This window comes from Aeromonas sp. A600620 (assembly GCF_029479985.1).
Lineage (GTDB): Bacteria > Pseudomonadota > Gammaproteobacteria > Enterobacterales > Aeromonadaceae > Aeromonas > Aeromonas veronii_A.
In genome coordinates this window covers 57,672-114,818 of record NZ_JAAKXB010000005.1, presented here as the reverse complement: position 1 = coordinate 114,818, position 57,147 = coordinate 57,672, and the positions used below count along the sequence as shown (strand labels likewise).

General features: G+C 59.1%; 56 protein-coding genes and 2 tRNA genes (2 of these 58 running past the window's edge). 16 read left to right on the top strand and 42 right to left on the bottom strand.

The window, feature by feature from the left end; translation table 11 throughout:
* On the top strand, positions 1–639 hold the 3' portion of the coding sequence (locus G5533_RS08680) for an SDR family oxidoreductase (RefSeq protein WP_236321246.1). It extends 189 nt beyond the left edge of the window; the window shows 639 of its 828 coding nt (coding positions 190–828); its start codon lies off the left edge, out of view; it ends in the stop codon at positions 637–639.
* Between the two features lie 91 nt (positions 640–730).
* Here G5533_RS08680 and G5533_RS08675 read toward each other — a convergent pair whose 3' ends face one another.
* On the bottom strand, positions 731–1,063 hold the full coding sequence (locus tag G5533_RS08675; RefSeq protein ID WP_441254699.1) for a DUF1904 family protein: 333 nt from the start codon (positions 1,061–1,063) through the stop codon (positions 731–733).
* Positions 1,064–1,151: 88 nt separating this feature from the next.
* Here G5533_RS08675 and G5533_RS08670 point away from each other — a divergent pair, with 88 nt between their 5' ends.
* The 4 genes from G5533_RS08670 to G5533_RS08655 all read left to right on the top strand — a co-directional run bounded on the left by G5533_RS08670 (position 1,152) and on the right by G5533_RS08655 (position 4,741).
* Positions 1,152–2,054 carry a TraB/GumN family protein gene (locus tag G5533_RS08670; RefSeq protein ID WP_421244647.1) on the top strand — a complete coding sequence of 301 codons (903 nt, stop codon included), beginning with the start codon at positions 1,152–1,154 and terminating at the stop codon, positions 2,052–2,054.
* Between the two features lie 121 nt (positions 2,055–2,175).
* Positions 2,176–2,355, top strand: coding sequence for a DUF3149 domain-containing protein (locus G5533_RS08665; protein ID WP_005338733.1), 180 nt, complete (start codon positions 2,176–2,178; stop codon positions 2,353–2,355).
* Positions 2,356–2,542: 187 nt separating this feature from the next.
* Positions 2,543–3,124, top strand: coding sequence for a DNA endonuclease SmrA (gene smrA / locus G5533_RS08660; RefSeq protein ID WP_441254698.1), 582 nt, complete (start codon positions 2,543–2,545; stop codon positions 3,122–3,124).
* Positions 3,125–3,262: 138 nt separating this feature from the next.
* Complete coding sequence (locus G5533_RS08655) at positions 3,263–4,741, top strand: carboxypeptidase M32 (protein WP_441254697.1); 1,479 nt, start codon at positions 3,263–3,265, stop codon at positions 4,739–4,741.
* 132 nt (positions 4,742–4,873) lie between these two features.
* On the opposite strand, the gene G5533_RS08650 is transcribed toward G5533_RS08655, so the two are convergent.
* The 6 genes from G5533_RS08650 to G5533_RS08625 all read right to left on the bottom strand — a co-directional run bounded on the left by G5533_RS08650 (position 4,874) and on the right by G5533_RS08625 (position 8,739).
* Entirely contained in the window at positions 4,874–5,275 is a 402-nt protein-coding gene (locus G5533_RS08650) for a VOC family protein (protein ID WP_159143128.1), read from the bottom strand.
* 94 nt (positions 5,276–5,369) lie between these two features.
* Complete coding sequence (locus G5533_RS08645; RefSeq protein WP_441254696.1) at positions 5,370–7,001, bottom strand: DUF7305 domain-containing protein; 1,632 nt, start codon at positions 6,999–7,001, stop codon at positions 5,370–5,372.
* Positions 6,998–7,546, bottom strand: coding sequence for a PilW family protein (locus G5533_RS08640; protein ID WP_216979366.1), 549 nt, complete (start codon positions 7,544–7,546; stop codon positions 6,998–7,000). Before G5533_RS08640 ends, G5533_RS08645 begins: the two co-directional genes overlap by 4 nt.
* Entirely contained in the window at positions 7,540–7,932 is a 393-nt protein-coding gene (locus G5533_RS08635) for a type IV pilus modification PilV family protein (protein WP_159143122.1), read from the bottom strand. Before G5533_RS08635 ends, G5533_RS08640 begins: the two co-directional genes overlap by 7 nt.
* The gene (locus tag G5533_RS08630) at positions 7,929–8,348 is read right to left on the bottom strand and encodes a GspH/FimT family pseudopilin (protein ID WP_421244650.1); all 420 of its coding nucleotides are present in this window, start codon (positions 8,346–8,348) and stop codon (positions 7,929–7,931) included. The genes G5533_RS08635 and G5533_RS08630 overlap by 4 nt, the downstream gene beginning before the upstream one ends.
* A 1-nt stretch (position 8,349) precedes the next feature.
* Positions 8,350–8,739: a type IV pilin protein gene (locus tag G5533_RS08625; RefSeq protein ID WP_005343572.1), complete on the bottom strand. Its 390-nt coding sequence runs from the start codon at positions 8,737–8,739 to the stop codon at positions 8,350–8,352.
* Between the two features lie 408 nt (positions 8,740–9,147).
* Between G5533_RS08625 and G5533_RS08620 the strand changes: the two genes are divergently transcribed.
* Both G5533_RS08620 and G5533_RS08615 read left to right on the top strand, forming a co-directional pair.
* On the top strand, positions 9,148–10,692 hold the full coding sequence (locus G5533_RS08620; RefSeq protein WP_421255694.1) for an AlkA N-terminal domain-containing protein: 1,545 nt from the start codon (positions 9,148–9,150) through the stop codon (positions 10,690–10,692).
* Positions 10,689–11,162, top strand: a complete 474-nt coding sequence (locus tag G5533_RS08615; RefSeq protein WP_236271704.1) for a methylated-DNA--[protein]-cysteine S-methyltransferase — start codon at positions 10,689–10,691, stop codon at positions 11,160–11,162. The genes G5533_RS08620 and G5533_RS08615 overlap by 4 nt, the downstream gene beginning before the upstream one ends.
* Before the next feature lie 66 nt (positions 11,163–11,228).
* Here G5533_RS08615 and G5533_RS08610 read toward each other — a convergent pair whose 3' ends face one another.
* The 3 genes from G5533_RS08610 to G5533_RS08600 all read right to left on the bottom strand — a co-directional run bounded on the left by G5533_RS08610 (position 11,229) and on the right by G5533_RS08600 (position 14,863).
* Positions 11,229–13,088, bottom strand: coding sequence for a peptidase U32 family protein (locus tag G5533_RS08610; RefSeq protein WP_421209886.1), 1,860 nt, complete (start codon positions 13,086–13,088; stop codon positions 11,229–11,231).
* A gap of 97 nt (positions 13,089–13,185) precedes the next feature.
* A complete protein-coding gene (locus tag G5533_RS08605) occupies positions 13,186–13,794 on the bottom strand; it encodes a LysE family translocator (protein ID WP_058057313.1) in 609 nt (202 codons plus the stop codon).
* Between the two features lie 127 nt (positions 13,795–13,921).
* A complete protein-coding gene (locus G5533_RS08600; RefSeq protein ID WP_115522808.1) occupies positions 13,922–14,863 on the bottom strand; it encodes a LysR family transcriptional regulator in 942 nt (313 codons plus the stop codon).
* Positions 14,864–15,088: 225 nt separating this feature from the next.
* On the opposite strand from G5533_RS08600, the gene G5533_RS08595 reads away from it, so the two are divergent.
* Positions 15,089–16,177 carry a ketoacyl-ACP synthase III gene (locus tag G5533_RS08595; protein ID WP_216979369.1) on the top strand — a complete coding sequence of 363 codons (1,089 nt, stop codon included), beginning with the start codon at positions 15,089–15,091 and terminating at the stop codon, positions 16,175–16,177.
* A 226-nt stretch (positions 16,178–16,403) separates the two neighbouring features.
* Here G5533_RS08595 and pnp read toward each other — a convergent pair whose 3' ends face one another.
* From pnp to rlmE, 15 genes are all read right to left on the bottom strand, one after another.
* Positions 16,404–18,545, bottom strand: coding sequence for a polyribonucleotide nucleotidyltransferase (gene pnp, locus G5533_RS08590; protein WP_216979370.1), 2,142 nt, complete (start codon positions 18,543–18,545; stop codon positions 16,404–16,406).
* 169 nt (positions 18,546–18,714) lie between these two features.
* Positions 18,715–18,984, bottom strand: a complete 270-nt coding sequence (gene rpsO / locus G5533_RS08585) for a 30S ribosomal protein S15 (protein WP_216979371.1) — start codon at positions 18,982–18,984, stop codon at positions 18,715–18,717.
* Positions 18,985–19,130: 146 nt separating this feature from the next.
* Complete coding sequence (gene truB, locus G5533_RS08580) at positions 19,131–20,081, bottom strand: tRNA pseudouridine(55) synthase TruB (protein WP_421255676.1); 951 nt, start codon at positions 20,079–20,081, stop codon at positions 19,131–19,133.
* 1 nt (position 20,082) lies between these two features.
* On the bottom strand, positions 20,083–20,520 hold the full coding sequence (gene rbfA / locus G5533_RS08575) for a 30S ribosome-binding factor RbfA (protein ID WP_005338799.1): 438 nt from the start codon (positions 20,518–20,520) through the stop codon (positions 20,083–20,085).
* A gap of 55 nt (positions 20,521–20,575) precedes the next feature.
* A complete protein-coding gene (gene infB / locus G5533_RS08570) occupies positions 20,576–23,281 on the bottom strand; it encodes a translation initiation factor IF-2 (protein WP_216951946.1) in 2,706 nt (901 codons plus the stop codon).
* Between the two features lie 24 nt (positions 23,282–23,305).
* Entirely contained in the window at positions 23,306–24,805 is a 1,500-nt protein-coding gene (gene nusA / locus G5533_RS08565) for a transcription termination factor NusA (RefSeq protein ID WP_421205885.1), read from the bottom strand.
* Between the two features lie 14 nt (positions 24,806–24,819).
* Entirely contained in the window at positions 24,820–25,278 is a 459-nt protein-coding gene (gene rimP, locus G5533_RS08560; protein ID WP_005343544.1) for a ribosome maturation factor RimP, read from the bottom strand.
* Between the two features lie 166 nt (positions 25,279–25,444).
* Positions 25,445–25,521: transfer RNA gene (locus tag G5533_RS08555), tRNA-Met, on the bottom strand.
* A gap of 92 nt (positions 25,522–25,613) precedes the next feature.
* A tRNA-Leu gene (locus G5533_RS08550) sits at positions 25,614–25,698 on the bottom strand.
* 7 nt (positions 25,699–25,705) lie between these two features.
* The gene (gene secG / locus G5533_RS08545; RefSeq protein WP_005343541.1) at positions 25,706–26,032 is read right to left on the bottom strand and encodes a preprotein translocase subunit SecG; all 327 of its coding nucleotides are present in this window, start codon (positions 26,030–26,032) and stop codon (positions 25,706–25,708) included.
* Complete coding sequence (gene tpiA, locus G5533_RS08540) at positions 26,033–26,797, bottom strand: triose-phosphate isomerase (RefSeq protein ID WP_124241335.1); 765 nt, start codon at positions 26,795–26,797, stop codon at positions 26,033–26,035.
* 131 nt (positions 26,798–26,928) lie between these two features.
* On the bottom strand, positions 26,929–28,263 hold the full coding sequence (gene glmM / locus G5533_RS08535) for a phosphoglucosamine mutase (RefSeq protein ID WP_215807311.1): 1,335 nt from the start codon (positions 28,261–28,263) through the stop codon (positions 26,929–26,931).
* A gap of 16 nt (positions 28,264–28,279) precedes the next feature.
* On the bottom strand, positions 28,280–29,125 hold the full coding sequence (gene folP / locus G5533_RS08530; protein ID WP_042032159.1) for a dihydropteroate synthase: 846 nt from the start codon (positions 29,123–29,125) through the stop codon (positions 28,280–28,282).
* Between the two features lie 60 nt (positions 29,126–29,185).
* The gene (gene ftsH, locus G5533_RS08525) at positions 29,186–31,138 is read right to left on the bottom strand and encodes an ATP-dependent zinc metalloprotease FtsH (RefSeq protein WP_041207977.1); all 1,953 of its coding nucleotides are present in this window, start codon (positions 31,136–31,138) and stop codon (positions 29,186–29,188) included.
* A gap of 45 nt (positions 31,139–31,183) precedes the next feature.
* Positions 31,184–31,813: a 23S rRNA (uridine(2552)-2'-O)-methyltransferase RlmE gene (rlmE, locus tag G5533_RS08520; RefSeq protein ID WP_033114154.1), complete on the bottom strand. Its 630-nt coding sequence runs from the start codon at positions 31,811–31,813 to the stop codon at positions 31,184–31,186.
* A 97-nt stretch (positions 31,814–31,910) separates the two neighbouring features.
* Between rlmE and yhbY the strand changes: the two genes are divergently transcribed.
* Together yhbY and G5533_RS08510 are read left to right on the top strand one after the other, a co-directional pair.
* On the top strand, positions 31,911–32,207 hold the full coding sequence (gene yhbY / locus G5533_RS08515) for a ribosome assembly RNA-binding protein YhbY (protein WP_033114153.1): 297 nt from the start codon (positions 31,911–31,913) through the stop codon (positions 32,205–32,207).
* Positions 32,208–32,310: 103 nt separating this feature from the next.
* A complete protein-coding gene (locus tag G5533_RS08510; protein ID WP_421258724.1) occupies positions 32,311–32,895 on the top strand; it encodes a PilZ domain-containing protein in 585 nt (194 codons plus the stop codon).
* Between the two features lie 54 nt (positions 32,896–32,949).
* Here G5533_RS08510 and greA read toward each other — a convergent pair whose 3' ends face one another.
* The 3 genes from greA to pomA form a co-directional block, all read right to left on the bottom strand.
* A complete protein-coding gene (gene greA, locus G5533_RS08505; protein WP_216951952.1) occupies positions 32,950–33,426 on the bottom strand; it encodes a transcription elongation factor GreA in 477 nt (158 codons plus the stop codon).
* A 155-nt stretch (positions 33,427–33,581) separates the two neighbouring features.
* Positions 33,582–34,475 (bottom strand): flagellar motor protein MotB, encoded by an 894-nt coding sequence (locus G5533_RS08500; RefSeq protein ID WP_216951953.1) that lies wholly within the window; start codon positions 34,473–34,475, stop codon positions 33,582–33,584.
* A gap of 8 nt (positions 34,476–34,483) precedes the next feature.
* Entirely contained in the window at positions 34,484–35,242 is a 759-nt protein-coding gene (gene pomA / locus G5533_RS08495) for a flagellar motor protein PomA (protein WP_216951954.1), read from the bottom strand.
* Positions 35,243–35,452: 210 nt separating this feature from the next.
* Here pomA and xseB point away from each other — a divergent pair, with 210 nt between their 5' ends.
* From xseB to dxs, 3 genes are read left to right on the top strand one after another with little or no spacing between them, the layout of a single operon-like run.
* Positions 35,453–35,704 carry an exodeoxyribonuclease VII small subunit gene (gene xseB, locus G5533_RS08490; protein WP_216951955.1) on the top strand — a complete coding sequence of 84 codons (252 nt, stop codon included), beginning with the start codon at positions 35,453–35,455 and terminating at the stop codon, positions 35,702–35,704.
* Positions 35,705–36,595: a (2E,6E)-farnesyl diphosphate synthase gene (gene ispA / locus G5533_RS08485; protein WP_421255679.1), complete on the top strand. Its 891-nt coding sequence runs from the start codon at positions 35,705–35,707 to the stop codon at positions 36,593–36,595.
* A gap of 21 nt (positions 36,596–36,616) precedes the next feature.
* Positions 36,617–38,485 carry a 1-deoxy-D-xylulose-5-phosphate synthase gene (dxs, locus tag G5533_RS08480; RefSeq protein WP_421205879.1) on the top strand — a complete coding sequence of 623 codons (1,869 nt, stop codon included), beginning with the start codon at positions 36,617–36,619 and terminating at the stop codon, positions 38,483–38,485.
* Between the two features lie 209 nt (positions 38,486–38,694).
* Here dxs and G5533_RS08475 read toward each other — a convergent pair whose 3' ends face one another.
* The 13 genes from G5533_RS08475 to glyA form a co-directional block, all read right to left on the bottom strand.
* The gene (locus tag G5533_RS08475; RefSeq protein ID WP_019445927.1) at positions 38,695–39,636 is read right to left on the bottom strand and encodes an ABC transporter permease; all 942 of its coding nucleotides are present in this window, start codon (positions 39,634–39,636) and stop codon (positions 38,695–38,697) included.
* Positions 39,637–39,640: 4 nt separating this feature from the next.
* Positions 39,641–40,615 (bottom strand): ABC transporter permease, encoded by a 975-nt coding sequence (locus G5533_RS08470; protein WP_005349514.1) that lies wholly within the window; start codon positions 40,613–40,615, stop codon positions 39,641–39,643.
* 99 nt (positions 40,616–40,714) lie between these two features.
* Complete coding sequence (locus G5533_RS08465; RefSeq protein ID WP_106842304.1) at positions 40,715–42,271, bottom strand: ABC transporter substrate-binding protein; 1,557 nt, start codon at positions 42,269–42,271, stop codon at positions 40,715–40,717.
* A gap of 70 nt (positions 42,272–42,341) precedes the next feature.
* Positions 42,342–44,066 (bottom strand): dipeptide ABC transporter ATP-binding protein, encoded by a 1,725-nt coding sequence (locus G5533_RS08460; RefSeq protein ID WP_203119592.1) that lies wholly within the window; start codon positions 44,064–44,066, stop codon positions 42,342–42,344.
* Between the two features lie 487 nt (positions 44,067–44,553).
* Entirely contained in the window at positions 44,554–45,048 is a 495-nt protein-coding gene (locus tag G5533_RS08455) for a phosphatidylglycerophosphatase A family protein (RefSeq protein ID WP_368226847.1), read from the bottom strand.
* Positions 45,045–46,004: a thiamine-phosphate kinase gene (gene thiL / locus G5533_RS08450; protein WP_026034998.1), complete on the bottom strand. Its 960-nt coding sequence runs from the start codon at positions 46,002–46,004 to the stop codon at positions 45,045–45,047. The genes G5533_RS08455 and thiL overlap by 4 nt, the downstream gene beginning before the upstream one ends.
* Positions 46,005–46,061: 57 nt before the next feature.
* Positions 46,062–46,475 carry a transcription antitermination factor NusB gene (gene nusB, locus G5533_RS08445; protein ID WP_005343514.1) on the bottom strand — a complete coding sequence of 138 codons (414 nt, stop codon included), beginning with the start codon at positions 46,473–46,475 and terminating at the stop codon, positions 46,062–46,064.
* A 14-nt stretch (positions 46,476–46,489) separates the two neighbouring features.
* A complete protein-coding gene (gene ribH / locus G5533_RS08440; RefSeq protein ID WP_005338866.1) occupies positions 46,490–46,960 on the bottom strand; it encodes a 6,7-dimethyl-8-ribityllumazine synthase in 471 nt (156 codons plus the stop codon).
* Between the two features lie 203 nt (positions 46,961–47,163).
* Positions 47,164–48,273: a bifunctional 3,4-dihydroxy-2-butanone-4-phosphate synthase/GTP cyclohydrolase II gene (gene ribBA, locus G5533_RS08435; protein ID WP_421313412.1), complete on the bottom strand. Its 1,110-nt coding sequence runs from the start codon at positions 48,271–48,273 to the stop codon at positions 47,164–47,166.
* A 149-nt stretch (positions 48,274–48,422) separates the two neighbouring features.
* Complete coding sequence (locus tag G5533_RS08430) at positions 48,423–49,076, bottom strand: riboflavin synthase (protein WP_005349507.1); 654 nt, start codon at positions 49,074–49,076, stop codon at positions 48,423–48,425.
* A gap of 55 nt (positions 49,077–49,131) precedes the next feature.
* Positions 49,132–50,241 carry a bifunctional diaminohydroxyphosphoribosylaminopyrimidine deaminase/5-amino-6-(5-phosphoribosylamino)uracil reductase RibD gene (gene ribD, locus G5533_RS08425; RefSeq protein WP_005343507.1) on the bottom strand — a complete coding sequence of 370 codons (1,110 nt, stop codon included), beginning with the start codon at positions 50,239–50,241 and terminating at the stop codon, positions 49,132–49,134.
* A 97-nt stretch (positions 50,242–50,338) separates the two neighbouring features.
* Positions 50,339–50,788, bottom strand: coding sequence for a transcriptional regulator NrdR (gene nrdR / locus G5533_RS08420; protein ID WP_005338880.1), 450 nt, complete (start codon positions 50,786–50,788; stop codon positions 50,339–50,341).
* Positions 50,789–50,938: 150 nt separating this feature from the next.
* Positions 50,939–52,192, bottom strand: a complete 1,254-nt coding sequence (glyA, locus tag G5533_RS08415; protein ID WP_005338884.1) for a serine hydroxymethyltransferase — start codon at positions 52,190–52,192, stop codon at positions 50,939–50,941.
* 324 nt (positions 52,193–52,516) lie between these two features.
* On the opposite strand from glyA, the gene G5533_RS08410 reads away from it, so the two are divergent.
* Complete coding sequence (locus G5533_RS08410) at positions 52,517–52,801, top strand: hypothetical protein (RefSeq protein WP_076495685.1); 285 nt, start codon at positions 52,517–52,519, stop codon at positions 52,799–52,801.
* Positions 52,802–52,849: 48 nt separating this feature from the next.
* Here G5533_RS08410 and torS read toward each other — a convergent pair whose 3' ends face one another.
* A complete protein-coding gene (gene torS / locus G5533_RS08405; RefSeq protein WP_421255680.1) occupies positions 52,850–55,675 on the bottom strand; it encodes a TMAO reductase system sensor histidine kinase/response regulator TorS in 2,826 nt (941 codons plus the stop codon).
* Positions 55,676–55,745: 70 nt separating this feature from the next.
* Between torS and torT the strand changes: the two genes are divergently transcribed.
* Both torT and G5533_RS08395 read left to right on the top strand, forming a co-directional pair.
* Complete coding sequence (gene torT, locus G5533_RS08400) at positions 55,746–56,792, top strand: TMAO reductase system periplasmic protein TorT (protein WP_421255681.1); 1,047 nt, start codon at positions 55,746–55,748, stop codon at positions 56,790–56,792.
* 37 nt (positions 56,793–56,829) lie between these two features.
* Positions 56,830–57,147, top strand: partial view of a GFA family protein gene (locus tag G5533_RS08395; RefSeq protein ID WP_005338893.1) — the 5' portion only. The gene runs 87 nt beyond the window's last position; 318 of the gene's 405 nt are visible here — the first part of the coding sequence; it begins with the start codon at positions 56,830–56,832; its stop codon lies beyond the right edge, outside the window.

The window sequence follows — 57,147 nt, the reverse complement described above, 5'->3', positions numbered from 1 at the left end:
GCCAGTGCGGCGCTCCATCTGGCGGGCGGGTGCCTCTATGGCCTGTTCAACAACGGCGCTTATGGCCAACCCGGGGCGCTGGAAGATCTGCCCACCGAAGCGCTCAGAGAGCAGTTCAATACCAACCTGTTTGGCTGGCACCATCTGATCCGTCAGGTGCTACCGCCGATGCTGGAAGCCAAGGAGGGTCGGATAGTGCAGAACAGCTCGGTACTGGGGCTGGTTGCCATGAAGTATCGCGGCGCCTATAACGCCAGCAAATTTGCACTGGAAGGTTATAGCGACACTCTGCGCCTCGAACTGGCGGGTAGTGGGGTACATATCAGTCTGATTGAGCCAGGCCCAATCGATACCCGTTTTCGTGCCAATGCCCGCAGCGCCTTCTTGCGGCACATCGATCCGGCCCAGAGCCGTCATCAGTCGGCCTACCGCCAGACCCTGACGCGGCTGGAAAAAGAGGGGGCCACCAGCGGCTTTACCCTCCCGAGCGAAGCCTGCATCCCGCCGCTGCTCCATGCGCTGACCCACGCCCATCCCAAGGCGCGCTATCCGGTGACCACTCCAACCCGGCTGTTTGCCTTCCTGCGACGGGTATTGCCCACTCGCTGGCTCGATAAACTGCTGGCAAAATCGGCCTGATCCCGTGATTGGCGACAAGCATCCTGCCGCCCGGATTGAGTTAGCTGTATAGCGGCGTAATCCAATCTGCCAACCTGGTTTGTCCCTCTGTTCAATAGTGCTCACCGTTGCTGTAGTAGGCGCTCTTGACCAAGGGAATCACCTGCACCACCACATAAGTCTGCTCCCCCAACACCTGCTTCAAATGGCGCATGATAAGGCGCGCGGCGGCGTCCTGCATCTCTTGTGGCCGCTCGAACCAGTGCAGCTCGACAAACGGAAAACCCGCCTCTGGCTCGCCGTTGCGTATCCAGCAGCTATCAATCCGCTCCATGGTGACAAACTCCGGCTTGCCGCCGGTCAGCTCGCAAAGCTCGGCCAGCAGCGGGCCGCTCACCTGTTGCAGGGTATCGAGCGTCACGGCGCGAAAACGAAGATGGGGCATGGCAAACCTCTTGGTTATCTGAAATGAGGACTTATCATAGGAGTTATTGTCAGCAAGAGAAGTCACCCGGCGCATATTAAGGATCCCCATGAGATTTCATCGCACCCTCTTTGCCTTCCTGCTCTGCCTGCTGCTACCGCTGCACGCCTTTGCCGATCCCGCCTTCTATCGGGTGAGCAAGGGCAACCAGCAACACTGGCTGCTGGGCTCCATCCATGCGGGCAAGCCTTCACTCTATCCTCTGCCCGAGCCGGTGGAGCGTGCCTGGCTGCAGAGTCGCGCTCTGGTGATGGAGGTGGACATGAACAGCATCACACCGGATCAGTGGCAACAGACCGGCTCCCTCACCCGACTGGTGGATGGCAAACCGCTCAAGGATCATCTGCCTGCCGAGCTCTATCAACGGACCCTGATGGCGGGTGCCCGCTATGGCATCAACGAAGCTACCCTCGCCACTCTGCGCCCCTGGTTTGCCGCCATTACCCTGACCCAGGCCGCCATGGCCCGCTCCGACTTCAAGAGTGAGCTCGGGATAGACCAGCACTTTGCCACCCGGGCTGCCAAAGAGGGCAAACCGGTAGTGGGTTTTGAAACCCTGCTGGAGCAGCTCGGTTATCTGGCCAGCGTGGGTGACAACCAGACCCTGATGCTTGCCAGTACCCTGGATGAGCTGCCAATGCTGGAGACAGGTTTCGCCGCCGTGATGAAGGCGTGGCAGCAAGGGGATGAGGCGACGCTTATCAATCTGCTCAAGGAGGAGATGGCCCCCCCCGCGCTACAGAGCTGGATGGAGCAGACCCTGCTGGCCGAGCGCAACCACAACTGGCTGAAGAAATGGTCCACCCTGCCCAACGAGAGCTTTATCGTGGTAGGCGCCCTGCACCTTTACGGCGAACAGGGTTTGCTGGCGCTGCTGGAGCAGCAGGGGTGGCACATTACTCCACTCACCACCCCTAGCCCGGCACAGGCTCAAGAACAAAGAGTCCAGTGAGAACGATCACAGAACGAACTGGTTATTAAACAACCTGAAAGGGAGTTGATCGGGATCATCCCGGACGGGGCAAAGAGGTATTTATCATGCCTGTCATCAACCGGGTGACAGGAGCAATAAAATGGACTTTTGGCTGGACCTGATGTTTGGCAACAGCGTGGGATTGATGTCGATGCTGGTGATAATCGGCACCTTCTTGCTCATCAGCTCTTACGCGGCCTACTTCATCTACAAGGTGATGCACTCGCAACCGCCTCATTCACAGCAACCCCATTCTCAACAACCCAAAGAGGGAAAATAATCCTCTGACCACAGGCGGCAGCTCACACTGACCGCCTGTGCTGTTTTATGGTTCGCGACTGTGATTCCCGGGCCAGACTGCACCAGTGTCCATGCTGGGGGCCCCTTATCCCCTCCCCCTTTCCCCGTTTTCTGTGCCGGTTACGGCCGTTATAATGGCCCCCACTTTTTCTTATGGGGAGCCTGCCGTGTCTCATAACGACGAACTCTCGCTATTCATGAATGAAGTGGCCGACGTGCGGCCCATTCGCAGCGACAACATCCATCCCCATGCGGCTAAATCCGCCCCAACCGAGGCGCAGCTCGCTCGCCGTCAGGCTGCCACCGCCGAGCAACTCACCCTCGACCACCTCACCATGGAGGCCATCGAGATGCGCGATCCGCACGAAATCGTCGGCTTCAAGCGCGATGGGGTGCAGGAGGGGGTCTACAAGAAGCTGCGGCTCGGCAAATACGAGTTGCAGGCCAGCCTGGACTTGCACCAGAAAACCCTCAATGAAGCGCGCCAGACGCTGGTACAGTTCATTGCGGATTGTGAAGTCCGGGATATCCGCTGCCTGCTGATCCTGCACGGCAAGGGGGAGCGCAGCACCCCACGCGCCCTGCTGAAAAGCTATGTGAGCGCCTGGTTGCCGCAACTGCCCGCCGTCATGGCGATCCACAGCGCAGAGCGTCGCCACGGCGGCAGCGGCGCTCTATACGTGCTGCTGCGTAAAAGCGAACTCAAAAAAGCGGAAAACCGCGAACGGCACCAGAAGCGGCTCGGCTAATCCGCGTTTAGCTCCCACGTCTTTTGCCCGCCCGCATGAAGGTGGTCAACTATACAGCGGCGGTGTTAGCATCGAACGGCCCCGATCATGCCAGGTACGGGGCGGCATACCATCAGGGACGATAACAAGGACAATCCCATGTCATATCGAAAGCTTGAACAACATCAGCAGCAGATCCACCGCTTTAGCCACCTCGCCGCCATCTGCGGCTGGGATCAGGCGGCCATGATGCCGGAAGGGGGCAACGATGCCCGCGCCGAAGCAATGGCCGAACTCGGTCTGCTGATCCACCAGAAGCGCACCGCTCCCGAGCTGGGCGACTGGATTGCCAAGGCCGAGAGTGAGCCGCTCGATGAAGTGCAACGTGCCAACCTCGGCGAGATCAAGCGCCAGTGGCAAGATGCCAGCCTGCTGCCCGGTGAGCTGGTCGAAGCGCTGTCGCTCGCTGGCAGCAAGTGCGAGCACGCCTGGCGCAGCCAGCGCAAGAACAACGACTGGGCCGGTTTTGCCCCCAATCTCGAGGAGGTGGTGAAACTCTCCCGTGAAGTGGCGCAGCTGCGGGCCGATGCCCTTGGCGTGCGCCCCTACGACGCCATGCTGGCGCTCTATGAGCCGGGCATGACCAGCGCACGGCTCGATCAGATCTTCGGCGATCTCGCCAGCTGGCTGCCGGCTCTTATCCAGACCGTGAGTAAACAGCAGAAGGGCGATGCCCTGCTGCTGCCGCAAGGCCCCTTCCCCATCCCGACCCAGCAAGCGCTCGGTCAGGAGGTGATGGGACTGCTCGGCTTTGATTTCGCCCACGGCCGGCTCGATGTGAGCAGTCACCCCTTCTGTGGCGGCGTGCCGACCGACGTGCGGATCACTACCCGCTATAACGAGCAGGAGTTTGTCTCCAGCCTGATGGGCATAGTGCACGAAACCGGTCACGCCCGTTACGAGCAGGGACTGCCCCGTCATCTGCTGGGTCAGCCGGTGGCCGAAGCGCGCTCCATGGCGATCCACGAGAGCCAGAGCCTGTTTTGCGAGATGCAGCTGGGCCATCATCCGGCCTTCCTCGCGCTGCTGGCACCACGCATTCGTCACCACTTCGGCGAGCAGGCGGCATTTGCACCGGACAATCTGGCCAAGCTCTACAGCCGGGTCGAGCCGGGCTTTATCCGGGTCGATGCGGACGAGGTGACCTATCCGGCCCACGTTATCCTGCGCTACGAGCTGGAGCGCGATCTGGTGGAAGGGAAGATCGAGGTGGCCGACATCCCCGAGCTGTGGGACGCCAAGATGCAGCAGTGGCTGGGACTCTCCACCAAGGGCAACTACCGCAATGGCTGCATGCAAGATATTCACTGGACCGACGGCTCGTTCGGCTACTTCCCGAGCTACACCCTGGGCGCCATGTATGCCGCCCAGCTGCGTTTTGCCCTCGAAAAAGAGCTGGGCAGCATGGGGGAAGTGATCGCAGCGGGCCGCTTGCCGGAGATCTTCGGCTGGCTCGGGCGCAACATCTGGTCACAGGGGAGCCTGCACAGCACCGACGAGCTGGTGCGCCGCGCCACCGGTGAAGCGCTCAACCCGCACTGGCTTCGCCAGCATCTGGAACAGCGCTACCTGAAGTAATGAGCGCAGTAAGCTAACAGCAGAACGGGGCCCTTTTTAGTTGACCACTACAGGGCCCCGTTTTTATGGCGGTTCATTTTTATGGCGGTGCATGGCACAGCACGCCACCACCATGCTGTAAAAAGAGAGAATTCAGAGAGGATCAGGGGAACCCAGCAACTCGCGCAGTTGCAGGATATTGCCCTCAGGATCGAAGGCGTTGCGCACCACAAAGCCGGGCCCTGTCCACTGCTGTGGCAGCAGGCCGCCACCGAGATCCGCCGCCTTCGCTTCTGCCCAGGCGAGGCTGGAGACGGTGAAGAACAGTTTGATAGCCCCCTCTTCCCGCAATTCCGGCGGCCGCTTGATAACAACTTGCCCGGTATAAGGCTCGGGAATGGCGTGGATCAGCAGCTGGATATCGCTGTTTTCCAGCACCACCAACTGCTCATCCTGACTGCAGACCACCATCTGCAGCAATGTACGGTAAAAGTGGGTCAGCAGGCCCGGATCCTTGGCATAGATCAGGGCACCGGCACGAGCTGGGCCTGGCATGGAGCACTCCTCAACAGTGAACGACTGGGTGGACAGATCTCCACCTTCTCACAGTTGCGCGCCCCATTCGATCCTTTTTAGCGGCTCGCCAGCCTCACTGCACAAAGTGCCACTGCCGCAGTGCCAACGTCGGAGGCGGCCCCTGATCGTCCCCCAGATCTGCCATGCCCAGCGCCTCGTCATAGTGCACACCGCCCGCACCGCTCTCGGTCAGGTGCTTGGCACGCACCGCCCCGTACAGACCGCCACTTCCGCTGATCTTCATCTCGGTGAGCGGGGCATAGAGAGCGGCATAGAGCGGCGTATTGCCCGACAGCTTGACCCCATCCTTGCCGCTATACGCGGAATAGATGGAGATAGCGGGCGTACCGCCAGCGGTCAGCCCCTGTTTGGCTGCCGTCACCTCGGCACCGGCCCCAAGATCGACCTTGCCGCTGACGATCAGGGTCAGGCTGCTCCCCTCGCTCACCGTCAACTTGTTGCTGCCTGTCATGGTGAAATCCTTGTCGATCAGCAGCACCACATCCCCCTTGATGGTGAGCTTGGCATCGGCCCCCATATTGAGGCTGTCGAGCTTGTAAATAGTCTGTTCCTTGCCAAACAGCTCCCCTTTGCCGGGGAACGGTAGCCCGGGCTTGTGCTGGTTGCTGCTGGTTACCGAGCCGGTGGAGGGATCCGTGGTCAGCACCATCTGCTGGGTGGCCCCGAGCGTCAGCGGGCCATTGATGGGCAATGTTGCAGGGGGGAACGATTTGGGCAACGCTGCCACATTGAGCGGGTCACACACCTGCCCGGCCACAGGCGGTAGCTTGGGATGAGCGCGATATTGGGGATCCAGATACTTCTGATGCTTGGCATCAAGGAATGCCCCGTTCCCACCATAGTTCAACTTGTCGCCAGCAATGCTGGTGCCATGACCCATAGAAACATCACCATTGATCGCAACAGCTCCGGCAATATGCCCCCCTTGCAAGGCAAAATTTCCACTCCCGTTTACGCTGCCCTCCACCCTGACGACTCCATCAGAGGGAGAAATGGTGATGTCGCCGCCAGCAAGTACATTACCCGCAACAGGTGAAGATCCGTTCAAGGTCACCGAGCCGGTCGCCCGCACATCACCCCAGATGGGGGAGTGCCCGGCGAGCACTACATTGGCCTTGTCGCTGACGGTCGCCACCTTGGCGTTCTGCCCCTGATTAAGGGTCCCGGAAACAGACTCCTTGTACGCTCCCTTGCGCGAGTCATAACTATCGATAAAACCGCTACCGGAGAGGCTTAGCCCTTCGCATGCCACTACCGAATCCTGAAAGATGAGATTGCCGGGCTCGCGCTTGAGGGCAAACAGCGCGTTGAGACTGGCATTGCCCTCCAGATAACGGCCATGGCTCTGCAACGCCAGTTTGCTGCCTGTAGAAGCATCCAGCAGATCGATGCGAAAGCGGCTGCCCGCCATGGCCCCTTCCCCCTTGCCTGGCACCTTCTGCACCAGTTGATCCCACTCTATCCGTGGTTCGGAGCCGAGCGCCTGATGCAGGGCGCGATAACTGTCGTTCATCCCCTGCTCGGCACTGAGCTGTGCATTGATCTTCTTGTGAAAATTGCCGCTCAGGCGGGTTTGCAGCTGGTTCTCCTGAATGCTGGTAAACACCAGCAGGCTCGACAGCAGGCTCACCACCAGCACCACCAGCAATACGGCTCCTCGCTGCCCCTGCAATCCCTTGTTCATCCTGCTCCCCCTGCACCGGATGTGGCCAGTGCTGCCGCCCAGACCGCCTTGCGGCGTGCCACCTGCACCTCTACCCCAGGCGCCAGATAGCTCGGCAGCCCTTCGGGCAAGATGCGGATATTGACCAGCGCCCCCTGCTGGCCGAATTCAAGATCCTGAAGATGGGCCAGCAACAGGCGCGGGCCATCCCCGTCATCGCAACTGAGTACCGGCGGCGTGAAGCGGTACTGCTCGGTAAAATCGGCGGTTTTCTGGTTGCCAAGGCAGGAGAGCACCGGACTGCCCCCCTCTACCTTGAAAGCCAGCGTCAGGCGATCAGGGGTGACCGCTATCAGCTGATCCGCCTGCTTGACGCTGTTGGTAAAGGTGAGAGTGGCAAAGCGCAGCACTTCGTTCGCCTGCTCCAGCGCCTTGCTCTGCTCAACCGTGCTCTTGATAGGCACGTAACCGGCAAAAATAGCCAGCATCAGCATCAGACCGAGCACCATGGAGATCATCAGCTCGACGAGACTGACACCTCGCTGTCGGAAGGGAACGTTCAGCATAGTGGCGGAAATCCTGCGTTCAGCTCAACCCGCCTGGCACCGGAGATCCGCGCATCACGCCACTCGATGGCGACCACAAAGTGGTCGCTGTAGCGACTAGGCAGCACCAGCTGGTGGCCCTCGTGCAGGGTGAAGCGGGCAAGAAAATCGCCCTGGGTGAACCGCTCCGGCTTGCGCTGTACTTCACACAGCGAACCCCAGATCTGCTCCACACTGTTGCTCGCCTCAATCGTGGCCAACGTACTCTGCAGGCTATAGTGCGCCTGCTGCAACGAGACCACCTGCCCCTTGGCGAGACCGAGAAATACCATCACCGCCAACACCATGGAGACCATGATCTCCACCAGATTGAAACCCTGCTGGCGAGCAGGCGCGGTGTGTCTCATGAGCAGCTCCCGTGCAGCAGCTGGCCGCTCGGCGCCACACAGAGCACGCGCTGATCTCCGAGGCGATTGGCCAGAGTGATCTCGGCGTGGCTACTGCTGCCGGTTGGCGCGATCCGGATCGGCTCAAACGGTTTGATCACCACGCCGCCAGCAGGTGCTGCCGCCTGACGCAGCAACTTGCTGTCAGCCATCACCTCCCAGCCACCGTTCTCGGTGCCCTGCAGTACCACCGGCAGGGTCAGCTTGACCGCTTCGCTGCGGGCAAAGCGGTAGGCGGAAGCGAGTTCGGTCGCACTGCGAGAGAGCCGCTCGGCCGCAAGCCGCTGACTCATGGAGGGCACTGCAACCAGCAGCAAGATGGCGGCAATGCCGACCGTGATCATCAACTCAATCAGGGTAAATCCGCGCTCGTTCATCTTATGATCCCCAGCAGTCATGACGATTGGCCGCGCGATAACCGGTCTGATCGAGCGTCAGAGTGCCGCACTCATCCTGTTGTCGCGTCGTTGGAATGGCTTTGAGCAGATAGTCGCCAGCATCTTGCTGGCTGTAGCTGAACTGGTAAAAATCCGTGTTGGAAGGGGTGGCAAACGTGTCGGGATAACGGCCCTGTTGGGTATAGATACGTTCGAGGGCGAGCGCCTGCTCCAGCAATTGCTGCTGTGCTTCGTAACGACGTCCCTGTTGCAGATAACCCTGATACGCTGGCAACGCGATGGCCGCGAGAATGCTGACAACCGTCATGGCAATCAACAACTCGATCAGACTAAACCCCCGGCAATGGGGCCATGCCTTACAGTCGTTCACTTATCATCCTTGGCAAGTGTTGTTATTGGTCGGCCTTGGGCCGCAGATGTGATGACTTAATAATCACAAAAAATTAACTGACTCAATTGAACAACACAAAATCACCACATTCAATGTAAAAAAGATAATTATGTGATCTGTTATTAATTTATAAGCAGTTTTCGCCGCCACTAATCTCGCTAAGCAAATAAAGCTAGGCCAATCGAGCCTCCGACCCCATCCGTTATGAGCTCTTCTGCCGAGCCTTGCCAAATGGACAACAACGGAGCGAAGAGTGAAACCCAACCGTGCAACGAAAGAGTAAAAAAACTTCGGCCAATTTTTGCTATCCCTGTCCGTTTCTGGCTAGTCATGGCCCCCGAGCCCCCTTACTCTCTTGCCATCTATTCCAGCAACGCCGCCAACACCATGAATGCAAAGCCAAGCCCTGAGTCGTCACCGGATGAGGTGATCAACACCCTCAGCCGCGAACAGTGTCACGCCGCACGGCTCGCCCGCGATGCTCGCTTCGATGGCCGCTTCTTTACCGGCGTGCTCTCGACCGGCATCTACTGCCGGCCTGTCTGCCCAGCACGGCCACCGCACGAGCACAATGTGCGCTACTTCCAAAGCGCCGCGGCCGCCGAGCAGTATGGGCTGCGACCCTGCCTGCGCTGCCGCCCTGAGCTGGCCCCCGCAGCCCGTGGCGATCTGCCGGTTGAACTGGCACGTCTGCTGGCACGCATCGATCGCGGAGAGCTGGCGGAGGGCACGCTCGCCAAACTGGCCACTGAGGCAGGGATCAGCGAACGCACCCTGCGCCGCCAGTTCGAGCAACATCTCGGCGCCTCACCAAAACAGGTGGAGCAGACGCGCCGCCTGCTGCTCGCGAAACGGCTGCTGACTGAAACTGGGCTGCCCATTACCGACATCGCGTTTGCCGCCGGCTTTGCCAGCATCCGCCGCTTCAATGATGCTTGGCTCAACGCCTACGGACTGGCCCCGCGCTCCCTGCGCCAGCAGGAGCAGCACGCTGACGCGCCAGAGCACATGAACGATCAGCCGCGCGGCGCAACGCTGACGCTGCAGTTGCCCTACCGTCCCCCGTATGATGTGGCGGCCATGCTGGCGTTCTACCGGCTGCGTGCGATCCCCGGGCTGGAGCGGGTAGATGGCGAGGTGTATGAGAGGCGCTACCAGGTCGGTGATCAGGTCGCGCTGGTGCGCATCGCGCAGGGCAAGAGGCACAGCCTGCAACTCACCGTTCATGATCTGCCGCTCGCGGCGCTGCCCGATCTGCTCTATCGGGTGCGCAGGATGTGGGATCTCGATGCCGATATGCATCGGATCGGCGATCTGCTCGCTCAGGATCCTCTGCTCTCCCGCTTGCTGGCGCGCTGGCCCGGCGTACGGCTGCCGGGTGGCTGGGACGAGTATGAGGTGATGCTGCGCGCCATCGTAGGCCAGCAGGTCTCGGTCAAGGGGGCCATCACCATACTCGGGCGGCTGGTGGCGCGCACCGAGGCGCAATACGGGGTGGCGCAACTACCGACCCCCGCCCAGTTGTGCGAACTCGATCTCGACGGTATCGGCATGCCCGGCAGCCGCATTCGTACCCTGCGCGGCGTGGCACAGGCGCTGGCCAGCGGCGAGCTGACCCTCACGACAGCCAGTGACGAGCAGTTGCTGGCGCTGCCGGGCATAGGCCCGTGGACGGTCTCTTACTGGCGGCTGCGCTGCGGGCTGGATACCGATGCCTTCCCCGCTTCCGATCTGGTGCTGCAAAAGGCACTCGGCGGCGGCACCAAGCTGCCGGTAAAAGAGGGGTTGGCGCAAAGCGCAGCATGGCAGCCGTGGCGCAGCTATGCGGCCAGCTGGCTGTGGCATGCCATGAGTGAAGCGCCCGATTTGCTACTCCGTGCCACTGGCAACGAAAACCAGCCAGATAACCCACAACAGGAGATAACCCCATGATCCGCTACGATATCCTGCCGACCCGCTGCGGCGATCTGCTGGTTGCCATCAATGAATCTGGTCTGGTGCACGTAGACTTTGTGGCGGGCCTGCGGGCACTGCCCGATATGAGTGGCTGGCAGCAAGATCACAGAGCACTGGCTCCCTTCCTCGCCGAATTTGACGCCTATTTTGCCGGTCGCTTGCAGCGCTTCTCCCTGCCCCTTGCCGCCCGCGGCACCGCATTTCAGCAAGCGGTATGGCAAGCATTGTGCGACATCCCCTATGGCGAGACCCGCAGCTACAGCGATATCGCTCGCACCATCGGCAAACCCGATGCGGTGCGGGCAGTGGGCGCGGCGAATGGCCGCAATCCGCTCTCGATCATCGTCCCCTGCCATCGGGTGATCGGCCAAAACGGCAGCCTGACCGGCTATGCGGGGGGATTGGAGATTAAAAAAACGCTGCTGGCGCTGGAGAGGGACAATTAAAGGAGGGTAGGCAGAGAACCTGCGATAAAAGTTGCCCCTTTCCGGATGGAGAAAGGGGCTCATTGATCAGCGTTTCAGGCTGCCCATCACATGCATTTCGCAGCGGTTGCAGTCAAAGCGCAGGCGGAAGGTATCTTTACCCATCTTGAGCTCCAGCGGCTCGGCCTTGAGACCGGGCACCTCGTTCGGACAGAGGTTCTGGCTATAGCGGATGCAATGCTTGGTGATCATCAGCACCACTTCCCGCTCCTCCTTGTTCGCCTCATAGGCGGGAGCGATGCGCTCCACCCCGTGCTCGCGGAAGAACTGTTCGGCCGCGCTGTTCAGCACGTTGCCAAGGTAGGAGAGGCGGTGCTGGGGATAGTTGATATCCCGCAGGGCGATGCGTCGCTCGGGGCGCTGGTAGCTGGCCACCCGTGCCGCCTCCAGCGCGGCGATGCCGTCCCGGCGCAAACCGTTGAGCTGTGATGCGGCGATAAAGAGCGGGTGAGTGAATGCCAACTCAATCTTGCGCGCCACAAACAGGGTATTGCCGAGTTTACCAAGTTGATCCCGCGCCTGCTGCAGCGCCCGCTCCGGGTTGTCGGCAGGCTGTTTGTCGCAAGGCAGGGTCACCGTGGCACTAATGCCCTGCTCGTCGGTGAGCGTGAGGATCACGCCCTCATCGCACTCAGCCAGCACCATATCGACCCGGATGCGGCGATCCGCGCTCGCCTTCTCCAGCATCTTGCTGAACGCCTGATCGTGGTTGCGGTAGATTTCGGTCCCCACCTTCAGCCCCGGCATGCGTTCTGACAGGAGTAACTGCTTACCTTCGACTTTGTTGAGGCGCATCCCCACCAGCTCGTTGTTCGGCTTGAAGAAGCCCAGACCGTCACCGTTGTTGAGGGTGACCTGTTTGCCGTCAATCTCGATACCGTCACGGGTCACCTTGGTGACACGCCCGAGCGGTTCACCCACATATTTCGGGCTCTTGGTGGAGTCGATCCCCTGCTGGCGGCCATGGAGGAAGTAGTCTGTGCTGCCGCGGTTGAAACTTTTCTTGGGGTCAGGCGTGAAGCTGTAGCTGCAACGACCCGCCGAGGCGGCGACCAGATCGGAGCGGCTATCCAGAATGGCGTCCAGCTTCTGGCGATACCAGGCGGTAACGTTCTTGACGTAGTCGAGCCCCTTGAGGCGCCCTTCAATCTTGAAGGAGCGGATCCCCGCCTCGATCAAGGCCTCCAGGTTATCGGTCTGATCCATATCCTTGAGGGACAACAGGTGGCTGTCTGCCACCAGCACTTCGCCATCCGGCTTTTGCAGCGAGCAGGGCAGACGGCAGAGCTGGGCACACTCACCACGGTTGGCACTGCGGCCGGTACGGGCATGGCTGATGTTGCACTGGCCACTGTAGGAAACGCAGAGAGCGCCGTGGATAAAAAACTCCAGCTGCACATTGGTCGCCGCACTGATCTCGCGGATCTGCGCAAGAGACAGTTCGCGCGCCAGCACCACCTGAGAGAAACCCACATCCTGCAGAAACTTCACCTTCTCCGGCGTGCGGTTGTCGGTCTGGGTACTGGCATGGAGCGCGATGGGAGGCAAATCCAGCGCCAGCAGCCCCATGTCCTGGACGATGAGCGCATCTGCTCCAGCTTCATAGATTTGGTGGGTCAGCCGCCGCGCCAGCTCCAGCTCGTGATCGTGCAGCAGGGTGTTGAAGGCGACAAAGACTTGGGCGCCGAAGCGATGGGCGTGGCGCGCCAGCGCTTCGATATCTTCGATGGTGTTGCCCGCCGCGCTGCGGGCGCCAAAGGCAGGGCCGCCCATGTAGACGGCATCGGCACCATGGTTGATGGCTTCGATGCCGTAGGCGAGGTTCTTGGCCGGAGCCAGAAGCTCCAACCGGTTGTTGTGGCTTAACGGGTGCTTGTTCTGGTGCATGGTCTCGGGATCAGGGCGGACAGCAAATGGGCGCTACTCTAGCCCATTCACCGCCTGCGTGCCTTGATCCCGCTTAAGGTATCCGCAAAATGCAGGATTAGATAACCACCTTGAGTGCCAGCCCGAGCAGCACCAGGCCGCTCACCTTATCGATCACAAAGGATTTGGCTTTAAGCCACGCCAGCACCGGCCCGCGGGAGAGCACCAGCGCCACCAGCACGTACCAGACGGCATCGATCCCGCCCGCGGTGAGCATCATGATGCCCCCTTCGCTCCAGCCGGTATCGGCCCGCACAAACTGGCTGAACAGGGCGATGAAGAAAACCGCCAGCTGGGGGTTAAGGAAGGCAACCATAAAACCTTCAAAGGCCCCTTGCCGACCGCGCAACTGATGTACCTCTTCATTCCCTTCGTCACTGGCTGGTTTTGCCAGCAGGGCTTTCACCCCGAGCCAGGCAAGAAACGCGGCGCCGCCGTAGCGGATCAGATCAAACAGGATCGGTGTCTGGGTGATCAAAATGGAAAGGCCGAGCGCCGTGACCAGCGCATAGATACCAACCCCGAGGCCGTGGCCAAGCGCAGTAGCGACGCCATGCCCCTGCCCGCCCTGCACCGTGTTGCGGATGATCAGCGCCAGACTCGGCCCCGGGCTGATGGCCCCCATCACGCAGATTGCGGCCAGTGCCAGCCAACTCGTCAGTTCCATGCTTTTCCTCTTTTGTGCTCGATATGATGACCTGCACTCAGGGTACGGGCTGAGCCATTATGCCAGTAGTGAAAGTTATGAATAGATTCCATAACCAATGGCTATAACGCCACACAACCGACTGCGGCTAACCGCCGAGATCGAGCAGCTTGCGACTCTCGCCAACGGTGCGTTGCAGATGATCCCGCAGGAAGGGGTAGGCCAGCTCGCGAAACCAGCGGTGGGCTGGATCCTGATGGTGGCGCTGATGCCACAGCAGATGATACTGCTGGTCGCGGGTAGCAAAGGGCAGATCGACAAAGGTGAGCTCATGGCCACAGGAGAGCTGCCAGGCGATATGGGCCGGGGTGGTCATCAGGCAATCGGTGCGCAGCAACACCTCCACTGCCGCCTGAAAGAAGGGAACTCTGGCAAACCAGCGCCGACTCAGTCCCTGCGGCGCCAACACCTGCTCCACCGGGCTGTCCTTGTCGCCTCCCCCGCTCACCTGCAGGTGAGGCCAGGCGAGATAGTCATCGAGACTCAGCGCCTTGCCCGCCAGCGGGTGGTGACGTCCCATCAACACCGCCAGCCGATCTTCCCCCTGATGCAGACCACGGATCTGATCCGGTACCTGCTCGGTGATGGTGGAGACCAGATCCAGCTCGGACTGCCACAACTGCGGCAGCTGACGCTTGTCCCACAGGCTGTACTCCAGCGCCGCCAACGGCGCCTCTTTGGCGAGCGCGGCACAGATATCGGGCAGGATATGCTGGGCCACATAATCGGAGGAGGCGAGCCGAAATACCCGCTCGCAGCGGCTCGGGTCAAATCCGGGCGCCTCGTAGAGCCGCTCCAGCGCACCGAGAGAATCCGCCAGCTGGGCGGCCAACAGTTCGGCCCGTGGCGTCAGCAGCCAGCGTTGCCCCTCCCGCACCAGCAACTCGTCATCAAACTCGCTGCGCAACTGGGCAAGCTGCTTGCTGATGGAGGGCTGACTCAGGTGCAACAGCTCGGCGGCGCGGCTGATATTGCGGGTCTCCAGCAGCACCTTGAGGGTCGGCAACAAGTTGAGATTGGCTCTGAGCAAGGAGATACCCTCATCGGTGGTGAAACGCCTATCTTAGGGCAGATGAGTCCCGCGTTTTAAGCAAAATTTCCAGCCATGTTCCGCGCGTTGCAGCCCTTTGCGACCAGATGGCACAGCTGAGCCCCCTGCACATAACCATGACCACAAGATGACAGTGGTTGTCTCGTACGGCATAATTGCACGATTTTCCGCCCGCGGGCGATCCACTTGAGAAGCGGTAACAAGATGAAATACGCCAATATCACCGGCTGGGGCAAATGCCTGCCTCCCTCCGTGCTGACCAACGACGACCTCAGCACCATCATGGATACATCAGACGAGTGGATCTATCCGCGCACCGGCATCAAGGCCCGCCGGATCTCCCATGTCAGCACCTCGGATCTCGCCACCCTGGCCGGTCGCCGCGCACTGGCCTGCGCCGGTCTGGAAGCCAGCGATCTCGATGGCATCATCCTGGCCACCGCCACCCCGGACAACCTGCTGCCAAGTGCCGCCTCTGCGGTGCAAAAGAAGCTGGGCGCCGTCAACGCCGCCGTGTTTGACCTCAACGCGGCCTGCACCGGTTTCGTCTACTCCCTCTCCGTCGCTACCTCGCTGGTGCAGGCTGGCATGATGAAGAAGGTGCTGGTGATTGGCGCCGAGCGCCTCACCTACCTGCTGGACTGGGCACGCCGCGATACCGCCGTACTGTTTGGCGATGGTGCCGGTGCCGTGGTGATAGAGGCAAGCGAGCAGGAGTGTGGCCTGATCGCCAACAAGCTGGGTTGCGACAGCGAAGCGCGGGAGATCCTGCATGTACCGAACTTCGGTACCGACCGGGTGCGTTTTGCCGATATCGATGGCCTGTTCACCTTCAACTTCGAAGGGCCGGAGATCTTCAAACGTGCTGTGCGCGGCATGGGTGAGGCCACCAGCACTGTGCTGGCGCAGGCCGGTATTGCGCCGGAGCAGGTCGACCTGATCGTGCCGCACCAGGCCAATATCCGCATCATCGAGACCCTCGCCAAACGGATGAATGCGCCGATGGAGAAGGTGATGGTCAACATCGAAAACTACGGCAACACCTCCGCCGCTACCGTACCTATCGCCCTGTGCGAAGCGCTGGAGCAGGGGCGCGTCAAGCCGAATTCCTATCTGCTGACTGCCGCCTTCGGTGCCGGCCTGACCTGGGGCGCAGCCATCATCAAGTGGGGCGATCGTGTTACCCCTATCAACAAGTGCGAGGCCGAGTTGCCACCGTGCGACCAGAGCGCACTGGAACTGATTGCTCACGCCGTCGAAGGGTGTCAGAAGGCCCACGCCAACGAGGCCTGATCCTTATCAGGAGCCTGAATCCTCAGGCTCCTTTCTCCCACACCGTTCTCCCTCCCCCTTCGCAACACTTTTCTAACCTGACCTCTTGAGGCTCCGGCAATGCCCACCACATCCTGAGCAGAGAGCCAACTTCGGCGTGATGAGCCTGAGCGCATAAAAAAGTCCGGCGCCCCAAAGGGCGCCGGACTTTTTTATGCAACCGGAGAATCCGGTTCAGGAGGACAGATTACTCTGCGGCAGGCGCTTCGGCAGCAACCGGAGCATCAGCAGCCGGGGCTGCATCAGTCGGAGCGTTCGCTTCCTTGATGGAGAGACGTACGCGGCCCTGACGGTCCACTTCCAGTACCTTCACCTTGACCACGTCACCGATAGTCAGGTGGTCAGCCACGTTCTGAACGCGAGCATCGGTGATCTGGGAGATGTGTACCAGACCATCTTTGCCCGGCAGGATGTTGACGAATGCACCGAAATCGGCCAGACGGACAACTTTACCTTCATAGATGCGGTTCACTTCGATCTCGGCGGTGATGGCCTCAATGCGACGGATCGCTTCCATGGCAGCTTCGTTGGCCACAGCGGAGATACGTACAGTACCGTCATCATCCAACTCGATGTTGGTGCCGGTCTCTTCGGTCAGCGCACGGATCACGGAACCACCCTTACCGATCACGTCCTTGATCTTCTCAGGATTGATCTTGATGGTGTGGATACGCGGTGCGAAATCGGAGATCTGGGCACGGGGAGCCTGGATTGCTTCATCCATCACTTTCAGGATGTGCAGACGAGCACCACGAGCTTGCTTCAGCGCAATCTCCATGATCTCTTTGGTGATGCCTTCGATCTTGATGTCCATTTGCAGCGCGGTCACACCTTCGGTGGTACCGGCTACTTTGAAGTCCATGTCGCCCAGGTGATCTTCGTCACCCAGAATGTCGGACAGCACGACGAAACCTTCTTCTTCCTTCACCAGACCCATGGCGATACCGGCGACGGAAGCCTTGATCGGCACACCGGCATCCATCAGCGCCAGAGAGGAACCACAGACAGACGCCATGGAGGAGGAGCCGTTGGATTCAGTGATTTCAGACACCACGCGCACCACGTACGGGAACTCAGCAGCACTCGGCATCACGGCAGCAACGCCGCGCTTGGCCAGACGGCCGTGACCGATTTCACGACGCTTCGGGCTACCCATCATGCCGGTCTCACCGACGCAGTATGGCGGGAAGTTGTAGTGTAGCATGAAGCGATCGGCACGGTTGCCGGTCAGCTCGTCGATGTTCTGGGCGTCACGCTCGGTACCCAGGGTCGCAACGACCATAGCCTGGGTTTCACCACGAGTGAACAGGGCAGAACCGTGAGCACGGGGCAATACGCCGGTAGCGACAGACAGGGCACGGATCATTTCCGGATCGCGACCATCGATACGCGGCTCACCACGCACTACGCGGCCACGAACGATGCGGCTTTCCAGGCTGTGGAACTCTTCGCCGATCTTCTTGGCATCTTCTTCCACGCCGGAAGCGATAACTTGCTCAACCACACGACCCTTGATGGCCGCGATGGTTTCGTAACGAACAGCCTTCTCGGTGATGCGGTAGGCTTCACCCAGCTCGGCGCTCGCCAGCTCGGCAACCTTGGCTTTCAGCGCTTCGTTGACGACAGGCGGAGTCCAGTCCCACGGCTTGGTGCCGACGGCAGCGGCAAATTCGTTGATGGCGTTGATAACGGTCTGCATCTGCTCGTGACCGTATACCACGGCGCCCAGCATCACCTCTTCGGAGAGGATGGCCGCTTCGGACTCAACCATCAGTACGGCGTTGGCAGTACCGGCAACAACCAGATCCAGATCGCTCTGTGGCAGTTCGGTGGTGGTCGGGTTCAGCACATACTGACCGTTCATGTAACCCACGCGAGCAGCACCGATCGGGCCGCCAAACGGAATGCCGGAGATGGCCAGCGCAGCAGAGGCGCCGATCATGGCAACGATATCGGGGGAGACTGCCGGATTCACGGACATTACGGTCGCAACCACCTGAACCTCATTGAAGAAGCCTTCCGGGAACAACGGACGAATTGGACGGTCGATCAGACGGGAGATGAGGGTCTCGCCTTCGCTCGGACGGCCTTCACGACGGAAGAAACCACCCGGGATACGACCAGCAGCATAGGTACGCTCCTGGTAGTTGACGGTCAGCGGGAAGAAATCACGGCCGTGATCGGCCTCTTTCTTGCCTACGACGGTCACAAATACACAGGTATCGTCCATGCTGACCATAACGGCCGCAGTGGCTTGACGGGCCATCACACCGGTTTCCAGTGTGACGGTGTGTTGACCGTACTGGAATGACTTAACAATAGGATTCACGTGAATTTCCTTTTTACAATTTGGCTCTTTAAATTCGCGCACAAGTATACTTGATTCGATGCAAAAGGTAAGCGGCGACACAAATTCTGTGAGGATGGCAACAAGCCGCTAAAGAGCAATAAAAAAGGGGAACCCGGAGGTTCCCCTTTTCGCGAAATCTGATGGTCGATTAACGACGCAGACCCAGCTTGGCGATCAGAGCAGCATAACGCTCGGAATCTTTACGCTTCAGGTAGTCCAGCAGCTTACGACGCTGGGAAACCATGCGCAGCAGACCGCGACGACCGTGGTGGTCCTTGGAGTGCTCTTTGAAGTGACCTTGCAGATGGTTGATCTGGGCAGTCAGCAGGGCAACTTGCACTTCGGGGGAACCGGTGTCGTTGGCGCCACGAGCGTGCTCGGCAACGATTTGAGCTTTGATCTCAGCATTTAGAGACATGGTATTACTCCAGTAGAGTGTTTAAAGGTTCACAGCCAATCTCTAATTCAGCCGTGAAATGAGGGCGGTATGATAATCGTCCCTGCCCATTTTCGCAACGAGAAAGAAGCGAGAGAGGGAAAGAGCACGCCGATACCGCCTGAGGATCACTCCTCGTCGTGATAACGTACCAGTCGCTTGGGGGCGACGCGGCCATCATCATCAATCTCGCCAACCCCGATGAACTCGCGCTCCGGGCCGACCGTCATACGAACCTGACCGCTGTGCGGCGCACCCGCCACCTGCACGGCCTGGCCCTGATTCACATAGGCAGCCACAACAGCCAGCATGTTCACCTCGGGCAAGCTTGCCACGGCAGTATCCATCGGCAGCAACAGGGGATCCAGCTGCTCGCGCGGCGGGATGCTCTCGGCCTTGGCCTGCTCGAAAATACACTCGAGCTGCTCCAGAGTCAGCATCCGCTCGTACGGATAGCTGGCCACCTGGGTACGGCGCAACTGGGTCACGTGGGCGCCACAACCCAGCACTTCACCCAGATCATCCACCAGAGAGCGGATATAGGTGCCCTTGCTGCAGTGCACTTCAAGGCGCACTTCATCACCTTCGAAACTCAGCAGTTTGAGCTCGAATACGGTGATGGGACGGGCTTCACGCTCAATCTCGATACCTTCGCGGGCATATTCGTAGAGCGGACGGCCGTTGTGCTTGAGCGCGGAATACATGGACGGCACCTGCATGATGGGGCCGCGGAACTGGTCCAGCGCCTCAATCAGGGTACCGACAGCCACGTTCACCGGACGGGTGGAGACCACCTCACCATCGGAGTCGCTGGTGTTGGTGCGCTCGCCCAGTTTGGCGGTCACCTCATAGCGTTTGTCCGCTTCCAGCAGATACTGGGAGAACTTGGTGGCCTCACCGAGGCAGATCGGCAGCATACCGGTCGCCAGCGGATCCAGTGCGCCGGTGTGACCGGCCTTGGCTGCGTTGTAGATGCGCTTGACCTTCTGCAACACATCGTTGGAGGTCAGGCCGGTCGGCTTGTCCAGCAGCAGAATGCCGTGCACATCACGGCCCTTGAAACGACGTCTTCGAGACATCTCAGGCTTTATCCTCAGTTGTGTCATCCGGTGCGGATTCAGCTTCTTCGTCACGGCCGGATTCGGCCATGCGACGCTTGTCTTCGCGCACAGTGTTGGTCACCAGGTTGGAGAGACGCATCCCCTCGACCAGGGTCTGGTCGTAGTAGAAACGCAGCTCGGGCACCACGCGCAGACGCATGGCACTGCCCAGCAGACTACGGATATATCCGGCTGCTTCGGTCAGACCCTGCAAGCCTTCCTTGATGCGCTCGGCATCATTTTCCAGCTGCAAGAAGGTGACGTAAATCTTGGCATAGTTGAGGTCACGGGACACTTCCACATCGGAAACGGTCACCATGCCGATGCGCGGGTCTTTCACCTCGCGCTGCAGGATCAGCGCAATTTCACGCTGGATCTGCTGTCCGACCCGACGGGTCCGGCTGAATTCTCTGGCCATATTCTATCCTGCGATAAAAGGGGGCCGCGGCCCCCTATTTTGTCTAACTCTCGGCTTACAGAGTCCGTTGGATTTCAACAGTCTCGTAAACTTCGATCTGGTCGCCTTCGCGCACGTCGTTGTAGTTCTTGACCGCGATACCACACTCGTAACCGTTGCGAACTTCGTTGACGTCATCCTTGAAGCGGCGCAGGGATTCCAACTCGCCTTCATAGATAACCACGTTGTCACGCAGAACGCGAATACGGTTGGAACGCTTGACCACACCTTCGGTAACCATACAGCCAGCAACGGCGCCGAACTTCGGCGACTTGAAGACGCTACGCACTTCAGCCAGACCGATGATCTCCTGACGATACTCTGGGGCCAGCTTGCCGCTCATGGCCTGCTTCACTTCGTCGATCAGGTCATAGATGACGGAGTAGTAACGCAGATCCAGGCTCTCGGATTCGATGACCTTGCGCGCAGACGCGTCGGCACGAACGTTGAAACCAACCAGAATGGCGCTGGAAGCAGCAGCCAGGGTCGCGTCGGTTTCGGTGATGCCACCTACGCCGGAACCCACGATCTTCACCTTCACTTCGTCGGTGGAGAGTTTGACCAGCGCATCGCAGATCGCTTCCACAGAACCTTGTACGTCGGCCTTGATCACCACGTTTACTTCGGACACTTCGCCCTCGGTCATGTTGGCGAACATGTTTTCCAGCTTGGCCTTCTGCTGGCGAGCCAGCTTGACTTCGCGGAACTTGCCCTGACGATAGAGCGCCACTTCACGGGCTTTCTTCTCGTCACGGACAACAGTGGCTTCGTCACCGGCAGAGGGAACGCCGGAGAGACCCAGGATTTCCACCGGCAGGGACGGACCCGCTTCCTTGATCTCGCGACCCAGTTCGTCACGCATGGCGCGAACACGGCCGTACTCGAGACCACACAGAACGATGTCGCCCTGACGCAGAGTACCTTCTTGTACCAGTACGGTAGCAACCGGACCACGACCTTTATCTAGGAAGGATTCAATCACGACGCCGTTGGCCATACCGTCAACCACCGCTTTCAGCTCCAGTACTTCAGCCTGGATCAGGATGGCTTCCAGCAGATCGTCGATACCCTGACCGGACTTGGCAGATACGTGCACGAACTGGCAGTCTCCACCCCAATCCTCGGACATGACGTTGTAACGAGCCAACTCGGTCTTGACGCGATCCGGATCCGCTTCCGGCTTGTCGATCTTGTTGACTGCCACAACCAGCGGCACACCGGCAGCCTTGGCGTGCTGGATAGCTTCGATGGTTTGCGGCATCACGCCGTCGTCAGCAGCAACGACCAGAACAACGATGTCGGTCGCCTTGGCACCGCGAGCACGCATGGAGGTAAACGCCGCGTGACCCGGAGTATCCAGGAAGGTGATCATGCCGCTATCGGTCTGAACGTGGTAAGCACCGATATGCTGGGTAATACCACCGGCTTCGCCAGCAGCAACCTTGGCTTTACGAATGTAGTCGAGCAGCGAGGTCTTACCGTGGTCAACGTGACCCATGATGGTAACGACAGGTGCGCGCGGCTTGGCTTCGGAGGTCTCGTCACGATCGGACAGTACCGCCTCTTCCAGCTCGTTCTCGCGGCGCAGCACAACCTTGTGACCCATCTCCTCAGCGACCAGCTGAGCGGTCTCTTGGTCGATCACCTGGTTGATGGTGGCCATGGCCCCCATCTTCATCATCGCCTTGATGACTTCAACGCCCTTGACGGCCATCTTGTTGGCCAGCTCGGCCACCGTGATGGTCTCACCGATGACAACGTCGCGGTTCACCACGGCAGCCGGCTTGTTGAAGCCGTGCTTCATGGCGTTCGGGGTAGCGACCTTGCCACGTTTGCCTTTACGGGCACGCGGATCACGGGAGTTGCGATCATTGCGATCATCATCGCGACGACCCGCCTTTTTCGGGGCCTTGACAGCGGCAGCGGCAGTACGACGGCTGGTCTCTTCTTTGCGATCCAGCTCGTCTTCTGCAGCTTGCGCATGCTTGTTGGTTGTCAGGTGATAATCGCTGCTCTCTTTGGCACGAGCGGCTTCTTCTTCAGCCCAGCGGGCTGCGTTCTGTTCCGCCATGATGCGAGCCTCTTCGGCTTTCTTCGCGGCGAGTTCTTCAGCTTTTTTCAAAGCTGTCTGTTCCTGTTGGCGCTTCAGTTCTTCTGCTTCGCGCTTGGCCATCTTTTCTGCCTCTTGCTGAGCTGTGCTACTGGCTGCTTTGGCGGGCTGTTGAGCCTGTCGAGCCTTTTGTTGTGCCTCGATCCGCGCCTTTTCCTCAGCTTCACGACGAGCCTGCTCAGCCTCACGGCGAGCCTTCTCTTCAGCGTCGAGGCGAGCCTTCTCTTCGGCTTCACGACGAGCTTTTTCTTCTGCTTCCAAACGCGCTTTTTCCTCGGCTTCCGCCTGACGCTGTTCTTCTTCCAGCGCCGAGCGTCTTACATAGGTGCGAGATTTGCGAACTTCCACCTGCACTTCTTTGTTCTTGCCGCCGGTTCCCTGAACACTGATGGTGCTCTTGGTCTTGCGCTGCAAAGTCATGCGGGCAGGAGCGGCGACCTCGTCACCTCCATGCTGTTTCTTCAGGTGTGCCAGCAGAGTCTGCTTTTCAGACTCGCTGACCATGTCGTCGGCCTTGCTCTTGCTGATACCGGCATCGACAAACTGCTGGAGAAGACGATCAACCGGTGTGTCGATGTCAGTGGCAAGTTGTTTGACTGATACTTCTGCCATTCATTTTCCTCCGTTTGATCTTACTTAAGACTGCTCTTCTCCGAACCAACAGATATTGCGAGCAGCCATAATGAGCTCACCCGCCTTCTCGGCAGTCAGCCCTTCAATACCAGCAAGGTCATCAATACCTTGCTCAGCCAAATCTTCCAGGGTGCCCACGCCGCGGCCCGCCAGAGCGTATGCCAGTTCACGACTCAGACCGTTCAGATTGAGCAGCTCTTCGGACGGCTCGACGCCATCAAAGGACTCCTCTTTGGCCAGCGCCTGGGTAGTCAGGGCATCTTTGGCACGCTTGCGCAGCTCTTCGACCATGTCTTCATCCAGACCGTCAATAGCCAGCAACTCGTTGACCGGTACGAAGGCGATCTCTTCTAGGGTCGAGAAGCCCTCTTCCATCAGCAGACCGGCGAAATCGTCATCGATATCCAGGGTGCTGGTGAACAGGTTCATGATGCGGTCGTTCTCGGCCTGGTGCTTGGCACGCATGTCCTCAACGGTCATCACGTTCAGCTCCCAACCGGTCAGCTGGGAGGCCAGACGCACGTTCTGACCATTGCGACCGATGGCCTGGGCCAGGTTGGCAGCTTCCACGGCGATATCCATGGTGTGGTTGTCTTCATCAACGATGATGGAGGCCACATCGGCAGGTGCCATGGCATTGATCACGTACTGGGCCGGGTTGTCATCGTACAGCACGATGTCTGCACGCTCACCGCTCAGCTCTGCGGAGACAGCTTGCACACGGGCACCACGCATACCGATACAGGCACCGATCGGGTCGATACGACGATCGTTGGTCTTCACCGCGATCTTGGCGCGGGAACCCGGGTCACGGGCAGCGCCCATGATTTCGATCATCTCTTCGCCGATCTCCGGTACTTCAATACGGAACAGCTCTTTCAGGAAGTCCGGGCTGGAACGGCTGACAAACAGCTGGGAACCACGGGCTTCTGGACGTACTGCGTAGAGCAGGCCACGGACACGGTCGCCCGGGCGGAAGGTTTCACGCGGCAGCATGTCATCACGGAAGATCACGGCTTCAGCATTGCTGCCCAGATCCAGAATGACGTTGTCGCGGTTACTCTTCTTGACCACACCACTGATGATGGTGCCTTCTTTATCTTTAAACTGATCAACTACTTGTGAACGCTCGGCTTCGCGCACTTTCTGCACGATAACCTGCTTGGCGGTCTGGGTAGTGATACGGTCGAAGGTCACAGAGTCGATCTGGTCTTCAACATACTCACCGATCTGGATTTCCGGCTGATCAATTTGTGCCGCTTCCAGGGTGATTTCAGCATAGGGATTCTCCATCGCGGCTTGATCCGCAATGACTACCCAGCGGCGATAAGTGTCGTAGTCACCGGTCTTGCGATCGATTTCGACCCGAACTTCAATCTCGCCTTCATATTTCTTCTTGGTCGCAGTCGCCAGCGCGGTTTCCAGAGCCTGGAAGATCTTCTCGCGGGGTACCGCTTTCTCGTTGGATACTGCGTCAACGACCAGCAAAATCTCTTTATTCATATCCGATAGCCTCGTTAACCAAAGTTCGGCACTATGTTCGCTTTTTGGATATTGGTGAAAGCCAACACTTCGTCCTTACCATCTACCGTCAGAGTGATCATGTCGCCCTGCACGGCTTTGATTACGCCTTTGAACTTGCGGCGGTTATTTGTTGCCATCCGAAGCGTTACCGCCGCCTCTTGGCCAACGTATTTTTCGAACTGGGCAACCTTGAACAGGGGGCGATCCAGACCCGGGGAAGATACCTCGAGGTAATACTCCTCGGTGATAGGATCTTCTACGTCCATAATGGCGCCAACCTGGTGGCTAACCTCAGCACAGTTCTCAACGGTCACGCCCTGCTCGCCGTCGATATAGACGCGCAAGGTGGAGTGTTTACCCGCGCGGATAAACTCAATACCCCAAAGTTCAAAACCCAAGGCAACGACCGGAGCCTCGAGCAGATCGGTCAAACGTTGTTCCAACGTAGCCAAAGTCACCCTCCGAAAAACAAAAAAAGGGCATAAAGCCCAGATAGAGATCGATTCAGAGTAAATCGCACATAACAAAAAGCCCCGATGTCAAATCGGGGCTTGGCGCTTTACCCTGATTGTCGCCTCGCAGCGACCGCCTTCCTGAGCGTAGGAAATGCGTGAAATTTGGTTGCGGGGGCCGGATTTGAACCGACGACCTTCGGGTTATGAGCCCGACGAGCTACCATGCTGCTCCACCCCGCGTCCGAAATCGTGCGAGATTATAGCCACTTCATTCTTTCTATACAAGACTGACTTGGCTATAACATCCCGGTTTACCCGGGTCACTGCTTAATTGGTGCCGTGGGCGGGACTCGAACCCGCACACCCTAGAGCACTACCCCCTCAAGATAGCGTGTCTACCAATTCCACCACCACGGCAAAACTCTTACTCGGGAACGTCAGTATCTTTCTTCACTGGCGCTTTAGTCTGCTCAACCTGTTGGGTTTGTTGCAGATTTTCCCATTCACTGCCCTGTTTGACCTTGTTGCTGGACATAGAGCCAAGCACCAGGCTGATTACGAAAAACAGAGTAGCCAAAATCGCTGTTGTTCGGGTCAGGAAGCTGCCTGAACCACTGGAGCCGAATACTGTGTTCGATGCCCCTGCGCCGAAGGAGGCGCCCATATCAGCCCCTTTACCTTGCTGAATCATCACCAGACCAATCAGAGCCAGTGAAACCAGCAGATAAACGACCAAAAGAATCTCGTACATTTAACTTGCACCCTTTGCCGCTTCAACAATTCCTAAAAACGCATCGCTATCAAGACTTGCTCTGCCAATCAATCCGCCATCTACGTCGGGTTGGGCAAACAAATCTCTCGCATTGGTCGGCGTCACGCTCCCACCATAGATGATTCTGATCTTCTCACCTATTACCGGAGTATCCTCCGCCAAGCGACCACGAATAAAGGAATGAACCTCTTGTGCCTGCTCGGGTGTGGCGCATTTACCTGTACCTACAGCCCAAATCGGCTCGTAGGCGATGATAGCATTATCGAAAGCCATCGCGCCATTTTTCTCTATGACGATATCCAGCTCTTCTGCGATCACCTCGAAGGTTCTTCTCGCTTGCCTTGCTGCACCTGACTCACCCAAACAGAGGATGGGAATCAGACCTGCCGCTCTGGCTGCCGCAAACTTCTCTGCAACAATAAAGCTGGTCTCACCAAAGAGACGCCTGCGCTCGGAGTGCCCTACTAATACGTATCGACACCCTGCCTCAACCAGCATCTCACACGACACCTCACCCGTGTAAGCGCCCGTCTCGTGCTGGCTCACATTCTGAGCCCCCAACCTTATCACCTTCTGCTCATTGAGCACTGAAGCGGTAAAGTCGAGATGCACATGGGATGGACAGAGAACAACATCTACATCACCATCAACGCCTTTCAGGCACTGACTCGTAAACTGCTCTAACTGCGACCTACTACCGTGCAACTTCCAGTTGGCTGCTACAAACGGCTTGCGATGTCCCATCGGCAACTCCCTTGCGAAAGCGGGGCTGATAATATCCAGAGGATTGTCAGCTGACAAGTGCTATTTTCATTTTTTTGAATCGATTGAACAAGATACAACCAGGGCGGCTAAAAAGCCGCCCTGAACGCTCATTAAAACGCCGATTCAACCTGATCGGCAATGCGCTGAGCCATATCACGCACCTGTTGCTCGTGCTCCCCTTCCACCATGACCCGGATCAGGGGCTCGGTACCGGATTTACGCAACAGCACGCGGCCACGACCGCCAAGCTCATGTTCAACCTTGGCGACCTCCTGCTTGACTGCTTCTGCAGCCAGCGGATCCTTGCCTTCGGCAAAGCGAACATTCACCAGTACTTGCGGGAACTTGCTCATGCCGGAGCGCAACTTGGCCAGCGGCATCTCGGCACTGCGCATGGCAGTGAGCACCTGCAGGGCGGCAACAATGCCATCACCCGTGGTGGTCTGATCAAGACAGATGATGTGACCGGAGTTCTCGCCACCGATACGCCAGCCCTTCTCTTCCATCATCTCCAGCACGTAGCGGTCGCCTACCTTGGCACGGGCAAACGGGATACCCAGGGTTTGCAACGCCAGTTCCAGACCCATGTTGGCCATCAGGGTGCCGACGACACCGCCCTTGAGACGGCCGTTGCGCAAGGCGTCCCGTGCGATGATATAGAGGATCTCGTCACCGTCGATCAGGTAGCCGGTGTGATCCACCATGATCAGGCGATCACCGTCACCATCGAATGCCACGCCGAGATCCGCCTTGCACTCCAGCACCTTGGCAACCAGTGCCTCGGGCGCAGTCGAGCCAACGCCATCGTTGATATTGAGACCATCCGGAGAGCAGCCCATAGTGATCACTTCGGCCCCCAATTCGCGGAACACAGAAGGCGCGATATGGTAGGTTGCCCCGTGACCACAATCGACCACCATCTTCAACCCGTCCAGATTCATATTGGAAGGGAAGGTGCTCTTGCAGAACTCGATATAGCGGCCAGCAGCATCATCGATACGCAGCGCTTTGCCGAGCTCGGCAGACTCGACGCACTTGAGCTCGTGATCAAGCTCGGCTTCGATAGCCATCTCGACTTCATCTGGCAGTTTGGTACCGTCAGCGGAGAAGAACTTGATGCCGTTGTCATAGAAGGGGTTGTGCGAGGCGCTGATAACGATGCCGGCCTCGGCACGGAAGGTGCGGGTCAGGTAGGCAACAGCCGGAGTGGGCATGGGGCCCATCAGTATGGCTTTGAGACCGGCGGCAGAGAGACCCGCTTCCAGCGCTGATTCCAACATATAGCCAGAGATTCGGGTATCTTTGCCAATCAGCACCTTTTTGGTGCCCTTCTTGGAGAGCACCTTGCCCGCGGCCCAGCCCAGCTTCATTACAAAATCAGGAGTAATGGGATATTCGCCGACTTTGCCGCGCACACCATCTGTGCCGAAATACTTTCTTGCCATTGTCTGTTCTCTTTTATTATCTGGAAATAAAATCTTGTCCCGTCATGGCCTGCCAGCCAACCCGCAACGCATCCATGGTCTCCCGCACATCGTGAACCCTGATGATCCTGGCTCCGTGCTGCATGCCGATAAGGGCACAAGCCAGACTGCCAGCCAGACGTTCACCCACAGGGCGGTTCAGCAGGTTGCCTATCATAGACTTTCGCGACATTCCCACCAAGAGCGGAAGTCCGTAGTCAAGCAACTCTTCCTGGGCGGCCAGCAGCTGATAGTTGTGTGCCAGCGTCTTGCCAAAACCGTAGCCCGGATCCAGCAGCAGCTGCTCACGGGCTATCCCGGCGGCCAGACAGGCTGCAATCCGTTCGTCAAAGAAGGCTTTCACCTCCCCGACCAGGTCATCATAGTGCGGCTCGACCTGCATGGTTCTCGGCTGCCCCTGCATATGCATCAGGCAAACCGGAACGCGCGCTTCAGCGGCAGCATCGAGCGCTCCCGGCTCCAGCAGCGCCCTCACATCGTTAATCAAATGAGCCCCAGCCTTGCAGCCTTCTCTCATTACTACCGCCTTGGAGGTGTCAAGCGAGAGCATCACATCACATTCGCTCACCAGTCGTTCAACAACCGGGATAACCCTGTCCAGCTCCTCCTGCTCACTCACATCCGGCGCTCCCGGACGGGTTGACTCGCCGCCAATGTCGATAAGGGTCGCCCCATCCGCCACCATTTGACGGGCATGAGCCACAGCCCGTTCAATCTGGTTAAAATGGCCGCCATCGGAGAAGGAGTCGGGAGTCACATTGAGGATCCCCATAACATGGGGACGTTCGAGAGAGAGGCTAAGCCCCTTGCTAATCAGCTGCATCTTCACTTCCATTCGCAAAATAAAAACCCCGGGCAAGCCCGGGGTTTTCAACAACAGAATTTATTTAGCCGGGATGTCGTTGGCCTTGTCGATATTGGCATCCGCAACCGGGGCACTCTCGTCCGCAGCCGCCGGCTTGGGCTCGGCGGCAACAGTTGATCCGCCTTGTGGCGTATCTCCGTGCTCGTCGTGCCAGTTGCTCGGAGCCCGAACCTCGCGACGGGCCATCAGATCATCGATCTGCTTGGCATCGATGGTTTCGTACTTCATCAGCGCATCTTTCATGCTGTGCAGTACATCCATGTTATCCAGCAGGATCTGCTTGGCGCGGTCGTAGTTGCGATCAATGACCTGCTTCACTTCAGCATCGATGATGCGGGCTGTGTCATCGGACATGTGCTTGGCTTTGGCCATGCTGCGACCGAGGAACACCTCGCCATCTTCTTCCGCATAAAGCATCGGGCCGAGACGCTCGGACATACCCCACTGGGTCACCATCTTACGCGCGATGTCGGTAGCTCGCTCGATGTCGTTGGACGCACCGGTCGATACCTTCTCGGCACCGTAAATCAGCTCTTCCGCCAGACGACCGCCATACAGACTGGAGATCATGGACTCCAGATGCTGCTTGGAGTGGCTCCAGCGATCCTGCTCAGGCAGGTACATGGTCACACCCAGCGCACGACCGCGCGGAATGATGGAGACCTTGTAGACGGGATCATGATCCGGCACCACGCGACCGATAATGGCGTGACCCGCTTCGTGATAAGCCGTCATCTCCTTCTCGGACTCTTTCATCACCATGGAGCGGCGTTCTGCGCCCATCATGATCTTGTCCTTCGCCTTCTCGAACTCAGCCATGGAAACCACACGGCGGCTCTCGCGAGCGGAGAAGAGGGCAGCTTCGTTGACTAGGTTGGCCAGATCAGCACCGGAGAAGCCGGGAGTACCACGGGCAATCAGCGCCGGATTGACGTCATCAGCCAACGGAACCTTGCGCATGTGCACTTTCAGGATCTGTTCACGACCACGAACATCCGGCAGACCAACCACAACCTGACGGTCGAAACGGCCCGGACGCAGCAGTGCCGGATCCAGTACGTCAGGACGGTTGGTGGCTGCAATGACGATGATGCCTTCATTGCCCTCAAAGCCATCCATCTCGACCAGCATCTGGTTAAGAGTCTGCTCACGCTCATCGTGACCACCGCCCAGACCGGCGCCACGCTGGCGACCGACGGCGTCGATCTCATCGATGAAGATGATGCAGGGGGAGGATTTCTTGGCCTGCTCGAACATGTCGCGTACCCGGGAGGCACCGACACCGACAAACATCTCCACGAAATCGGAACCCGAAATGGTGAAGAAAGGCACCTTGGCCTCACCCGCGATAGCCTTGGCCAACAGGGTTTTACCGGTACCGGGAGGACCAACCAGCAGTACGCCGGTCGGGATCTTGCCACCCAGTTTCTGGAATTTGCTCGGGTCGCGCAGATAGTCGACCAGCTCCTTCACCTCTTCCTTGGCTTCATCGCAACCTGCAACATCGGCAAAGGTAGTCTTGATCTGATCTTCACTCATCAGGCGAGCCTTGCTCTTGCCAAACGACATGGCACCTTTGCCACCGCCGCCCTGCATCTGACGCATGAAGAAGACCCAGACACCGATCAGCAGCAGCATCGGGAACCAGGAGATGAAGATAGAGGTCAGCAAAGACGGCTCTTCCGGCTTCTCACCCATCACTTTGACGTTGTGATTGAGCATATCGTTGAGGAGCTGGGGATCCGGCGCCGGAATGATGGTGGTGAAACGCTCACCAGTACGCTTGACGCCATTAATGACCTTACCGTCCATCCGCACTTCACGGATCTGCTCTTGGGTCACCTCTTTAACGAAGCTGGAATAGTCCAGCTGGCGACTTGAGGTATCGCTGGGGCTGAAGCTATTGAACACCGACATCAACACGACGGCGATGACCAGCCACAGGATTAAATTTTTCGCCATGTCACTCAAATCAGTAACCTCGCAGACTGACAGTTAACGATGAAGGTTAGGGTACTACAGTTTAAAACCGGTAGCCACAATGTAGACTTCCCGTGAACGAGCGCGGGACGAGTCTGGTTTACGAATCTTGACAGTGGTAAAAAGTTGACGAATTTCATTGAGATAGGCATCAAACCCCTCTCCCTGAAACACTTTCACCACGAAACTGCCGTCACCGCGCAATACCTGATTGCACATGTCCAGCGCCAGTTCGACCAGATACATGGAACGGGCCTGATCCACCTGCTGGGTACCGCTCATGTTCGGCGCCATGTCGGACATGACAACATCTACCTTGTCCGGGCCGACCCGTTCCAGCAGCGCGCCCAGTACAGCTTCCTCCCGAAAGTCGCCCTGAAGGAAATCGACACCGGCGATGGAATCCATCGGCAAAATATCACAGGCGATCACCCGTCCCTTGTCACCGACCTGATCGATGGCAAACTGGGACCAGCCACCGGGGGCCGCCCCCAGATCCACCACCGTCATGCCCGGCTTGAGCAGTTTGTCCTTGCCCTGGATCTCGTCGATCTTGAACACGGCACGGGATCTCAGTCCCAACTTCTGGGCTTTTTTGACGTATTGATCGTCAAAATGCTCTTTTAACCAGCGGGTTGAACTGGGGGAATGTTTTTTCTGGGTCATGATAATCGACTTTAAAAAACCACAAGGGTTATTAGTATTAAGGGCTAAGTGGGGGTAGAATACGCCCCTTTCAACCCTGACTTATGAAGAAATTGCGATGATTCTCAACAACAAACAGAAACAGTACCTCAAGGGCCTTGCCCACAGCCTCAAACCTGTCGTCCTGCTGGGCCAGCATGGTCTGACCGAAGGCGTACTGGCCGAGATCGATCTGGCACTGAACCATCACGAGCTGATCAAGGTTAAGGTTGCGTCTGAAGATCGTGAGATGAAACAACTGGTTATGGATGCCATCGTCCGTGAAACCGGTTCAGTCAAAGTACAGAGCATGGGCCATGTGCTGACCATCTATCGTCAGGCCAACGAACCCAAAATCCAGCTGCCTCGCAAGTAAAAGGAAAGAGCATTGCTCTTTCCTTATTTCACTTCTTCCCGAGTCGCTTGCCACAGTAGTCGCCAAGCCCTTAACCTGCGATGAATAGTTTCGGACACGCGCCATGGCTCACCATCCTATTCTGACCGACGATGAACTGACCATGTTGCGGGAGCTGGGATGCTCGGAGGCGACCCACCTTCTGAGCGGACATCTCGACAACCCCATGCTTGGCTTGCTGCAAAAAGCCGAACAGCTGGTATTGGAAGCCCGCTATGCAGGCCATCAGTTGCGATTCCCCCTCACCTTTATCCAGAGAGAAGATGGCTTTGTCGAGCCTCGGCTCGCTGCGCCAGTGATCCGGGAGCTGGGGTTTGCCCAGCCAAGAGCTTGGAGACTTGCCCAGAAAGCGACACTGCAAACAGCTCATGGAGTACTCCAAGTGCTGAGCCTTTCGCTCAATGGCCTCATCGTGGAAGATCTGCCCACAGATATGATGGCGGATACTACCTTGCAGGGAACTCTGCAGATCGCCACAGAGGCGCCATTTCCCTTGCAGGCCAGGCTGGTGAGACGGGTCAAATCTAATGCAGACCGTGCAACCTGGGCACTCAGTTTCCAGATGAGCGAGGCAAACATAGAGCGACTTCGTCACTGGCTGTTTCAGCGCCATCAGGACACCTTCAACGACGCTTACCAACCAGCCTGAAGCGCAACAAACAGGGGAGCAAGTGCTCCCCCGTCTCATCCCGCATTAACTACATCAGATGTAGGCAACGTCCAGGATTTCGTACTCCACATCACCTGCGGGCGTCTTGACGAGCGCCACATCGTCCACTTCCTTGCCAATCAGAGCGCGGGCAATCGGAGAGTTGACAGAGATAAGGTTCTGCTTGATGTCAGCCTCATCGTCACCCACGATGCGGTAGATAACCTCTTCCTCTGTTTCGCTCTTGAGCAGGGTCACGGTGGCACCAAAGATGATGCGACCATTGTTGGTCATCTTGGTGACATCGATCACCTGGGCATTGGAGAGCTTGGCTTCAATTTCCTGAATGCGGCCTTCACAGAACCCCTGCTGCTCACGGGCGGCATGGTATTCGGCATTCTCTTTCAGATCACCGTGCTCACGGGCTTCAGCAATCGCTTCGATAATCTGGGGACGAAGCTCGGTCTTGAGATATTCGAGCTCTTCGCGCAGCTTCTCAGCGCCGCGAACAGTCATCGGAGTATGATTCATAGTCGAAACCTGGGTTGCTTGAAAATAGAAGCTGCGGCTATCTGTCAGGACGCCGCAGCACTCGGTTCGGATGGCGCATCTTAATATGAAGCCAACACAAAATCCATGTCGGCCCCCTGATGCAGATCCCGCTTTATCTGTTGCTCCAAGAAATATTACTTTCCTTCCGGTACCGAAATAGGAGAGGAAATGGTCGGTTTGCCCTGCATGATAGCGATCTCTACCCGTCGGTTCATCCGGCGATTCTCGGGAGTATTGTTGGGCACCAATGGTTGGGAATCGGCCATCCCCTGCACAATCAAGCGTCCCTGATCAAATCCTGGGACCTTGATCATCTGGTGTGCCACAGCCACTGCTCGCTGGGACGAAAGCTCCCAGTTGGACTGAAACAGCTCGTCCTCGGTCGCCACGTTGTCGGTGTGGCCGGATATGGTGATTTCACCCGGTACATCCTTGAGCAGGGTCGCGACCTTGCGAATAACCGGCCAGAACTGGGGTTGCAGAAACGCCGAGCCAGCCGGGAAGGAGGCTTTTTCCCTGATCCGAATAATAATCTGCTGTCCCAACGCCTCGATTTCGATGGCACCATCCTGGATCTGATCTTTCATCTGCTCGGCCAGCGCCTTTGCCAGGGTATTGGACTGCTGCTGCGCCTTCTGAGCATCCTGAGCTGTGTCCCCCCCCGTCTGCTTGCCATCACTCTTGTCCTGACCACCTGCCTGCTCGGCCTCACCGGGCAAAAAATCCAGCTCGGTCTGGGTCATGTCCATGGTCTGCTGCATCACGGTATCAATCGGGGTTGGCTCTGGGCGGCCAGGACGGAACTCCTGGGCAATGACAGAAGTTCCCTTCGGAATATCTTTCACCTCAAGGATATTCTGGACCCCGAATGCCTTCTCCATGGACCCCGCAATCTGCTTGAACTTCTGCACATCCATCTCGGCAAAGGAGAGCAACAACACGAAAAAGCACATCAGCAGCGACATGAGGTCGGCGAAGGTCCCCATATAACCGGGCAGGCCGGGAGGCGGGCATTTGCAATCAGACATAGGGCTCCCTACTCACTGCCGTTGTTGCGTTTGGACTGGTTCAGATAGTTCTGCAGCATGGACTGGATCACCCGCGGGTTTTGGCCATCCTGGATCCCCATGATGGCATCGAGGATCAGCGAACGGCTAAGGCGCTCTTCGCCGCTTCGCAGTTCCAGCTTGTCGGCTATCGGGATGGCCAGCATGTTGGCTTCGATCGCACCATACAGAGTGGTCAAGAGGGCTACAGCCATGGCAGGACCGATAGATTTGGGATCACTCATATTGGCCAACATGGCCACCAGACCCACCAGCGTACCGATCATCCCCATCGCCGGGCCAAGATCCCCAAGGGTACGGAACACCTTGATCGCAATGACGTGACGTTCGGCAGTCAACTCGATATCCTTTTCCATCACTGCGCGCACTACATCGGCATCATGGCCATCCACCAGCATATCGATCCCTTTTTTCATGAAGGGATTGGGAATCTCGGCCGCTTCAAGCGCCAGAAATCCGCCTTTACGGGCGGCATCGGCAAGCTCAACGGCTTTAACTATGAGGTCTTCCAGCTTGTCGCCCTTGTACATAAAAGCTTTACCAGCGACCTTAAACGCCATCAGAAACTGGCCTAGGTTGAACTTCATCATGGCGATGAAGATGGAGCCCAATACGGTGATGTAGACCGATGGCATGTCGACGTACATGCTCATGGGGCCCCCCAGCAGCATGCCGTACACCACCACCCCGAAACCCAGCACTATCCCTATCAGACTGCCTAGATCCACGTCCCTACTCCTGTCACCGGTTCTTATGCCCAATTATAGTTTGTTGAATTTTCTGCTATTGCGACCCAAGCGGCAAGCATGCATCCACTGAGAATCATGGTTCATTATCGGCCAGTTTATCGAGAGTTTGAGGAGGCAGCGTTTTTCAGCCTCCCCCCGGTGGGCGGTCGATGTTAATATAAGCCGTTTTTTCAATTCCCGAGGATGGACATGGCCAGTAAAAAAATCGACCGTCTGAGTTTTGACGCCACTCTCGAAGAGCTGGAAACCATCGTTCATCAGCTGGAGCAAGGTTCCCTACCGCTGGAGGAGGCCCTCAAACAGTTCGAGCAGGGAATCCATCTGGTGCGGGCTGGCCAACAAAAGCTGGAGCAAGCCGAGCAGAAGATCCAGATCCTGCTGAGCAAGGCCGATGGCAGTGATCAGCTGACCCCCTTCCAGCCAGAACAAGGAGACGAGTGAGTGGCACTGGTCCATTTTTCCCGTCAGCATCGCCAGCGTATTGATGACTGCCTGTTGGCAAAACTTGAAGCTTTGCCACCCATGGCGCCTCGTCTGCGTGATGCCATGAAATATGGCCTGCTGCTGGGCGGCAAGCGGGTTCGCCCGTTTCTGGTCTACGCGGTCGGCGAAATGCTGGGCGTAAAGAGCGACCTGCTGGACGGCCCTGCGGCTGCCGTGGAGTGCATCCATGCCTACTCACTGCTGCACGACGATCTGCCCGCCATGGATGACGACGACTTGCGTCGCGGCCAGCCGACCGTTCACAAGGCATTCGATGAAGGCACCGCCATTCTGGCCGGTGATGCGCTGCAGACGCTGGCGTTCTCCATTCTGGCCGATCACCCCATGCCCGATACCTTGATGGCCAACCGGGTGCGGATGCTGAGTACCCTCGCCCGCGCTTCCGGTTATCTCGGTATGTGCGGCGGTCAGGCGCTGGATCTGCAGGCCGAAGGGCGCCAGATCTCGCTCGCCGAACTGGAACAGGTACACCGCCATAAAACGGGGGCACTGATTGAGTGCGCCGTGACACTGGGCGCACTCTGCAAAGCCGATGTCGATGACGCAACCCTGATTGCCCTGCAAACCTATGCCGCCGCGATTGGCCTCGCCTTTCAGGTGCAGGATGACATCCTCGACATCACAGGTGATACCGCCACCCTGGGCAAGCCGCAAGGTTCTGACCTGGCGCTGGAGAAAAGTACCTATCCGGCCCTGCTCGGACTCGAAAATGCCCGTGAGCTGGCTCGCGAACTGCATGGGAAAGCCTTAACAGCCCTGCAATCCTTGCCCTACAATACCGACATTCTGGAAGCGTTTGCCGATTACATCATCGAGCGAACCCACTAAACGCTGGATAACAGTAACAATATGAGCGTTGATATTAGCAATTTCCCCAACCTGGCCCTCGCGGACACTCCGGTCGAGCTGCGTTCCTTGCCCAAAGATCGGCTGCCGGTGCTGTGCAACGAGCTGCGCGAATATCTGCTGCGCTCTGTCAGCCGCTCCAGCGGACACTTTGCCTCCGGTCTCGGCACGGTCGAACTGACCGTGGCCCTGCACTACGTCTACAACACCCCGTTCGATCGGCTGATCTGGGATGTGGGCCATCAGGCCTATCCCCACAAGATCCTGACCGGGCGCCGTGACCAGATCCACACCATCCGGCAGAAAGATGGCCTGCACCCCTTCCCCTGGCGCGGCGAGAGCGAGTACGACGTGCTCTCCGTCGGCCACTCCAGCACCTCCATTGGTGCGGCGCTCGGTATGGCGGTCGCCGCCGAGAGTGAAGGGCTGGGTCGCAAGGTGGTAGCGGTAATTGGTGATGGTGCCATTACCGCAGGGATGGCCTTTGAAGCGCTCAACCACGCCGGCGATGTCCATAAAGACATGCTGGTGATCCTCAACGACAACGAGATGTCCATCTCCGAGAATGTCGGGGCGCTCAACAACCATCTGGCCCGGGTCATGTCCGGCAAGCTCTACACCACCATCCGCGAAGGCGGCAAGAAGGTGCTGGCCGGTCTGCCGCCGGTCAAGGAGCTGGCCAAGCGGGCCGAAGAGCACCTCAAGGGGATGGTGGTGCCCGGCACCCTGTTCGAGGAGTTCGGCTTCAACTACATCGGCCCCATCGACGGTCACGATATAGAAGCGCTGGTCGAGACCCTGCGCAACATGCGCAATCTCAAGGGTCCGCAGTTGCTGCACGTCAAAACCAAGAAGGGCAAGGGTTACGAGCCGGCGGAGAAAGACCCCATCGGTTATCACGCTGTGCCCAAGTTCAATCCTGACGAGTGTTCCCTGCCGAAAGCGAGCGCCGCCAAACCCACCTTCTCCGCCATCTTTGGCCAATGGCTGTGCGACATGGCCGCCAAAGACGAGAAGCTGGTCGGCATCACCCCTGCCATGCGCGAAGGCTCCGGTCTGGTGAAATTCAGCCAGCAGTATCCGGATCGCTACTTCGATGTGGCCATTGCCGAGCAACATGCAGTCACGTTCGCTGCCGGTCTTGCCATCGCCGACAAGAAGCCAGTGGTGGCCATCTATTCGAGCTTTCTGCAGCGCGCCTACGATCAGGTGATCCACGACGTGGCGCTGCAAGATCTGCCGGTGCTATTCGCCATCGACCGGGCCGGTCTGGTGGGCGCCGACGGCCCGACCCATCAGGGAGCGTTCGACATCAGCTTCCTGCGCACCGTGCCCAACATGGTGGTGATGACGCCATCTGACGAGAACGAGTGCCGCCAGATGCTCTATACCGGCTATCTTCAGCAAGGCCCTGTCGCCGTGCGTTACCCCCGCGGCAGCAGTCTGAGCGATTCCCCCATCTCGTCAGAGATGCAGGCACTGGAGCTCGGCAAGGGACGTATCCTGCGAGAGGGCAAGGGTACCGCTATTCTGGCCTTTGGCACCCTGCTGCACCACGCGAAAACGGCCGCCGAAGCGCTGGATGCCACCCTGGTGGACATGCGCTTTGTCAAACCGATGGATGAGGCGCTGGTGCTGTCGCTGGCGGCCAGCCACGATCACTTCGTCACCATCGAAGACAACGCTATCATGGGCGGCGCCGGTTCGGCGGTGAACGAGCTGCTGATGCGCAATAAACAGTGCAAGCCGGTACTCAACCTCGGCTTGCCGGATCGCTTCGTGGAACAGGGTACCCAGCAGGAGATCTATGCCCTGCTTGGTCTGGACGATGCAGGCATCCAGCGCAGTATCGAAAGCTGGCTGAAAGCCTGATAACGCTTGAAGCTATCAAGCAAAAGAAGGGCGCCTCACTGGCGCCCTTCTTGTTCTTCATAATCTAGAACCTGTTCAAGAACTGTTGCGAGAAGTCCGTCAACAAGGTAAAGAGCAGCGCAGGAACCGGAGTATATGTGAATACATGAGGATTCCGAGCAGCACATGAGCCTTGATCACGGCCTCGCAGTAAGTTCTTGCGCAGGTTATCAACCTTTGTAGATCTTGGGGTTAAACACATCCCGCAGCCAGTCGCCCAGCAGGTTGATGACCAGCACCAGCACCACCAGACAGATTCCCGGGAAGGCGGTGATCCACCAGGAACCGGAGAAGATGTAGTTGAAGCCGACGCTGATAAGCGAACCGAGCGAGGGCTGATCAACCGGCATTCCCAGACCGAGGAAGGAGAGTGCCGCCTCGCTCATGATGGCGTTGGCCACCTGCACGGTGGAGATCACCAGAATGGGCGACAAACAGTTGGGCAGAATGTGGCGGAACATGATGCGCGGGGCGCGGAATCCCATCACCTTGGCTGCTTCCACATACTCCTTCTTCTTCTCCGCCAGCACAGAGGCGCGCACGGTACGGGCATACTGCGGCCACTCGGCGATACCGATGATCACCACCAGCATCATGATGGCGAACTTCGAGTAGAACTCGGAGCCAAAGGTTGCCTGAAAGATGGCGGAGATGATGATCGCCACCATCATGGTGGAGAACGACAACTGCACATCGGCAAAGCGCATCAGCAGGTTGTCGATGCGGCCACCGAAGTAACCGGCAATCAGACCGATGACGATACCGAGCACCAGCTGCAGCGCCACCGCAAACAGACCGATAGTGAGGGAGATACGGGCGCCATAGAGGATGGTGCTCCAGATATCCCGCCCCTGGTTGTCGGTACCGAGCCAGAAGCGCTCCTCGCCGCCTTCGAGCCAGGAGGGGGGCAACTCGGCATCCATCAGATCAAAACTGGTCTGGTCATAGACGTTGTGCGGAGCGAGCCAGGGCGCCAGCAGCGCCGCCAGCACGAACACCACAAACACCGCAAAGCTGAACATGGCTACCTTGTCCCGCAGGAAGTAGTAGACGATGTCAGAGTTCTTGAATCGTGCCCAACGGCTTGGGCTTGCAGTTACAGCATTAGTCATGCGCTTACCCCTTGGCAGTCAGGTTAACGGTCGGGTTGATCAACCCGTAGAGCAGGTCGACCAGGGTATTGGTCACCACGAAGATCAATCCCACGAAGATGACGTAGGCGGTGATCAGCGGGGTATCGACCCTGTGGATCGCTTCAAGAAACAGGAAGCCGGTACCCGGCCACTGGAACACACTCTCGGTCAGAATGGTGTAGGCCACCATAGTGCCGATCTGCACCCCGCCGACGGTAATGACCGGCAGCATGGTGTTTTTGAGGGCGTGCTGATAGTAGACCTTGTTGTTATCCAGCCCTTTGGCGCGGGCGAATTTGACGTACTCGGAGGAGAGCTGCTCCAGCATCTCGGAGCGCACCAGCCGGATAAACAGCGGCAGCATGATGGAAGAGAGCGACACCGCCGGCAGGATCAGGTGCAGGATGCCATCCCAGGTGAAGAAGCCCGACTCCCAGCCCAGCAGGTTACGGGTCTCGCCGCGGCCATAGGCCGGCAGCCAGCCCAGCTGGATGGAGAAGAGATACATCAGCATGATGGCGGTCAGGAACACCGGGATCGAAATGCCGATACTGCTCCCCGCCATGATGATCTTGGTGGGAATGCTGCGCGGGCGGATCGCCGAATAGACACCGAGTGGAATGGAGACCACCACGATGATGAGCGCGGCGGCAAACACCAGCTCAAGGGTAGCCACCAGCTTGTCGAGGATCACCTCGAGAGCGGGTCGCTTGAAGAAATAGGAGGTGCCCAAATCCCCATGCACCGCATTTTTCAGAAAGCGGCTGTATTTGATGAGGAAGGGATCGTTAAGGCCCATCTTCTCGCGCAACTCGTGACGCTGGGCTTCGGAGACGGATTGTCCCACCAGCTCGCGCAACGGGTCACCCAGGTTATCCTGGATGGAGAAGGCGACCAGGCTGATGACGAACATCACTATCACGGCCTGATAGAACCGTTTCAGCAGGAATGTAAACATGCTTGTCCTTCTACGTGGCCTGTGTCGTGGCACAGGCTTCTGTTAGTGGGCGGAGTGGCCAGCTGACCACCCCGCCCCGTCCTTCCTTGCGACGTTCTCTTACTTGCTGACCACCAGGTCACCCAGGTAAGGGAAGTTCATCACGTTGACCACCGGCTTGATGTCGACGTTCTTCTTGGCGCCATAGGCCAGATCTTCCCAGTGCAACGGCACATAGGCAGCATCTTCGATCAGCATGGCTTCGACCTTCTTCAGCATCTCGGCACGCTTGGCCGGATCGGTCTCGGCATTGGCATCCATCACCATCTTGTCAGCTTCGGCGTTGGCATAACCGGCGCAGTTGTACTGGCCCATACCGGTCTTGGCATCCTTGGTGAAGGTCAGGAACTCGAAGAAGTTCGCGGTATCTTCAGTATCGGAGTGCCAGCCAATCAGCTGCATGTCAGCGGCGCACTTGTCAAACTCCGGCCAGTACTGGGCCACCGGCATGGTCTTCAGATCCACCTTGATGTTGATCTTGGCCAGCATGGCGGAAACAGCTTGGGCAATCTTGACGTCGTTGACGTAGCGGGCAGCCGGGGAGATGAAGGTCATCTTGAAGCCTTTCTCGTAACCGGCCTCTTTCATCAGCTCCTTGGCCTTGGCCAGATCATACTGGGGCACCAGCGCCTCGTTATGACCGGCATAGCCTTTCGGGCTCAGCTGACCAGCAGGGGTACCGAAGCCCTTGTTAATCTTCTCGACGATGCCCACCTGGTTGATGGCGTAGTTGATCGCCTGACGCACGCGCTTGTCTTTCAGCGCCGGGTTGGTGTTCTGGTTCAGCTCGATGATGATGGCACGGGTACCGGACAGGGTGACCAGCTGGGAGTCCTTGCCATTCTTCACACGCTCCAGATCGTTCGGCGCAACCGGATAGATCATGTCCACGTCGCCACCCAACAGGGCTGCAACACGGGTCGCATCTTCCTTGATCGGCACCACGGTCAGGTTCTCGACGTTACCCTTGGAAGCTTTATCCCAGTAGTTGGCGTTGCGGGCATAATCCAGCTTCACGCCCTGCTCGCGGAACTTGACGGTGAACGGGCCAGTACCGGAGACGTGGGTAGAGGCATAGGAGTCGCCGTTTTTGACGATCTCGGCCTTGTCTTTGCCCGCTTCGGTTTTGCCGGTGTAGAACTTGGAGTCCATCGGGAAGATGTAGGTGACGGTCTGCAGCACCAGTGGGAACGGCTTGGCGGTAATCAGATCGACGGTGTAGTCATCGACTTTCTTCACTTCGCTGATGGGATCGAAGATCGCCTTGAAGTCGACGGAGGATTTCAGGCGGTTGACGGTCCACACCACGTCGTCTGCGGTGAAGTCGTTACCGGAGTGGAACTTGACCCCTTTGCGCAGGTGGAAGCGGACGGTCTTGTCGTCAATACGCTCATACTTCTCGGCCAGACGGGGCTCGAACTGCAGGTCCTGGGTGTAACGCATCAGGGGATCGAATACCAGGTGCGACATCTCCAGGGTCTGACCGGAGAGCTGCTCCTGCGGATCCAGCGAAGTGGCGTCAGAGGCGACACCCACCTTGATATCAGCGGCTGAGACACTGAAGGCGAAACCGGCGGCAAACAGCGCCAGGGCAATCTTGGACAATCCTTTCTTCATCTTGTTCTCCATGCTTTTGGCTTTCTTATGACACTTTTTTTGACAAGCAGACCGGCGCACCGGCGCTCTCCTAGCTTGCGATTTCCAGCCCCTCGCGGGACATTCCCTTGAACTCCGGCATGAGGGAGATCAGCTTGCGGCTGTACTCATGCTCGGCATTGGTAAAGAGTTTCTCGGTCTCGGCCACCTCCACCAGATTACCGTGCTGCATCACCCCGATGCGGTCGCACATCTGGCGGATCACCGGCAGATCGTGGCTGATAAACAGCATGGTGAGCTTGAGCTCCTGCTGCAGATCCTTGAGCAGGTTGAGGATCTGGGCCTGCACCGACACATCCAGCGCCGAGGTCGGCTCGTCACAGATAAGGAAGCGCGGGCGAGTGGCCAATGCGCGGGCAATGGAGATACGCTGGCGCTGACCGCCGGAGAACTCGTGGGGATACTTGAGGCCAGCACCACGGCCAAGACCCACGTGATCCAGCAGATCGCCGACAATCCCCTCGATCTGGCTCTCGCTGCTCGCCAGCTGATGGAAGCGGATCGGCTCGGCAATGATGTCGCGCACCTTCATCCGCGGGTTCATCGACGAATAGGGGTTCTGGAACACCATCTGCATCTGGCGACGCAGCGGGCGACGTTCGCGCTCGCTCTTGAGAGCGGTCAGATCGATCCCCTCGAAGAAAATCTTGCCGGTATCAGGCGGATAGAGACCGGTGATGGCGCGGGCAATGGTCGATTTGCCGGAGCCGGACTCCCCCACCAGACCGAAGGTCTCCCCTTCGAAGATCTCGAAGCTGATGTTGTTGCAGGCGCGTACATACTGGCGGCGGCTCGGGAAGATGGAGTCCTTGGTGACGAACTTCAGATCGACGTTCTCCACCCGCAACAGCGCCCCTTCATAGGCTCGCTCGTCCTGACTCTGGCCGAGCCAGTGAGTCTTGAGGTCGATATTGGTATCCGGCGCACTGGCATCCTCGATATAGGAGACCAGCGGGAAGCGCACCAGCTTCACATCGGAACGGGGGACCGCCGAGATGAGGCTGCGGGTATAGGGGTGATTGGGGCTGCCCAACACCTGTTCGGTCAGGCCGAACTCCACCAGATCGCCGCGATACATCACCGCCACCTTGTCGGTAACGTTGGAGACCACGCCCATGTCGTGGGTCACCAGCATGCAGCCCACCTGACGCTCTTTGCAGAGGGCGCGGATAAGCTGGAGGATCTGATCCTGAATGGAGACATCCAGCGCCGTAGTCGGCTCATCGGCGATGATCAGCTCCGGATCGCAGGAGAGCGCGATGGCGATAACCACCCGCTGACGCATGCCACCGGAGAACTGGTGCGGATACTGTTTGATGCGCAGCTCCGGCTGCGGAATACCCACCGCCCCCATCAGCTCCAGCGCCTTGGCAAAAGCGGCCTCGCGAGAGAGATCGGTATTGGCCAGAATGGTCTCCACCAACTGATGCTCAACGGTGAACAGCGGGTTGAGGGAGGTCATGGGGTCCTGGAAGATGAACCCGATACGGGAGCCACGGATGGCCCGCATCTCGTTCTGGCTCTTGCCGGAGATGAGCTCGCCATTGAGATAGATATCGCCACGGGCGATGCGACCCGGCGGGCTCAGGAGGTCGATAACGGCGTTGCCGATGGTGGACTTGCCGGCGCCGGATTCACCGACCACCCCGACAATCTCACCCTTTTCGATAGAGAAAGAGAGATCCTTCACCGCGGCCAGCACCCCGTAGCGGGAGGGGTACTCGATCCGCAAGTTCTTTACTTCGAGCAAGGACATGTTTACCTCTGCGGGGGACATCCGTCCCAAATAATTCGTCCGTAAATCAGCCGCAGATGCCGGTTGTTACCTTGGGCAATATTTGCTCAATCCATGAGGCAGCGAAACCAGCGATCCGGGCGGGTTTTTTGCATTTTTTTGGAATAACCCGCGAGTAACTTAGACGGTTTGACCACGGGTGTAAATGATTGAGTTATACAATTCCGCAATGTTTTGTGCAGATAACCACCAATTCGGCAGAGATAAATGATGATTTTCATCACACAAATGGCCGGTGCGTCCGTACATCTATTGGTATCATTACTTTAATTTCAACAACAACGCAACAAGCAGCATTTATCACTATTTCCAAAACAATCACCAGCCCCGAATGAGTAGTGAATATTTATGTGAAATGGATGATAAACGGCAGCATATGCCGATGAATGAAAATTAAGCAGATATAAATCGGGGGATGCCAGAACGGTCATCCCCCGGAAGATGGCTCTCAACCGAGCCAGAATGCCAGTAATTGCATACAAAACAGAGCGAACAGGCCGGCGATCAGATCGTCCAGCATGATGCCCAGGCCACCGTGGATCCGGCGATCAAACCAGGAGATGGGCCAGGGCTTGAGCACATCAAACAACCGGAACAGCGCGAAGCCCGCCACCACCCACTCCCAACCGGCTGGCGCTGCGATCATGGTAACGCCAAAGCCGATCACCTCGTCCCAGACGATGGCGCCGTGATCCGGCACGCCGATGGCATCGGTGGCGCTCTGGCAGATACGGATCCCCACAACAAAACCCACCGCCAGCAAGGCGATAAACCAATAGGTCGGCAGCCCACTCACCAGCAGGTAGAGCGGAATGGCCGCCAGGGTGCCCATGGTGCCCGGCGCCTTGGGGCTGAGGCCGGAACCAAACCCCACCGCCAAAAAATGAAGCGGATTTTTCAGATCCAGTCGTGTCAGCTCGGGCTTTATCCTGAACAAACTCATGCGAAGTGATCCCACCCTTTCAGTTGCAGCTCGACCGCTTGGTCGCCACGCAGGTAGTCGATGCCCGGCTCGCCCGCCACGATGCGGCCGATGCGGCTGAACTTGACCCCGCTGTGGGCCAGCGCCGTATCGAGCGCGCCGCGGTGCTCCTCCGGTACGGTGAAGCAGAGCTCGTAGTCATCGCCACCGGCCAGCGCCAGTTGCCACGCCTCCTGCTCGCTCACCGCATCCTGCAACACCGGCGAGAGCGGCAGCAGATCGAGATCGATCTGGGCACGCACGCCGGAGGCCTTGAGGATATGGCCGAGATCTGATGCCAGACCGTCGGAGAGATCCAGCGCACTACCCGCCAGCCCGCGCAGCGCCTGACCGGCCAGAATGCGGGGATGGGGGTGGTCGAGCCGTGGCAGCACAGCTGCCAGCTGGTTCTCGTTGAGGGTGCGTTTGCCCAGCAGGTGGGAAAGCGCCAGCGCGGCATCTCCCAAAGTGCCGGTCACATAGATGCCGTCACCGGCTTTGGCGCCGCTGCGCATCAGGGCGCGACCGGCAGGCACCGACCCCTTCACCGAGATGGTGATGGAGAGCGGCCCGCGGGTCATGTCTCCGCCCACCAGCGCCACGTTGTAGTACTCGGCCAGCTCCAGAAACCCTTCGGCAAAACCGGCAACCCAACCTTCGTTGATGGCAGGCAGGGTCAGCGCCAGCGACACCCAGCGTGGCTCGGCACCCATGGCGGCGAGATCGGAGAGATTGACCGCCAGCGCCTTGTAGCCGAGATCCACCGGATCCATGTCGGGAAAGAAGTGTACGCCGCTCACCAGAGTGTCGGTGCTCACCGCCAGCTGGGTATCGGGGGGCAGGGTCAGCAGGGCACAGTCATCTCCAGGGCCCATCACCACGTCCTTGCGGGCGTGGGGAACCTTGAAGTACTTATCAATCAGCTCAAATTCACCCATACAGTAAAAAGCCAGCAATAAGCTGGCTCCTCTCTTAGATGCTGACGGACAGCAGGATCAACGCTTGTTCAGCGATTTGATCACCTTGTCCAGTACACCGTTGACAAACTTGTGGCTGTCATCGGCAGCAAAAGCTTTGGCCAGCTCGATCGCTTCGTTGATGACCACGCGCGGCGGTACATCATCACGACGGGTCAGCTCGTAGGTCGCCAGACGCAGGATCGCCTTGTCCACCATGTCCACTTCTTCCAGCGGACGGGAGAGGAAAGGTGCAAACACCTTGTCCAGCTCGCTGCAGTGGAGGGCTACCCCGAACAGCAGATCGCGGAAATAGTTCAGGTCTACACCCTTGGTGTCCTGATCGATCTTGAACTGCTCTTCGATGTCACCCACGTTAGCCTTGGTCATCTGCCACTGGTAGATGGCCTGGGTGGCGCAATGGCGGGCTTTACGGCGCTCAGACGGTTTCAATGTACTTCTCCTCGTTACACGTCCAGTTCTTTCAGGACGTTGATCATTTCGAGCGCTGCCAGTGCAGCCTCTGCACCCTTGTTACCCGCCTTGGTACCTGCACGCTCGATGGCTTGTTCAATGTTTTCAGTGGTCAACACACCGAAGGCAACGGGAATTTCATATTCCATCATTACCTGGGCCATGCCCTTGCTGTTCTCGTTTGCCACCAGGTCGAAGTGATAGGTGCCGCCACGGATGACAGTACCGACCGCCACGATGGCGTCGTATTGACCACTCTTGGCCAGCTTCTTGATGACCAATGGCATTTCAACCGCGCCCGGCACTTTTACCAGTGTCAGGTTGCTGTCCTGCACTTGACCTTGACGCTTCAGTACGTCCACCGCACCGTTCACCAGACTGTCGTTGATGAAGCTGTTGAAACGGGCAACAACAATAGCAACGCGCGCCTCAGGAGCGGCGATATTTCCTTCGATAACCTTCATTGGAAATCCTGTATCTGTGCAATCAAAAGGGCCGGAGTCAAAAGTGCGCACATTCTAGCACAACAGACCCACGACAAAAACCATGGCCGCAATAGACGGCCATGATCGCGATTTAACCAGTCCGGCGCACTTACTCGCCGGTAAATTCCACGACTTCCAGACCGAAGCCACCCGGAAGGGGATGGTACTTCTCTGGTAGAGCTTTACTCGCCGACGTACTCAACCACTTCCAGACCGAAACCGCCGAGGGCATGGTACTTCTTCGGCGAGCTCAACAGGCGCATCTTGCTCACGCCGAGCGCCTTGAGGATCTGGGAACCCACGCCAACCCGGCGCGAGGTGCCCTGCCATCTGGCCCCTTCCGGTGCCAGTCCCTTGTCAGCGGCTTCAAAGCCCTTGACCCGGGCCAGCAGCTCGGCGCCGTGTGCTTCCGCTCCCAAGATCACCAGCACGCCGCCTTCGTCAGCGATGCGGGCCATGGATTTAGGCAGCGGCCAGCTGCGTGCTGCATGGCGGTCGGTCAGCAGCAGATCGCTCAGCACATCGTGCAGGTGGACGCGCACCAGGGTCGGCTGATCAGCCTGCACCTCACCCTTTTTCAGGGCGAAGTGAACCTGATTGTCGATGGTGTCGCGGAAGGTGATGAGGTCAAACTCGCCAAACTCGGTGGGCAGCTTGCACTCGGCCACCTTCTCGACCGTGGTCTCGTGCTGGTTGCGGTACTCGATAAGGTCGGCGATGGTGCCAAGCTTGATGCCGTGCTCCTCGGCGAACAGCTCCAGATCCGGACGGCGCGCCATGGTGCCATCTTCGTTGAGGATCTCGACGATGACGGCGGCAGGCTCGAAACCGGCCAGACGGGCCAGATCGCAGCCCGCTTCGGTGTGGCCGGCACGGGTCAGCACGCCGCCATCCTGCGCCATCAGCGGGAAGATGTGGCCCGGCTGCACCAGATCGGCTGCCTTGGCATTGGGCGCCACTGCCGCCTGCACGGTCACCGCACGATCGGCGGCTGAGATACCAGTGGTCACCCCTTCCGCCGCCTCGATGGAGACGGTAAAAGCGGTGGAGAACTGGGCATTGTTGCGATCCACCATCAGCGGCAGCGCCAATTGCTTGCAGCGATCCCGGGTCAATGTCAGGCAGATGAGGCCACGGCCGTAGCGGGCCATGAAGTTGATATCCTCCGGACGGACGCAGGAGGCGGCCATGATGAGGTCCCCTTCGTTCTCCCTGTCTTCGTCATCCATCAGGATCACCATCTTGCCAGCCTTGATATCGGCAATGATTTCCTGGGTTGTGCTCAGCGCCATGGGCTACTCCATCAGTGTGCTTGGGGGTTGAGCCCGCAGGCTCAACGCAAATGCGTGTGTATGTTGCTCTAGATTGGGGCTAGCGGCTCCATTTCAATCAGAGCGGGATCACAGAAAATCGTTTTGGTGGCCAGACTCAGCGCACACCGTCAGAGAAAACCGGCCTTGGCCAGCGTCTCCATGGTCAGGGTCGAGGCGCTGCTCTCCTGACTTTTTCCCATCATCAGCCGCTCCAGATAACGGGCGATCTGATCGACCTCGAGGTTGACCTTGTGACCCGGCTTCCAGCTGGCAATAGTGGTCTCCTGCGCGGTGTGGGGCACGATCGTCAGGCGGAAAAGGTCCCCCTGCACCGCGTTGACGGTGAGGCTGATGCCATCCACCGCAATGGAGCCCTTCTCGGCGATATAGCGGGAGAGTTCCCCCGGCGCCTTGATCCAGTACTCGATGGCGCGGCCGCTGCTGGAGACGCTTTTCACCTCCCCTACCCCATCCACATGGCCGGAGACCAGATGGCCGCCGAGGCGGGAGGTGGGCATCAGCGCCTTCTCGAGGTTGACCCGATCGCCCACTCTGGCGGCGGCAAAACCGGTACGGGAGAGGGTTTCCAGCGACACGTCGGCGGTATAACTCTTGTCGCCCAGCGCCACCACGGTGAGGCAGACGCCGTTGGTGGCGATGGAGTCGCCCAGTTTGACGTCGCTAAAATCCAGACCTGGTGCGTGGACGGTGAGGGCCATGTCATCGCCCTGACGGCGCAGCTCGGCCAGGGTTCCCACCGCTTCGATAATTCCGGTAAACATGCAGATCACCTTGCTGATGACGGGGACTGATTATGCCCCCTTGAACATTGATAAATCAGGCTATTTTGGCGGTAATGCGAATATCCGGCCCCACCATGCGCACATCCTTGATGGCAAGCTTGGGGGCCTGGAACAGCCGGGTCAGACCCGGCAGATGGAACAGGCCGCGCCCTTCGTCACCCATCAGTTTGGGAGCCTGATAGAGCACCAGCTCATCCACCAGCCCTTTTTCCAGCAGAGCGCCGCAGAGCCGCGGGCCCGCCTCGACCAGCACCGAGTTGACGTTCTGTTTGGCCAGCAACATGAACAGGCTGACCAGATCCAGCTTGCCATCCAGCAGCGGCAGCTCCAACTGCTGCACCCACTCGGGCCACTCGCCGGACGCCTTGTGACGGGCCAGCAGCACCGGGCTCTCGCTCTGGAACAGCGGCAAGTCGGGTGTGAGGCGGTTTTGCGAATCGACGATGACCCGCAGCGGCTGGCGCAGGGTCTCTTTGGGGTAGCTCGCCTTGACCGAGGGGGGCAGCTCGTCCCAGCGCACGGTCAGGGAAGCGCCATCGGCCAGCACGGTTTCGGCGCTGGAGAGCACCGCATCGTGGCGGGCCCGCAGCCGCTGCACGTCACGGCGCGCATCCGGGGAGGTGATCCACTGACTCTCGCCGCTCGCCATGGCGGTGCGGCCATCGAGGCTGGCCCCCAGCTTGACGGTCACCCGCGGGAAGGCGGTACGCATCCGCTTGAAAAAGCCCGGGTTGAGCGCCTCGGCTTCGCTCGCCAGCAGGCCGAAATCTGTCTTGATCCCCGCTTCGGAGAGCATCCGCAGGCCACGTCCGCCCACCTGGGGATTGGGATCGACCATGGCCGCCACCACCCGGGCCACGCCGGCGTTGATCAGCGCCTCGGCGCAGGGGGGAGTACGACCGTGATGAGAGCAGGGTTCGAGGGTTACATAGGCGGTAGCGCCACGGGCGTTGTCACCGGCGGCGCGCAGGGCGTAAACCTCGGCATGGGGCTCGCCCGCCTTCTGATGCCACCCTTCGCCAACCACCACGCCATCTTTGACCAGCACGGCGCCGACGCAGGGGTTGGGGGCCGTGGTGTAGCGGCCGCGGCGGGCCAGTTCGAGGGCCCGACTCATCCATTGGTAATCATCTTGACTAAACATTCGGGCTCCTTTGACAACACATCTCGGCTTTACGCAGTATCGTAGGTTCGATTAGCGCAGCGTAATCGGACGCGGCAACATGGGTGAGAATGGCGGTTTACTTCTCCAGCTTGGCAATCTCTTCGCCGAACTCGCGAATATCTTCGAAGCTGCGATAGACGGAGGCAAAGCGGATATAGGCCACCTTGTCCAGACTCTTGAGCTCATCCATCACCAGATTGCCTACCAGCTCGGAGGCGACTTCACGCTCGCCGGTGGCACGCAGGCGGGATTTGATATGGTTGACCGCCTTTTCGATGGCCTCCATGCTCACCGGCCGCTTCTCCAGCGCCCGCAGGATGCCGGCGCGCAGCTTGTCTTCATTGAACGGCTCGCGGGAACCGTTGGACTTGATGACGCGGGGCATCACCAGTTCGGCCATCTCGAAGGTGGTAAAACGCTCGTGACAGAGCAGACACTCACGACGGCGGCGCACCTGATGGCCTTCTGCCACCAAGCGGGAATCGATCACCTTGGTATCAACCGCACTACAGAATGGGCAATGCATCGGACCTCCGGCGTTAATGGAACAGGGACCGGCCCGGCGGGCCAGGATCTAGGTCGGCCAGTGTAGCACGGCCATCCAAAACCGGTAAAAGCCAGAAAAAACAATGCCACCCGCAGGTGGCATTGGTCTCAAACCGGATGGTCTGACTTATCAGCCATAAACCGGGAAGCGGCGGCAGATATCCAGCACCTTCTCGCGCACGGTGGCCAGTACGGCATCGTTGTCGTGGTTGTCCAGTACGTCGCAGATCCAGTGGGTCAGCTCGATGGACTCGGCTTCCTTGAAACCACGGCGGGTGATGGCCGGGGTACCGATACGCACACCGGAGGTGACGAACGGGGAGCGCGGGTCGTTGGGCACGGAGTTCTTGTTGACGGTGATGTTGGCTTTGCCCAGCGCAGCGTCAGCGTCCTTACCGGTCAGCTCGCGACCGATCAGGTCAACCAGCATCAGGTGGTTGTCGGTACCGCCGGAGACGATCTTGTAACCGCGCTCGATAAAGGTGGCAGCCATCGCCTTGGCGTTTTTGACGACCTGAGCCTGATAGGTCTTGAACTCCGGCTCCAGCGCCTCTTTGAAGGCAACGGCTTTACCGGCGATGACGTGCATCAGCGGGCCACCCTGACCACCCGGGAAGACGGCAGAGTTGAGCTTCTTGTAGAGCTCCTCGTCGTCAGCGGCGGAGAGGATCAGACCACCACGCGGACCGGCCAGGGTCTTGTGGGTGGTGGAGGTGACCACGTGAGCGTGGGGAACCGGGTTCGGGTAGACACCAGCGGCAATCAGACCAGCCACGTGAGCCATGTCGACGAACAGGTAGGCACCGACCTTGTCGGCGATTTCGCGCATGCGGGCCCAGTCAACGATGCCGGAGTAGGCGGAGAAGCCACCGATCATCATCTTCGGCTTGTGCTCGACAGCCTGACGTTCCATGTCGTCGTAGTCGATCTTGCCGGACTCATCGATACCGTAAGGCACGATGTTGTAAAGCTTGCCGGAGAAGTTGACCGGAGAGCCGTGGGTCAGGTGACCGCCGTGGGCCAGGTTCATGCCCAGTACGGTGTCGCCCGGCTGCAGCAGGGCCATGTAGACGGCGCTGTTGGCCTGGGAGCCGGAGTGCGGCTGCACGTTGGCGTAAGTGGCCCCGAACAGCTCTTTGGCGCGCTCGATGGCCAGGGTTTCGACCACATCCACATACTCGCAACCACCGTAGTAACGCTTGGAGGGGTAACCTTCGGCGTACTTGTTGGTCAGCTGGGAGCCCTGGGCTTCCATGACACGGGGGCTGGTGTAGTTCTCAGACGCAATCAGCTCGATATGCTCTTCCTGACGACGGGTTTCGTCTGTGATGGCCTGCCACAATTGCGGATCATAATTGGCGATGGTCATGTCACGTTTCAACATCCGTTTCTCTCCTGAAAATCGTTTGCGCGTTAGGTGAAGTGGGCGCTGGCATTGTAACGTGAGCTGGATCAAAGAGACAGTCCAACCACCTAAAAAAATGTTGAATTTATGTTGTAAAAAACAAGATTCCCTCCCCGTTCAATACCCTGGCCGCTCCGCCAAGCGGCACATTTTTCATCCCGCTGCGGGCGGGCAAAACCCGAAGGGGATCACAACGCCCTCTTTATCCATCCTGTAACATATTCATTCGAAACAAATTTAATGATGATGGAGCTGATTGCAGCCATGCATCCGAGGGGCTGCACCTAACCGGAGGAGTTCAAGATGGACCATCTGCTGACATTCGTGATCCTGGCTGTCTTTTTTCTGTTCTACTGGGTCTACTACACCAGCCAACGCAAGCATGTCCCCACCACCTCGTGGGATCAACTCCCCACCAAAGCCGACTATCTGGCGGCCCACCCTGAATCAGTCGATGGCGACATCATCTTCTGTTATCACTGCGGCCACCACGAGTTGCTGGAGGTGGGCATGGTGCACCTGACCGATTTTCGCCGGGAATGGGTCTGTGCCAAGTGCAAGCAGGTGCTGTTTCGCGAGAGCGAATAACGGCGCAGGGGCTGGCCCCCTCTGAACGTTGTGCATCGCCAGCAGGGATCAGAATGGCGCATCCCTGTTGGCCGCCAGCCACTGCTGCAACCCGCTCACCGCCGCGTCAAATTGCGCCCCGATTGCCGCAGGCTCACCGCCTCCCGCCTCAAGAGCCGCGCAATGGCTGGCAAATTCGGTCAACCCCAGCGCCAGCGCACTCCCCTTGAGCTTGTGCGCCAGCTGACGTTGCTCACTCCCCTCACCCTGAGCCAACTTATCCACCAACACCCGCCCTTGCGACTCAAACAGCGCGACCAGCTGGCGGATCCGCGCCATGCCGAGCAGGAGCAGATCGGCATCCAGCACCGGATTGGCCCACTCGGGGTGGTTAGTTGGGGGCACGGCTACTGATAATTGCACCTGCGGCTCAATAGCGGCGCCCTCTTGCCGAAATAGTTGATCGATGGCGTTCGCCAGCACCGCCAGCCGCACCGGCTTGCCGACAAAATCGACAAAGCCGGCGGCAAGGCAGTGGCGGATATCCTCCGGATACATCTGGGCCGAGATGGCGATGGCGGGCAGCGGCCGCTCATGCATCTCCTCGCTGATGGCGGCCAGATCCTCGCGCAGGGTCATGCCGTCCATATCGGGCAGATTGATATCGAGCAGCGCCAGCTCGAAGGGGCGCTCGGTCACCAGCGCCAGCGCGCTGCGGCCATCCTCCGCCAGGGTGACGCGATGGCCGAGGCGGGTCAGCATGCCGTGCGCCACCAACCGGTTGATCTCGTTATCCTCCACCAGCAGGATGTCACGGGACTGGCCAAGGTGCAGCGGTTGCGCCTCGGCGGGCAGCTGGGCACTCGAGCGTTGCAAGGGCAGGCTGAAGCTGAATTCACACCCCTTGCCCGGTTCGCTGACAAGGCTCAGCTCGCCACCCATGGCGGCCACCAGCTTGCGGCTGATCGCCAGTCCCAGCCCGGTGCCGCCCTGATGGCCTATATCACGCTTGCGCTGGCGAAACGCCTCGAACACCGCCTCCTGCTCATCGGCCGGAATGCCGGGGCCTGTATCGCGCACCACGAAGCGGATGCAGGGCTCGGCGCAAGGGCCTTGGCAGGCAAGAGGTGCCACCGTCAGGGTAATCTGGCCACGGGCGGTAAACTTGACCGCATTGCCGAGCAAGTTGCCGAGCACCTGGCGCAGCTTGCCCAGATCCCCCTCGACCACAGGCGCCAGCCCGGGCGCATACTCCAGCGCCAGGGTGACCCCCTTGGCCTCTGCCTTTGGCCGGAACAACGCGCTGAGCTCATCCACCAACAGGAACAGGGGGAAGGGCTCACGGCGCGCCTCCACATGGCCCGCTTCTATCTTGGAGTAGTCGAGAATGTCGTTGAGGATCTCCAGCAGGGATTCGCCACTGTGCTCGATGGCGGCCAGATATCGCTGCTGGGTATCGCTCAGGTGGGTATCTTCCAGCAGCGTCAGGCCCCCGAGAATGCCGTTCATGGGGGTGCGGATCTCGTGGCTCATGGTGGCGAGAAACACCGACTTGGCCCGGTTGGCCTGCTCTGCCTCGGCGCGGGCCTGCCGCTGCTTCTCCACCTCCTCATTGAGCCGCTCGTTGGCGTGGCTGAGCTGGCCGGTGCGCTCCTCGACCCGCGACTCCAGCTCGCGCTGATAGCGGCCCAGCTCCACCGCATTGTCACGAAACACCTGCAGGGCCCGCCCCAGCTCCGCCAGCTCATCGCGCCCGGTACTGGCGATAGGCTCAAGGGGGGCCAGATCCCCGCGCGCCAACCGGCTCATCCCCGCCACCGCCCGTTGCAGCGGCCAGACGATCCGGCCATAGACCATGCGCCACATCAGCAGCATCAGCAGTAGCAGGGTGAGCAGGCCAATGGCCATCAACGCCTGCTCCAGCAGCCTGAGGCGCTGGCTTAGCGCCTGCTGGCTCTGCCCCAGCGAATCGCGGGCACGGCTGACCAGCTCTCCGACCTGCTGGTTGAGGCTGCTCATCAGGGCCTCATTGGCATTGGCCAGCACCCGCAGCGCCTCCCCCTTGCCGAGCCAGTCACTGCGCAGTTGTACCAGCTTGTCGCTCTGCGCCAGCACAGTCAGCGCCTGCGCCACCGCCTGCCTGCGGGCCGGATCGGTCACCACCCCGGCCCGCAGTTGCAAGATAGCCAGCTCCCTCTGCCCCTCTTGCAATAGCGTTTGCAACTGTTCCTGTCGTTCGCTGCGCCACATCTCTTCGATGCGCTGCTGCTGCATCAGGGTGCGATGGCGCAGCTCGGTCATCTGCTCCAGCCAGTCGAGATCCTGCTCCAGCAGGCGGTCCAGCGTCCGGGTCGCCTGCGCACCTTGCTGTTGGTAGAGGGAACCCAATCCCGCCACCATCACGGTTTCGGCGTTCTCCATCTGGCTGCGCGCCAGCTCGGCAATCTGCCCGGCCGCCGCCACCAGACGGGCCCGCTGCGCTTCACCCTGCACCATCAGGGTCAGGCGCTCTCCCACCAGCCAACCCTGCTGGCCCAGATTGCCGATGATGCTCTGACTGAGCTGATCGAGGCTTGTTGAACCCTGCCCACGACCAAGTTGCGCCAGCACCTGTTGCAGCTGTTGCCCCTGCAGGGTGAGCAAGCGTCCCTGATGCTCCCGCTCCTGCTCGCTGGTTGCTGTGGCCAGCAGCCGCGACGCGCTCTGGATCTCGCCGCTGAGGCGAGAGAGCGTGCGGGCCAGCTCCTGATCGGCCAACGTCTGCTGCACCCCTTGCTCCAGCTGGCGCAGATGGCTAAGCCCCACCCAGCCCAGCAGGGAGGCACTCAGGGTCAACAACGCCATCAGGGAGAAGGCCAGCAGCAACTTGCCACCCAGGCCGGAAAAGATTCTCACGGGAAGTCCCTTGGTTGTGGTCGGCTTTGACCGGATAATATGCCCCAACACTTTAACAAAACCCCTGGCCATGCGAAGCGTCTATCTCTCCCCGTTGTTGCTCATGTGGTTGCTAATGCTTCCCCGCGCCGCCCTCGCCTTTGCGGTCGATATCTGGCCCGGCGGCGAATTCAGCGGCCAGCCGCTGCGCCAGCAGTGGCCGGAACCCGCCGCCGCAACCAAACCGCTGACCCTCTGTGCCCTCTACCCCCATCTGCGCGACGCCTACTGGCTTTCGGTCAATCAGGGCATGGTGGACGAGGCGAAGCGGCTGGGAGTCAAGTTGCAGATCCACGAAGCGGGGGGCTATGGCGCCCTCGCCGAGCAGCGCCAGCAGTTGCTGCGCTGCGTGCAGGAAGGGAGCGACGCCATCTTGCTCGGCGCGGTGAGCTATCAGGGCTTGCGCGAGGCCATCGAGGCCACGCCGCTGCCGCTCTTTGGTCTGGTCAACGATCTGCCCAGCGGTCTGGTGCAGGCCAAGGTGGGGGTCTCCTGGTACCAGATGGGCTGGCAAATCGGCCACTGGCTGGCGCAGCGTCACCCCGCTGGCAGCAAACCGGTCTCGGTTGCCCTCTTCCCCGGCCCGCAGGCGAGTGGCGGCAACAACTTCGTCGAGCCGGGCTTTGCCGACGCCATCAAGGGGAGCGCCATCAAGCTGGTCACCACCGAGCGCGGCGACAACAGCCGGGAAATCCAGCGCACGCTGGTGCAGCAGACGCTGGCCCGCTATCCCGACCTCGACTATCTGGTGGGGGGCGCCATCGCCGCCGAAGTGGCGGTCAACGAGCTGGCGCAGCGCCATCTCGACAGACCACGGGTGCTGAGCACCTACTTCAGCCACGGGATACAGCGGGGCCTGCGCCGGGGCAAGATCCTGGCAGCCAACAGCGATCAGATGCGGCTGCAGGGGCGCCTTGCGGTCGCTCAGGCGGTCTGCCTGCTACAACACCCTGATGCCAATGCCGAGCAGTGTCCGCGGGTGATGGGGCCACCCATTCTGACGCTGTCTGCGCCACTGACCGACCCCGCCGATTCCCTCTCGGATGGCGCTTTTCGTCCCGTCTATCGGGTCGAATAGCCGTTCCAAATCCGATTAGCACACTCAAGGAGAAGAGATGAAAGAGTTACATGCCAGCTGCCTGTGCGGCGCCGTCGCCCTGACCCTGCCGGATCAGTTTGACTATATGGGGAACTGCCACTGCAGCGAATGCCGCAAGTTTTCAGGGGGAGATTACGCCTCGGTCGGCGGACTGGATGGCAACAAGGTCACCATAGTGAAGGGGGAAGAGGCCATCGGCCGCTACCGGAAATCGGCAGAGACCACCCTGGCCTTCTGTCGTCACTGCGGCTCCAGCCTGTTCAGCCAGAAGAGCAGCAGCGGCAAGATCAATCTGCGCCTCGGAGTACTGGACGACGTGCCGAGCCAGCGGCCC

What these genes read in the sequence shown, in the direction of transcription:
- G5533_RS08675 (WP_441254699.1), bottom strand. Translation starts at nt 1,063, where the DNA reads ATGCCCCATCTTCGTTTTCGCGCCGTGACGCTCGATACCCTGCAACAG.
- G5533_RS08670 (WP_421244647.1), top strand. Translation starts at nt 1,152, where the DNA reads ATGAGATTTCATCGCACCCTCTTTGCCTTCCTGCTCTGCCTGCTGCTA.
- G5533_RS08665 (WP_005338733.1), top strand. Translation starts at nt 2,176, where the DNA reads ATGGACTTTTGGCTGGACCTGATGTTTGGCAACAGCGTGGGATTGATG.
- G5533_RS08655 (WP_441254697.1), top strand. Translation starts at nt 3,263, where the DNA reads ATGTCATATCGAAAGCTTGAACAACATCAGCAGCAGATCCACCGCTTT.
- G5533_RS08650 (WP_159143128.1), bottom strand. Translation starts at nt 5,275, where the DNA reads ATGCCAGGCCCAGCTCGTGCCGGTGCCCTGATCTATGCCAAGGATCCG.
- G5533_RS08645 (WP_441254696.1), bottom strand. Translation starts at nt 7,001, where the DNA reads ATGAACAAGGGATTGCAGGGGCAGCGAGGAGCCGTATTGCTGGTGGTG.
- G5533_RS08640 (WP_216979366.1), bottom strand. Translation starts at nt 7,546, where the DNA reads ATGCTGAACGTTCCCTTCCGACAGCGAGGTGTCAGTCTCGTCGAGCTG.
- G5533_RS08635 (WP_159143122.1), bottom strand. Translation starts at nt 7,932, where the DNA reads ATGAGACACACCGCGCCTGCTCGCCAGCAGGGTTTCAATCTGGTGGAG.
- G5533_RS08630 (WP_421244650.1), bottom strand. Translation starts at nt 8,348, where the DNA reads ATGAACGAGCGCGGATTTACCCTGATTGAGTTGATGATCACGGTCGGC.
- G5533_RS08620 (WP_421255694.1), top strand. Translation starts at nt 9,148, where the DNA reads ATGAATGCAAAGCCAAGCCCTGAGTCGTCACCGGATGAGGTGATCAAC.
- G5533_RS08615 (WP_236271704.1), top strand. Translation starts at nt 10,689, where the DNA reads ATGATCCGCTACGATATCCTGCCGACCCGCTGCGGCGATCTGCTGGTT.
- G5533_RS08610 (WP_421209886.1), bottom strand. Translation starts at nt 13,088, where the DNA reads ATGCACCAGAACAAGCACCCGTTAAGCCACAACAACCGGTTGGAGCTT.
- G5533_RS08605 (WP_058057313.1), bottom strand. Translation starts at nt 13,794, where the DNA reads ATGGAACTGACGAGTTGGCTGGCACTGGCCGCAATCTGCGTGATGGGG.
- G5533_RS08595 (WP_216979369.1), top strand. Translation starts at nt 15,089, where the DNA reads ATGAAATACGCCAATATCACCGGCTGGGGCAAATGCCTGCCTCCCTCC.
- rpsO (WP_216979371.1), bottom strand. Translation starts at nt 18,984, where the DNA reads ATGTCTCTAAATGCTGAGATCAAAGCTCAAATCGTTGCCGAGCACGCT.
- truB (WP_421255676.1), bottom strand. Translation starts at nt 20,081, where the DNA reads ATGTCTCGAAGACGTCGTTTCAAGGGCCGTGATGTGCACGGCATTCTG.
- rbfA (WP_005338799.1), bottom strand. Translation starts at nt 20,520, where the DNA reads ATGGCCAGAGAATTCAGCCGGACCCGTCGGGTCGGACAGCAGATCCAG.
- infB (WP_216951946.1), bottom strand. Translation starts at nt 23,281, where the DNA reads ATGGCAGAAGTATCAGTCAAACAACTTGCCACTGACATCGACACACCG.
- nusA (WP_421205885.1), bottom strand. Translation starts at nt 24,805, where the DNA reads ATGAATAAAGAGATTTTGCTGGTCGTTGACGCAGTATCCAACGAGAAA.
- secG (WP_005343541.1), bottom strand. Translation starts at nt 26,032, where the DNA reads ATGTACGAGATTCTTTTGGTCGTTTATCTGCTGGTTTCACTGGCTCTG.
- tpiA (WP_124241335.1), bottom strand. Translation starts at nt 26,797, where the DNA reads ATGGGACATCGCAAGCCGTTTGTAGCAGCCAACTGGAAGTTGCACGGT.
- glmM (WP_215807311.1), bottom strand. Translation starts at nt 28,263, where the DNA reads ATGGCAAGAAAGTATTTCGGCACAGATGGTGTGCGCGGCAAAGTCGGC.
- folP (WP_042032159.1), bottom strand. Translation starts at nt 29,125, where the DNA reads ATGCAGCTGATTAGCAAGGGGCTTAGCCTCTCTCTCGAACGTCCCCAT.
- rlmE (WP_033114154.1), bottom strand. Translation starts at nt 31,813, where the DNA reads ATGACCCAGAAAAAACATTCCCCCAGTTCAACCCGCTGGTTAAAAGAG.
- yhbY (WP_033114153.1), top strand. Translation starts at nt 31,911, where the DNA reads ATGATTCTCAACAACAAACAGAAACAGTACCTCAAGGGCCTTGCCCAC.
- G5533_RS08510 (WP_421258724.1), top strand. Translation starts at nt 32,311, where the DNA reads ATGGCTCACCATCCTATTCTGACCGACGATGAACTGACCATGTTGCGG.
- greA (WP_216951952.1), bottom strand. Translation starts at nt 33,426, where the DNA reads ATGAATCATACTCCGATGACTGTTCGCGGCGCTGAGAAGCTGCGCGAA.
- G5533_RS08500 (WP_216951953.1), bottom strand. Translation starts at nt 34,475, where the DNA reads ATGTCTGATTGCAAATGCCCGCCTCCCGGCCTGCCCGGTTATATGGGG.
- xseB (WP_216951955.1), top strand. Translation starts at nt 35,453, where the DNA reads ATGGCCAGTAAAAAAATCGACCGTCTGAGTTTTGACGCCACTCTCGAA.
- dxs (WP_421205879.1), top strand. Translation starts at nt 36,617, where the DNA reads ATGAGCGTTGATATTAGCAATTTCCCCAACCTGGCCCTCGCGGACACT.
- G5533_RS08475 (WP_019445927.1), bottom strand. Translation starts at nt 39,636, where the DNA reads ATGACTAATGCTGTAACTGCAAGCCCAAGCCGTTGGGCACGATTCAAG.
- G5533_RS08470 (WP_005349514.1), bottom strand. Translation starts at nt 40,615, where the DNA reads ATGTTTACATTCCTGCTGAAACGGTTCTATCAGGCCGTGATAGTGATG.
- G5533_RS08465 (WP_106842304.1), bottom strand. Translation starts at nt 42,271, where the DNA reads ATGAAGAAAGGATTGTCCAAGATTGCCCTGGCGCTGTTTGCCGCCGGT.
- G5533_RS08460 (WP_203119592.1), bottom strand. Translation starts at nt 44,066, where the DNA reads ATGTCCTTGCTCGAAGTAAAGAACTTGCGGATCGAGTACCCCTCCCGC.
- G5533_RS08455 (WP_368226847.1), bottom strand. Translation starts at nt 45,048, where the DNA reads ATGAGTTTGTTCAGGATAAAGCCCGAGCTGACACGACTGGATCTGAAA.
- thiL (WP_026034998.1), bottom strand. Translation starts at nt 46,004, where the DNA reads ATGGGTGAATTTGAGCTGATTGATAAGTACTTCAAGGTTCCCCACGCC.
- ribH (WP_005338866.1), bottom strand. Translation starts at nt 46,960, where the DNA reads ATGAAGGTTATCGAAGGAAATATCGCCGCTCCTGAGGCGCGCGTTGCT.
- ribBA (WP_421313412.1), bottom strand. Translation starts at nt 48,273, where the DNA reads ATGGCGCTGAGCACAACCCAGGAAATCATTGCCGATATCAAGGCTGGC.
- G5533_RS08430 (WP_005349507.1), bottom strand. Translation starts at nt 49,076, where the DNA reads ATGTTTACCGGAATTATCGAAGCGGTGGGAACCCTGGCCGAGCTGCGC.
- ribD (WP_005343507.1), bottom strand. Translation starts at nt 50,241, where the DNA reads ATGTTTAGTCAAGATGATTACCAATGGATGAGTCGGGCCCTCGAACTG.
- nrdR (WP_005338880.1), bottom strand. Translation starts at nt 50,788, where the DNA reads ATGCATTGCCCATTCTGTAGTGCGGTTGATACCAAGGTGATCGATTCC.
- glyA (WP_005338884.1), bottom strand. Translation starts at nt 52,192, where the DNA reads ATGTTGAAACGTGACATGACCATCGCCAATTATGATCCGCAATTGTGG.
- G5533_RS08410 (WP_076495685.1), top strand. Translation starts at nt 52,517, where the DNA reads ATGGACCATCTGCTGACATTCGTGATCCTGGCTGTCTTTTTTCTGTTC.
- torT (WP_421255681.1), top strand. Translation starts at nt 55,746, where the DNA reads ATGCGAAGCGTCTATCTCTCCCCGTTGTTGCTCATGTGGTTGCTAATG.